The organism is Sphingobium sp. CFD-1, from assembly GCF_024611115.1.
Lineage (GTDB): Bacteria > Pseudomonadota > Alphaproteobacteria > Sphingomonadales > Sphingomonadaceae > Sphingobium > Sphingobium baderi_A.
This window is the reverse complement of sequence record NZ_CP084398.1, coordinates 2,348,690-2,402,435: the sequence shown is the minus strand read 5'-3', so window position 1 is coordinate 2,402,435 and position 53,746 is coordinate 2,348,690. Positions and strand designations below refer to the sequence as shown.

The 53,746-nt window shown below is 62.4% G+C and carries 61 protein-coding genes and 1 pseudogene (2 of these 62 cut by a window edge); 43 read left to right on the top strand and 19 right to left on the bottom strand.

Annotation, left to right across the window (positions count from 1 at the left end):
• Positions 1-268, top strand: partial view of a hypothetical protein gene (locus LDB26_RS12170; RefSeq protein ID WP_257538571.1) — the 3' portion only. Its footprint begins 1,001 nt before the window's first position; 268 of the gene's 1,269 nt are visible here — the last part of the coding sequence; the start codon falls outside the window, past its left edge; its stop codon occupies positions 266-268.
• Positions 265-798: a VOC family protein gene (locus LDB26_RS12165; RefSeq protein WP_062066956.1), complete on the top strand. Its 534-nt coding sequence runs from the start codon at positions 265-267 to the stop codon at positions 796-798. The genes LDB26_RS12170 and LDB26_RS12165 overlap by 4 nt, the downstream gene beginning before the upstream one ends.
• 3 nt (positions 799-801) lie before the next feature.
• Here the strand turns inward: LDB26_RS12165 and LDB26_RS12160 are convergent, their stop codons facing one another.
• A complete protein-coding gene (locus LDB26_RS12160) occupies positions 802-1,431 on the bottom strand; it encodes a TetR/AcrR family transcriptional regulator C-terminal domain-containing protein (protein WP_062066954.1) in 630 nt (209 codons plus the stop codon).
• Positions 1,432-1,502: 71 nt separating this feature from the next.
• Positions 1,503-1,775 carry a PRC-barrel domain-containing protein gene (locus LDB26_RS12155; protein ID WP_062066950.1) on the bottom strand — a complete coding sequence of 91 codons (273 nt, stop codon included), beginning with the start codon at positions 1,773-1,775 and terminating at the stop codon, positions 1,503-1,505.
• 144 nt (positions 1,776-1,919) lie between these two features.
• Between LDB26_RS12155 and LDB26_RS12150 the strand changes: the two genes are divergently transcribed.
• Complete coding sequence (locus tag LDB26_RS12150; RefSeq protein WP_257538569.1) at positions 1,920-3,248, top strand: MFS transporter; 1,329 nt, start codon at positions 1,920-1,922, stop codon at positions 3,246-3,248.
• Between the two features lie 177 nt (positions 3,249-3,425).
• The gene (locus LDB26_RS12145; protein ID WP_062066945.1) at positions 3,426-3,821 is read left to right on the top strand and encodes a carboxymuconolactone decarboxylase family protein; all 396 of its coding nucleotides are present in this window, start codon (positions 3,426-3,428) and stop codon (positions 3,819-3,821) included.
• 61 nt (positions 3,822-3,882) lie between these two features.
• Here the strand turns inward: LDB26_RS12145 and LDB26_RS12140 are convergent, their stop codons facing one another.
• The gene (locus LDB26_RS12140; protein WP_062066942.1) at positions 3,883-5,175 is read right to left on the bottom strand and encodes an MFS transporter; all 1,293 of its coding nucleotides are present in this window, start codon (positions 5,173-5,175) and stop codon (positions 3,883-3,885) included.
• Between the two features lie 258 nt (positions 5,176-5,433).
• Between LDB26_RS12140 and LDB26_RS12135 the strand changes: the two genes are divergently transcribed.
• From LDB26_RS12135 to LDB26_RS12120, 4 genes are all read left to right on the top strand, one after another.
• Complete coding sequence (locus LDB26_RS12135) at positions 5,434-6,312, top strand: AraC family transcriptional regulator (RefSeq protein WP_062068949.1); 879 nt, start codon at positions 5,434-5,436, stop codon at positions 6,310-6,312.
• A 170-nt stretch (positions 6,313-6,482) separates the two neighbouring features.
• On the top strand, positions 6,483-8,885 hold the full coding sequence (locus LDB26_RS12130) for a TonB-dependent receptor (protein ID WP_257538567.1): 2,403 nt from the start codon (positions 6,483-6,485) through the stop codon (positions 8,883-8,885).
• An 86-nt stretch (positions 8,886-8,971) separates the two neighbouring features.
• Positions 8,972-9,109: a hypothetical protein gene (locus LDB26_RS12125; protein ID WP_156415298.1), complete on the top strand. Its 138-nt coding sequence runs from the start codon at positions 8,972-8,974 to the stop codon at positions 9,107-9,109.
• A 306-nt stretch (positions 9,110-9,415) separates the two neighbouring features.
• Positions 9,416-10,597, top strand: a complete 1,182-nt coding sequence (locus LDB26_RS12120) for a cytochrome P450 (protein WP_257538565.1) — start codon at positions 9,416-9,418, stop codon at positions 10,595-10,597.
• A gap of 104 nt (positions 10,598-10,701) precedes the next feature.
• On the opposite strand, the gene LDB26_RS12115 is transcribed toward LDB26_RS12120, so the two are convergent.
• The 8 genes from LDB26_RS12115 to LDB26_RS12080 form a co-directional block, all read right to left on the bottom strand.
• Entirely contained in the window at positions 10,702-11,148 is a 447-nt protein-coding gene (locus tag LDB26_RS12115) for an SDR family oxidoreductase (RefSeq protein ID WP_373886114.1), read from the bottom strand.
• 62 nt (positions 11,149-11,210) lie between these two features.
• A complete protein-coding gene (locus tag LDB26_RS12110) occupies positions 11,211-11,348 on the bottom strand; it encodes a hypothetical protein (protein ID WP_156415297.1) in 138 nt (45 codons plus the stop codon).
• Positions 11,349-11,631: 283 nt separating this feature from the next.
• On the bottom strand, positions 11,632-11,958 hold the full coding sequence (locus LDB26_RS12105) for a hypothetical protein (RefSeq protein WP_062066934.1): 327 nt from the start codon (positions 11,956-11,958) through the stop codon (positions 11,632-11,634).
• Positions 11,959-12,199: 241 nt separating this feature from the next.
• Positions 12,200-12,895, bottom strand: coding sequence for a tRNA (guanosine(46)-N7)-methyltransferase TrmB (gene trmB / locus LDB26_RS12100; RefSeq protein WP_062066931.1), 696 nt, complete (start codon positions 12,893-12,895; stop codon positions 12,200-12,202).
• 549 nt (positions 12,896-13,444) lie between these two features.
• On the bottom strand, positions 13,445-14,653 hold the full coding sequence (gene metK, locus LDB26_RS12095) for a methionine adenosyltransferase (RefSeq protein ID WP_257538563.1): 1,209 nt from the start codon (positions 14,651-14,653) through the stop codon (positions 13,445-13,447).
• 57 nt (positions 14,654-14,710) lie between these two features.
• A complete protein-coding gene (gene lnt / locus LDB26_RS12090; RefSeq protein WP_062066926.1) occupies positions 14,711-16,267 on the bottom strand; it encodes an apolipoprotein N-acyltransferase in 1,557 nt (518 codons plus the stop codon).
• Positions 16,268-16,275: 8 nt separating this feature from the next.
• A complete protein-coding gene (locus LDB26_RS12085; RefSeq protein ID WP_257538562.1) occupies positions 16,276-16,911 on the bottom strand; it encodes a YqaA family protein in 636 nt (211 codons plus the stop codon).
• A gap of 10 nt (positions 16,912-16,921) precedes the next feature.
• A complete protein-coding gene (locus tag LDB26_RS12080) occupies positions 16,922-17,446 on the bottom strand; it encodes a GNAT family N-acetyltransferase (protein WP_062066920.1) in 525 nt (174 codons plus the stop codon).
• 390 nt (positions 17,447-17,836) lie between these two features.
• Here LDB26_RS12080 and LDB26_RS12075 point away from each other — a divergent pair, with 390 nt between their 5' ends.
• From LDB26_RS12075 to LDB26_RS12045, 7 genes and pseudogenes are all read left to right on the top strand, one after another.
• Positions 17,837-18,079, top strand: a complete 243-nt coding sequence (locus LDB26_RS12075; protein WP_062066918.1) for a hypothetical protein — start codon at positions 17,837-17,839, stop codon at positions 18,077-18,079.
• 70 nt (positions 18,080-18,149) lie between these two features.
• Positions 18,150-18,929, top strand: a complete 780-nt coding sequence (locus LDB26_RS12070) for a hypothetical protein (RefSeq protein ID WP_373886113.1) — start codon at positions 18,150-18,152, stop codon at positions 18,927-18,929.
• Positions 18,930-19,268: 339 nt separating this feature from the next.
• A complete protein-coding gene (locus LDB26_RS12065) occupies positions 19,269-19,916 on the top strand; it encodes a glutathione S-transferase family protein (RefSeq protein WP_257542104.1) in 648 nt (215 codons plus the stop codon).
• 155 nt (positions 19,917-20,071) lie between these two features.
• Positions 20,072-20,647: a hypothetical protein gene (locus tag LDB26_RS12060; protein WP_257538561.1), complete on the top strand. Its 576-nt coding sequence runs from the start codon at positions 20,072-20,074 to the stop codon at positions 20,645-20,647.
• Between the two features lie 16 nt (positions 20,648-20,663).
• Positions 20,664-21,982, top strand: a pseudogene (locus LDB26_RS12055) (DNA-packaging protein).
• A gap of 63 nt (positions 21,983-22,045) precedes the next feature.
• Complete coding sequence (locus tag LDB26_RS12050) at positions 22,046-22,384, top strand: hypothetical protein (protein WP_257538560.1); 339 nt, start codon at positions 22,046-22,048, stop codon at positions 22,382-22,384.
• Positions 22,385-22,786: 402 nt separating this feature from the next.
• Positions 22,787-23,917, top strand: a complete 1,131-nt coding sequence (locus LDB26_RS12045) for a phage portal protein (RefSeq protein WP_062066909.1) — start codon at positions 22,787-22,789, stop codon at positions 23,915-23,917.
• On the opposite strand, the gene LDB26_RS12040 is transcribed toward LDB26_RS12045, so the two are convergent.
• Entirely contained in the window at positions 23,914-24,084 is a 171-nt protein-coding gene (locus tag LDB26_RS12040) for a hypothetical protein (RefSeq protein WP_197413616.1), read from the bottom strand. The genes LDB26_RS12045 and LDB26_RS12040 overlap by 4 nt on opposite strands.
• Positions 24,085-24,142: 58 nt before the next feature.
• Between LDB26_RS12040 and LDB26_RS12035 the strand changes: the two genes are divergently transcribed.
• The 8 genes from LDB26_RS12035 to LDB26_RS12000 all read left to right on the top strand — a co-directional run bounded on the left by LDB26_RS12035 (position 24,143) and on the right by LDB26_RS12000 (position 29,427).
• Positions 24,143-24,463, top strand: a complete 321-nt coding sequence (locus tag LDB26_RS12035) for a DUF6127 family protein (protein WP_062068943.1) — start codon at positions 24,143-24,145, stop codon at positions 24,461-24,463.
• Positions 24,460-24,894 (top strand): HK97 family phage prohead protease, encoded by a 435-nt coding sequence (locus tag LDB26_RS12030; RefSeq protein ID WP_257538559.1) that lies wholly within the window; start codon positions 24,460-24,462, stop codon positions 24,892-24,894. Before LDB26_RS12035 ends, LDB26_RS12030 begins: the two co-directional genes overlap by 4 nt.
• A 101-nt stretch (positions 24,895-24,995) precedes the next feature.
• Positions 24,996-26,123, top strand: a complete 1,128-nt coding sequence (locus tag LDB26_RS12025) for a phage major capsid protein (RefSeq protein ID WP_257538558.1) — start codon at positions 24,996-24,998, stop codon at positions 26,121-26,123.
• Between the two features lie 70 nt (positions 26,124-26,193).
• Positions 26,194-27,843 carry a tail fiber domain-containing protein gene (locus tag LDB26_RS12020; protein ID WP_257538557.1) on the top strand — a complete coding sequence of 550 codons (1,650 nt, stop codon included), beginning with the start codon at positions 26,194-26,196 and terminating at the stop codon, positions 27,841-27,843.
• Between the two features lie 159 nt (positions 27,844-28,002).
• The gene (locus tag LDB26_RS12015) at positions 28,003-28,281 is read left to right on the top strand and encodes a hypothetical protein (RefSeq protein WP_062066896.1); all 279 of its coding nucleotides are present in this window, start codon (positions 28,003-28,005) and stop codon (positions 28,279-28,281) included.
• Positions 28,278-28,820 (top strand): phage head-tail connector protein, encoded by a 543-nt coding sequence (locus LDB26_RS12010; protein WP_062066893.1) that lies wholly within the window; start codon positions 28,278-28,280, stop codon positions 28,818-28,820. Before LDB26_RS12015 ends, LDB26_RS12010 begins: the two co-directional genes overlap by 4 nt.
• Before the next feature lie 20 nt (positions 28,821-28,840).
• Positions 28,841-29,023, top strand: coding sequence for a hypothetical protein (locus LDB26_RS12005; RefSeq protein WP_231746315.1), 183 nt, complete (start codon positions 28,841-28,843; stop codon positions 29,021-29,023).
• Complete coding sequence (locus tag LDB26_RS12000) at positions 29,020-29,427, top strand: DUF3168 domain-containing protein (RefSeq protein WP_062066890.1); 408 nt, start codon at positions 29,020-29,022, stop codon at positions 29,425-29,427. The genes LDB26_RS12005 and LDB26_RS12000 overlap by 4 nt, the downstream gene beginning before the upstream one ends.
• Before the next feature lie 127 nt (positions 29,428-29,554).
• Here the strand turns inward: LDB26_RS12000 and LDB26_RS11995 are convergent, their stop codons facing one another.
• Positions 29,555-29,878 (bottom strand): hypothetical protein, encoded by a 324-nt coding sequence (locus tag LDB26_RS11995; RefSeq protein WP_062066887.1) that lies wholly within the window; start codon positions 29,876-29,878, stop codon positions 29,555-29,557.
• Positions 29,879-29,933: 55 nt separating this feature from the next.
• Here LDB26_RS11995 and LDB26_RS11990 point away from each other — a divergent pair, with 55 nt between their 5' ends.
• From LDB26_RS11990 to LDB26_RS11940, 11 genes are all read left to right on the top strand, one after another.
• A complete protein-coding gene (locus tag LDB26_RS11990) occupies positions 29,934-30,341 on the top strand; it encodes a phage tail tube protein (protein ID WP_062066885.1) in 408 nt (135 codons plus the stop codon).
• The gene (locus LDB26_RS11985) at positions 30,338-30,652 is read left to right on the top strand and encodes a gene transfer agent family protein (RefSeq protein ID WP_062066882.1); all 315 of its coding nucleotides are present in this window, start codon (positions 30,338-30,340) and stop codon (positions 30,650-30,652) included. The genes LDB26_RS11990 and LDB26_RS11985 overlap by 4 nt, the downstream gene beginning before the upstream one ends.
• Positions 30,649-30,858: a phage tail assembly chaperone gene (locus tag LDB26_RS11980; protein WP_062066879.1), complete on the top strand. Its 210-nt coding sequence runs from the start codon at positions 30,649-30,651 to the stop codon at positions 30,856-30,858. The genes LDB26_RS11985 and LDB26_RS11980 overlap by 4 nt, the downstream gene beginning before the upstream one ends.
• Before the next feature lie 20 nt (positions 30,859-30,878).
• Positions 30,879-31,445: a tail tape measure protein gene (locus tag LDB26_RS11975; RefSeq protein ID WP_257538555.1), complete on the top strand. Its 567-nt coding sequence runs from the start codon at positions 30,879-30,881 to the stop codon at positions 31,443-31,445.
• On the top strand, positions 31,442-33,772 hold the full coding sequence (locus LDB26_RS11970; protein WP_257538554.1) for a DUF2460 domain-containing protein: 2,331 nt from the start codon (positions 31,442-31,444) through the stop codon (positions 33,770-33,772). The genes LDB26_RS11975 and LDB26_RS11970 overlap by 4 nt, the downstream gene beginning before the upstream one ends.
• Positions 33,769-34,584 (top strand): DUF2163 domain-containing protein, encoded by an 816-nt coding sequence (locus LDB26_RS11965; protein ID WP_257538553.1) that lies wholly within the window; start codon positions 33,769-33,771, stop codon positions 34,582-34,584. The genes LDB26_RS11970 and LDB26_RS11965 overlap by 4 nt, the downstream gene beginning before the upstream one ends.
• On the top strand, positions 34,581-34,985 hold the full coding sequence (locus tag LDB26_RS11960) for a peptidoglycan endopeptidase (RefSeq protein WP_257538552.1): 405 nt from the start codon (positions 34,581-34,583) through the stop codon (positions 34,983-34,985). The genes LDB26_RS11965 and LDB26_RS11960 overlap by 4 nt, the downstream gene beginning before the upstream one ends.
• A gap of 13 nt (positions 34,986-34,998) precedes the next feature.
• Complete coding sequence (locus LDB26_RS11955) at positions 34,999-37,206, top strand: phage tail protein (RefSeq protein ID WP_257538551.1); 2,208 nt, start codon at positions 34,999-35,001, stop codon at positions 37,204-37,206.
• 29 nt (positions 37,207-37,235) lie between these two features.
• Positions 37,236-37,739 carry a DUF2793 domain-containing protein gene (locus tag LDB26_RS11950; RefSeq protein ID WP_257538550.1) on the top strand — a complete coding sequence of 168 codons (504 nt, stop codon included), beginning with the start codon at positions 37,236-37,238 and terminating at the stop codon, positions 37,737-37,739.
• A 178-nt stretch (positions 37,740-37,917) separates the two neighbouring features.
• Positions 37,918-38,967, top strand: a complete 1,050-nt coding sequence (locus LDB26_RS11945; protein ID WP_062066858.1) for an OmpA family protein — start codon at positions 37,918-37,920, stop codon at positions 38,965-38,967.
• A 566-nt stretch (positions 38,968-39,533) separates the two neighbouring features.
• Positions 39,534-40,079, top strand: coding sequence for a superoxide dismutase family protein (locus LDB26_RS11940; protein ID WP_257542102.1), 546 nt, complete (start codon positions 39,534-39,536; stop codon positions 40,077-40,079).
• A gap of 73 nt (positions 40,080-40,152) precedes the next feature.
• Here LDB26_RS11940 and thpR read toward each other — a convergent pair whose 3' ends face one another.
• Complete coding sequence (gene thpR / locus LDB26_RS11935) at positions 40,153-40,683, bottom strand: RNA 2',3'-cyclic phosphodiesterase (protein WP_257538549.1); 531 nt, start codon at positions 40,681-40,683, stop codon at positions 40,153-40,155.
• Between the two features lie 120 nt (positions 40,684-40,803).
• Here thpR and LDB26_RS11930 point away from each other — a divergent pair, with 120 nt between their 5' ends.
• On the top strand, positions 40,804-41,544 hold the full coding sequence (locus LDB26_RS11930) for a Bax inhibitor-1/YccA family protein (protein WP_062068937.1): 741 nt from the start codon (positions 40,804-40,806) through the stop codon (positions 41,542-41,544).
• 51 nt (positions 41,545-41,595) lie between these two features.
• Here LDB26_RS11930 and LDB26_RS11925 read toward each other — a convergent pair whose 3' ends face one another.
• The 3 genes from LDB26_RS11925 to LDB26_RS11915 form a co-directional block, all read right to left on the bottom strand.
• Positions 41,596-42,225, bottom strand: a complete 630-nt coding sequence (locus tag LDB26_RS11925) for a glutathione S-transferase family protein (protein ID WP_257538548.1) — start codon at positions 42,223-42,225, stop codon at positions 41,596-41,598.
• Between the two features lie 124 nt (positions 42,226-42,349).
• Complete coding sequence (gene clpA / locus LDB26_RS11920) at positions 42,350-44,668, bottom strand: ATP-dependent Clp protease ATP-binding subunit ClpA (protein ID WP_062066849.1); 2,319 nt, start codon at positions 44,666-44,668, stop codon at positions 42,350-42,352.
• Positions 44,669-44,839: 171 nt separating this feature from the next.
• Positions 44,840-45,037 carry a DUF1192 domain-containing protein gene (locus LDB26_RS11915; RefSeq protein WP_062066846.1) on the bottom strand — a complete coding sequence of 66 codons (198 nt, stop codon included), beginning with the start codon at positions 45,035-45,037 and terminating at the stop codon, positions 44,840-44,842.
• 98 nt (positions 45,038-45,135) lie between these two features.
• Between LDB26_RS11915 and LDB26_RS11910 the strand changes: the two genes are divergently transcribed.
• The 7 genes from LDB26_RS11910 (at position 45,136) to LDB26_RS11880 (ending at position 51,713) form a co-directional block, all read left to right on the top strand.
• Positions 45,136-46,140 carry an NAD(P)H-quinone oxidoreductase gene (locus LDB26_RS11910; RefSeq protein ID WP_062066843.1) on the top strand — a complete coding sequence of 335 codons (1,005 nt, stop codon included), beginning with the start codon at positions 45,136-45,138 and terminating at the stop codon, positions 46,138-46,140.
• Positions 46,141-46,241: 101 nt separating this feature from the next.
• Positions 46,242-47,108: a UDP-2,3-diacylglucosamine diphosphatase gene (locus LDB26_RS11905; RefSeq protein WP_257538547.1), complete on the top strand. Its 867-nt coding sequence runs from the start codon at positions 46,242-46,244 to the stop codon at positions 47,106-47,108.
• Positions 47,109-47,119: 11 nt separating this feature from the next.
• Positions 47,120-48,148 (top strand): glycosyltransferase family 1 protein, encoded by a 1,029-nt coding sequence (locus tag LDB26_RS11900; RefSeq protein ID WP_257538545.1) that lies wholly within the window; start codon positions 47,120-47,122, stop codon positions 48,146-48,148.
• 114 nt (positions 48,149-48,262) lie between these two features.
• The gene (locus tag LDB26_RS11895) at positions 48,263-48,946 is read left to right on the top strand and encodes a DUF1013 domain-containing protein (RefSeq protein WP_062066834.1); all 684 of its coding nucleotides are present in this window, start codon (positions 48,263-48,265) and stop codon (positions 48,944-48,946) included.
• Positions 48,947-49,082: 136 nt separating this feature from the next.
• Positions 49,083-50,783 carry a long-chain fatty acid--CoA ligase gene (locus LDB26_RS11890; RefSeq protein ID WP_257538543.1) on the top strand — a complete coding sequence of 567 codons (1,701 nt, stop codon included), beginning with the start codon at positions 49,083-49,085 and terminating at the stop codon, positions 50,781-50,783.
• 42 nt (positions 50,784-50,825) lie between these two features.
• Positions 50,826-51,359, top strand: a complete 534-nt coding sequence (gene msrA, locus LDB26_RS11885; RefSeq protein WP_257538542.1) for a peptide-methionine (S)-S-oxide reductase MsrA — start codon at positions 50,826-50,828, stop codon at positions 51,357-51,359.
• A gap of 66 nt (positions 51,360-51,425) precedes the next feature.
• Positions 51,426-51,713: a hypothetical protein gene (locus LDB26_RS11880; protein WP_257538541.1), complete on the top strand. Its 288-nt coding sequence runs from the start codon at positions 51,426-51,428 to the stop codon at positions 51,711-51,713.
• Between the two features lie 3 nt (positions 51,714-51,716).
• Here LDB26_RS11880 and LDB26_RS11875 read toward each other — a convergent pair whose 3' ends face one another.
• Complete coding sequence (locus LDB26_RS11875) at positions 51,717-52,673, bottom strand: L-threonylcarbamoyladenylate synthase (RefSeq protein WP_257538540.1); 957 nt, start codon at positions 52,671-52,673, stop codon at positions 51,717-51,719.
• A 109-nt stretch (positions 52,674-52,782) separates the two neighbouring features.
• Between LDB26_RS11875 and LDB26_RS11870 the strand changes: the two genes are divergently transcribed.
• Positions 52,783-53,598 (top strand): ATP-binding protein, encoded by an 816-nt coding sequence (locus LDB26_RS11870; RefSeq protein WP_257538539.1) that lies wholly within the window; start codon positions 52,783-52,785, stop codon positions 53,596-53,598.
• Positions 53,599-53,605: 7 nt separating this feature from the next.
• Here the strand turns inward: LDB26_RS11870 and LDB26_RS11865 are convergent, their stop codons facing one another.
• Positions 53,606-53,746: the end of a sorbosone dehydrogenase family protein gene (locus LDB26_RS11865; protein ID WP_257538538.1), read on the bottom strand. 1,188 nt of this gene lie beyond the right edge of the window; 141 of the gene's 1,329 nt are visible here — the last part of the coding sequence; its start codon lies off the right edge, out of view; the stop codon is at positions 53,606-53,608.

Sequence of the window (53,746 nt, the reverse complement as noted above, 5' to 3'; positions counted from 1 at the left end):
GGCGGGCGTCGATCCGGGCATAGCTAACTGGATCGACACGGCGGGATTGGGAGAGGGGTGGGTATTGCTGCGCTGGCAGGGCGTTCCTGAAGGTGCCGATCCGGCAAGCTTCATCCGCGAAGTGCGGGTCGTCGACCTTGCGGCTATCGACCGCGAAGTGGACGCGGCAGTCCCTCGTGTCGATCTGATCGAGCGGGGCAGGCAATTGCGCGATCGCGCTCGTGAACATGGCCTGCGGACCGGTGCCGCGACCTGGGGAGAAAAATGATGCAACCCAAGGGTTCTATTTTGGAACTATGCCAAGTGGTGCGTGACATGGACAGCGCACTCGATCATTGGACGCGCGTCATGGGCGCGGGCCCGTTTTTCGTTTTTGACGTGCCCGTGCTGCCGGGCCAGATATATCGCGGTGAGCCGACCCAGGTGGCCATGAAGGTCGGGTTCGGCTTTTCCGGCGGGTTGCTGATTGAACTCCTCCAGCAGACGAATGACGGGCCGTCGGTTTTTACCGAGATGCTTGATCGCCACGGTGATGGCTATCACCATGTCATGTTGCGCGTTCCCTATGATGAGGGGGTGGAGCGGCTGTCGAGGGAAGGCTACGCCATGGCCTTCAGCGGCACGATGCCATCAGGCGAAAGGTTCGCATTGTTCGATACGCGTTCGGGCAATGGGGGCTATGTCGAACTGATGGAGATGTCGCCCGCCATCGAAGCCTCACTGGAACGGATGCACACTGCCCATCAGCAATGGGACGGGGTAAGCCGTCCGGTCCGGTCCATGGCCGAACTCGCCTGAATTTCATGCCGTACCGGTGGCGGCGTGGATCGCGCCAAGGAGCATGTCGGTTGCGCGAGTAAAGGCGGCTTCCACCACATCGCGCTGCATTGCCAAACGTGCGTCATTGTCGCTCAGGCTTTCCGCCACCACGACATTGCCAAGTATGACGACGGAAAAGATGACGAGCATCTCTTCGCTCTGTCGCTGCGTCAGCCCAGCTTCGTCCAGTGCGGTGAAGATCGCTTGGCGTATCGCCAGTGCGTTGGGTTGCTCCAGCCGGTCGGCGCTCCTTGACAGGATGAAGGCGGCGGACCCTGGAAAATCGCGATAGGCCAGATGAACCGCGCGGGCGATGCCGCGAAGGCGGCTTTCCCAGTCTGGCGCGGACAGATCGGGCATCCGATCACGGAGGATTTCGTCGGTCAGCAGACCGAGCATCTCCTGCTTGTCGCGGACATGGTGGTAGAGCAGTCGCGGCGACACGCCCAGTTGCTGCGCGACGGGCCGGATATTAAGCGATTCTATGCCGCCCGAGCGAGCCATATCGAGCAAGGTCGCGATCAGCCGACCGCGATCAAGCGCCGGGCCTTCGGATTGCGGCGGCCGGCCACGCCGGGAGGCCCGTGCAGGCGGTTTTTGATTTGCCCTCATGCCTTCCCTTTAAGGGGATGAGCGGCAAGGGTCCATGCCCCGCAGCCAAATCGGGCTGCGGGGCAAGTGGATTACAGCTTCTTCAGTTCCGCATTCGACATGCTGGTCGTGACGCCCTTTTCACCGGCGCTCAGCGTGGTCGCGGGGATGGTAATGAACTTGCCGCGATAGATGACGCGCACAGCGGCCACCGCGCCGTCACCTGCCGTCAATACGCGATCGACCTTGCCAATCTTGGTGCCATCGGCGGAATAGATCGCTTCATTACGCTCTACTGCCGGTGCCTGAGCCAATGCGGGTGCCGCCAGGCCCAAGGCCGTCAGCGCGATGATGATCGTCTTCATATAGAGAATCCCTTTGTCGAAGATATCAGTCTGTTGGCGTAGTGAAAGGATCGTTTCAAGAGAAAACCGATACACATCGGAAAGAAGTTGTTCTATTTGTCTCGGATGCTTGGGGAAAACGGCCGGACGGCAATGGGAGGGGCAATGAGTGATACCAGCGGCTTTGGGGCGCGTGACCGATGGTTCCTGTTGCTGCTTGGCGCGATCTATATGTTCAATTTTATCGATCGCACCATCATTGCTGTAGTGGGAGAGGCGATTCGCCATGATCTTCGGCTGAGCGATCTTCAACTTGGAATGCTCGGCGGCCTGGCCTTCTCGCTCTTCTATGCTGTGCTGGGCATTCCCCTGGCACGATTGGCAGAACGCTATAGCCGAGTGCGGATCATCGCAGTGGTGACGATGCTTTGGTCGTTAATGACGGCACTGTCGGGTGCGGCGGGCAGCTATTTCCAGCTATTGCTGTGCCGCATGGGCGTGGGCGTGGGTGAAGCGGGCTTTACGCCTGCGCTCGTCTCCATGATCTCTGACCGGTTCGATGCTGGCCGCCGTGCTGTTGTCTTTTCGCTCATAGCATTGGGCGTTCCGCTGGGCGGCGCGATAGCAGCGGTTGCCGGCGGCGCAGTGGCGCAGGCTTTCGGTTGGCGACTTGCGCTCGTTGCGGTCGGATTGCCGGGCATCCTGCTGGCGCTGCTACTGCTCGCCACCATCGCTGAACCGGAACGTAAGGATGCGGGCGACCGCGCCGATACGCCACCCTTCGGCATGGTCCTGCGGCGACTGGCGCGTTCACCCGCATTCCTGCATCTGACTTTCGGCAGCGGCTTTGTGGGCCTGGTCGGATTCGGCACCAATCTGTTCCTGATCCCTTTGCTGGTCCGTCGCTTTGACCTGCCCCTCGGTCAGGCGGGCCTTGTGTTCGCACTATCTTTCAGCCTGGCAACGATGGTCGGGCAGGTCAGCGGCGGCTATCTGATCGGGCGCCTGATCCGGCGCAATATACGTTGGGGCGGTTGGGCGCCTGCAATAGCGGTGGGATTGGCTTTGCCTTTCTATCTGCTTGCCATTCATCAATCGGATTGGCGATGGCTGGTTGGCTTTCTCTTCGTAGCGACCGCTTTGCTTTACGCTTTCACCCCGGCAATCATGACCATTACGCAGTCGTTGGTCGAACCGCGCATGCGGGCGTCTGCCGCAGCACTTCATTCCTTTGGCCAAACGGTGGCCGGACTGGGGCTGGGGTCGGTTGTGCTGGGTTATCTCAGCGATCGTCTCGCCGCCTTTCTCTATAAAGGAAATTATGCCGTCGATTGCCTCGCTTCAGGGAACATGCGGCCGCCGGCAGCCTGTCTTTCGGCGGCTGCGGACGGCCTGCAAATGAGCATGCAGCTTTGTGCATTGGTGCTGTTGATCGCGGTTCTTCACTATGTTTTCGCCGCAAAGAATCTCCCTCTCGAAGCAAATGCATCGTGAAAGACGATAAAGTCGTCGAGGGTCGGCCAACGCCTTCCTGATGGGATGGCGGGGGCGCCATGGCTATGCAATTTTCCTGGCCTGTCGATTATACGACATTGTTTGGCCGGTGATTGAACTGGCCCGACGGACTGATCATGCAGTCATCGGCCTTGCAGATGTAATAGGAGAAAAAATATGAGTATTGATGAAGCTCAGTGGCAGAAGGGGCTGGAAGTATTCGATAAAGTTTATGGACCTGGCTCTTCCGAGATGACCCGCCCGTATCGCGATTCTTCCTTCAATCAGGAAATCGTTGGCAATCAGTTCGCCAATCTATGGGCGAGCGATATCCTGTCCATGCGGGAAAAGCGTCTGATGGTGCTGGGCGCGACTGCGATGCTGGGGCGGCCCGATCTGGTGGAAATTCAGATGAACGGCGCTCTCATCAACGGCGAATTGACCGATGAGGAATTAGATTTCATTCCGCTCTTCATGCTGTTCTATGCGGGGGCGGGCAATACGACCGCTCTGTTCCGGGGGATTGAAGCCGCCAAGGCGCGGCGTAAGGAGCGCAGCGCCGCAGCTGGCTGATAAGATCAAGCATGGCGAAAGGGCGGTCTGGTTGAAAGAACCAGGCCGCCCTTTTCTTATTTCAGGCTTCTTCGTTGGCTTGCGCGCGCCGGATCGCGCGCGACGCCAGCAGTAACAGCAATCCACCGGCAAAGGTGAACAGCATAGCCGTGCCGATCCCCCAGGCGACACCCGCAGTGCCGCCGACGAAATCGCTGACGGCGCCGATGAGATAGGCGCCCGCGCCCACGCCGATCAGGTTCGCGCCCAATTGCACCAACGACACAGCGAGCCCGCGTAGGCGCGGTCCGGCCATCGTCACGATGACGGCATAGATCGGGCCGTTATAGGAGGCGCTGAGAAAGCCGCAAGCCATCAGCAATATCAGCATCAGGTTAAGGTCCTGCACAATCACAGTGCCGATGCCCGTTATCGCGGTCAGCAACGGTATCACCGCGCCGAACAATGCCGTTCTTGCCGGATCGAAACCGCCCCGGCGCCGGTTGACCGCGTCGATCACCCAGCCAGCCAGGAAGCCGCCCAACGATCCGAGGCCACCATAAGCGATGGCGATGATGATGCCGGCGCGTGAAATGGGCATGGCATGGACCCGGATCAGGAAGGTCGTGAGCCATGTGCTCATGCCGTAAATGCCGGCCGCGATCAGGACGATGGCGAAAATGCAATAAAGCAAACCTGGCCGCGCCGAGAGCAGGCGGATGCGCTGCACAAGGCCAAGCCGCTCTTCCTGTTGAAGTGCGGCAGGCCCGTCATGTGCTCCACGCTTAGGTTCACGGACGGTCAGCAAAAGGATCGGGGCCAGTAGCAGGCCAGGCACACCGGCGGCGACGAATGCCCAACGCCAGCCCGCAGTCTGCACGATCACGCCGCCGACCAGAAAGGCAATGGCAAGACCGATACCCGAACTGAGATACCAGATGCCGATTGCGGTCGCGCGTCGATCCTCCCCAAAATAGTCGCTGAGCAGCGACATGCCCGTCGGTGATCCGCCCGCTTCGGCGGTTCCTACTGCCGCGCGACCGATCAGCAAGGTCCAAAACCCCGTTGCAAGGCTGCACAACGCCGTTGCCCCGCTCCACAGCGTCAGCGCGGCCGTCATCAGGTTGCGGCGGTTCCAGTTGTCCACCGCGATGCCGAAGGGTAGGGCCGCCAAAGCGAAAAATATGCCATAGGCAAAGCCCGCCAAAATTCCGAGTTGCCCGTCCGACAACGCAAATTCGTGGCCGACCGGCGCCAAGACCAGCCCGATGATGGCGCGGTCGATGCCATGGCAGGTCTGCGACAGCGTCAATATGCCCAATACATACCAAGGGTAGCGGCTGCTGAGGGCGCGTTCTTCCGCCGGAGCTCTCATGACGCTGATTGTCGCAGGACGGGTTGGATATTCATGGCGCGCCTCTCCATTTTCTAAATCGGGCAAACTAGCCGCCTATGCGAGGTGTCACATCGGCGCGCAATAATGGCACTCGGCCAGATCGTGTCGAGTATGGGCCATCATTCGCTGCGGGATGATCGGTGCGCCGCGGCATTTTTGACCTATCCAAAGATAGAAGTTAATCCGGACGGGATAGCTATCCGCGTAATCGCAGAACAGAAGCAGGCAGAGGTAGCGATGTTTCGTCCGGAGAGTGATTGGACTGGTCAGGACAGGTTCGGGGTAAACGATTTCTACATCGAAGCCACGGCAACGATGCGCGATGCGCGTGTTGATGTGCGTCATTTCAACTGGGTTTTGCCTTGCAGCGGCGTTTTCAGCCCGGAAAAACATTATCTCGACTATTCGCTCGACAGTCAGCCGCGCCGCAGCATGGTCAGCATGGGGCGGCCGGATCGGCGTGCGGCTACGGGCGACATTCTTTATATGCCGCCGCATCGTCAATATATCGGCGAACCGGCCCTGCAGGAACGGCATCTGGTCTGCGTCGCTCTGGGAGACGAATTTCTGGAGGAACTATTCGACGGTCAACGTCCGCTTCAGGGGCTGGACCCATGTGCCGATGTCCAGAATATTGCGATGCGCCGTCTTTTTGAAGCGCTCGCCGTGGAATTGCGGACGCCCGGTTTTGCAAGTCAGGTCCTGATTGAATCGATGCTCATGGGATTGGCGGTCGAACTTGTCCGGCATATGGGGCCGCAGACGTTGGGTGGTGTGACATCGCGTGGCGGGCGGCAGGTGCGGCATATCGTCGATTATGTAATGGATAATCTGTCTAGTCCGCTCGGCATCGCCGACATTGCTCGCGGTTGCAACATGAGTGTGCGTCATGTGGCGCGGGTGTTCAAAGAAGGGACCGGTGTCAGCCTTGGTGAGTTTGTTGCGCGCAGCCGCATCGCATTGGCCAAGGAATTGCTGCGGGGCGATAGCGCCCGCATCAAGGAAATCAGTTGGCGGTGCGGCTTCAGCAGCACGTCGGCTTTTTCGGCCGCTTTTCGCGCTGCTACGGGCCAGACGCCCAAGGATTTTCGCTGCCAGTTGTCTCGCATCCACTGACGCGGCGGCGGCCAAAATATCGGGTGGCGGCCAAAACCTGTCGCCGCACAGTCAATTAAGCCTCCGTCACTATGGGGGCGGATAACCCTTGGTTTAAGCGCGCGGCATTATTGCCGTATCACCGTGCCGAGAGTGGCGCGGAGCAAGATAAATGATCTGGGAGGAAAAAAATGATCAAAACCACCACTCTGGGAACGATAGCAACAGGGGCGCTGATTGTCGCACTGGCGCAGCCGGTTTACGCGCAGCAGGCGCAATCGGGTGCCGCAGAAGGCATTCAGGATATCGTCGTCACCGCGCGCCGGACTGAAGAAAGCCTTCAGACCACGCCGATCGCCGTTACTGCGCTCACCCCTGAAGCGCTGACCACCGCGAAAGTTGAAAATGTCGTCGATCTCCAGCGTACTGCGCCGGGCCTTGTCATCGGTCGCGGTTCCGCTGGCGGCGATGGCATCGTCTTCGTCGCTATTCGCGGACAGGGCAATCTTCAGCCTATCTTGGCCAACGACCCTGCCGTCGCCACCTATGTCGACGGTATCTACATTCCCCGGCCTTCGACCGGGATGACCGATATTCAGGACATCCAGCGCCTGGAAGTGCTGCGCGGTCCCCAGGGCACGCTTTTTGGTCGCAACACGACCGGTGGCGCCATCAACATCATTACCAACGATCCGACCGATCAGCTCAGCGGGACGTTCAAGGCCGAATATGGCAATTATGATAATCTGGGCGCGCAGGCCAATATCAATGTGCCGCTTGCCGAAGGTCTCGCGATCCGCCTGAGCGGCGCGATCAACGACCGGGAAGGCTATGGCGATAATCCGATCAACAATCGGGACTTTTCCGACAACCATAGTAAGTTTGTGCGCGGCAAGCTGAAATATGACGGTAATGGCTGGGATCTGACCCTTTCGGGCGATTGGAACCGCCAGACCAATCATGGTCAGCAGATTGCGCTTTGGGACTTCGACAGGAACAGCGCCACGATCAACGCTCTGGGGTTCGCGCCGGGCCTGACGGCTGGCCTGCTGAGCCGGGATAATTGGTGGCGCAATACGGCGATGGGGACATCAGTGCCGGCCAGCATTGGTGCGTTGCCGCCTGAGATTCAGTCGCTTTACGGCGTTCAGCCCTTTAATACTCTGGAAGTATATGGTTTTTCGGGCACGCTCAATGTGGATCTGGGCGGTCTCAACCTCAAGTCCATTACCGGCTACCGCCATTCGATGAACTATGGCCTGAGCGATACGGACGGCACCGCCGTTCCGCTTCTGAGCACTTATGCCGGGTCGGGTTCCTACTATATTTCTCAGGAACTCCAGCTTTCCGGTAATCTTACCGACAGCCTCAGCTTCATCGCGGGTGCCTATGCGGGCAAGGAAAGTGGTTACGAATTCAGCCGCTCGCAGATTTTCGGCGGCCTCATTCGCGATTCCAATGCGGATGTCACCAACAAGACCTTTGGTTTGTTTGCCCAAGCCTATTATGAGCTGACCCCGACCCTGCGCGCCGTGGGCGGTTTCCGTTACACTTGGGATACGCGTAACAGCGTGCTGCATAATGCACAGGTATTTGGTCGGCCCTATGATGCTGTTGACCTGACCACGCCGACCGACATCAATTGCACGGTAGACCCGACGGATCCGGTGACAGCGACCACCTGTAATCAGGCGCAGAACGCTAAGTTCAACTATCCGGCATGGAATGCTGGTCTTGACTGGCAGGCCAGCGACAATCTCTTCCTCTATGTCGCGACGCGTGGTGCGGCCAAGGCCGGCGGCTGGAACCTGCGGGCAGGCGGCTTGCCTGCCTTCGCGCCGGAAAAGGTCAAGGACGTTGAAGCGGGTCTGAAGGTCGATCTGTTCGATCGTCGTCTGCGCTTCAACACCGCGGTTTTCCACACGTGGAAGGATGATAATCAGGCGATCGTCAACAGCTTTGTGGATGGTATAGGCGTTACCCAATATATCCAGAACAACGGCAAGGTGCGTATCTGGGGTTGGGAAAATGAATTGACCTTGGTGCCTTGGGAAGGGATGACGCTCAATGTCAATGGATCGCTTCAGGACGGCAAATATGCGAAGGGCAGCTTCAGCGAAACGCAGGTGGTCGCGGGTAGTGGTTGCACTAATCCAGCAGGGGTCGCGGATGGTTGCGTCGTCGATCTGAGCGGTCTGCCGCTGCTGCAGCTGCCCAAGAAGCAGCTCAATATTAGCGCGACGCAGAAGGTTCCGCTCGGCGCCGGTACGCTGGCCGTCACCGGTGCTTGGTCCTATGTCGGCTCCCAGCATTTCGATGCAGTCCGGGCCGCGGATCAGCAGCCGGACGATATCAAGGCGGGTTATGAAACGGAGAACCGCCTCGGCCGCGTGCCCGGTTATGGCATTTTCAACGGTCGGATCGCATTCCAGCTGGACGATCCGAATGTTGAAATCGCCATTTACGGCCGCAATATCACCAACAAGAAATATCTGCTGCGTCGCTTCCCCGACCTCTATCGGACCCTGGGAATCGCAGCGGCTTATGTGGGACAACCTGCCACTTATGGCGTCGAAACAACGTTCAAGTTCTGATCGGCAACAGCTGATCGGATAAGAGAGCAAGGGGGGAAGGCATGGATAAGACAGCCTTCTCCCCAAGTTCATAAACGGAGATTTGAATGATGATGCGGTTCCAGAACAGCGTTGCGATTGTCACGCGCGGTTCTGCTGCTACGGAACTCCTCGCAGGAAATGCGCGCGATGCGGTTGCTCGTATGTTCCGGGCCATCACGTCTCCGAAAACCGTAGAAATCTAATGCGCGGTGCCGTGGAAATAGCGCATCGTCATCCGACTATCGACGATCTTGCAGGTTCCCAGGCTGGGCATAGTCAATGCCATTCTTGGGCCGGGCTGCACAACTCGCGCCATCACCCCCAGCAGCATGTGCTGTCGCATTCTGTCCACATTTCTTCCATCATATCCTGTCGTCGCGGATTATCCGCGTCCTCGCTAATGCTCGAGGGACGGCTAAGGCCGCATCTGCTATTGGCGAAGGTGAAATCTTTATAATGCTTCGGAGATCATCATGACTGCACTTGCCCAACAGCCCTTGCCTGCCCACGTGCCGGCCGAACTGGCGATGGCGCTCCCGCTCTTTTCGCGGCAGGTGATCTATGACAATCCGCAGGAAGTGCTGATCCCGGCCATGCACGCGGAACTGCCGCCCATCACCTATGTGACCAACATTTTCCCCGGTGATCAGCCCGGTTGGCTGCTCACAAAAGCCGAAGACGTGCAGGCGATGCTGCGCGATGCCGACAATTTCACCAAGAATGGCATGGGGAAATGGGCGCAGAATATCGGCGAAAACTGGCTTGTGATTCCGACGGAGGCTGACCCGCCAATACACACCAGCTATCGCAAGGCGCTCAACAGCCATTTTGCTCCGCAGAAAATGTTTGCGATGAAAGAGCAGGTACGAGAGCGTGCCCGGACTTTGATCCATGCTTTCCAAGATCGGGGTGAATGCGATTTCATTGCGGAATTCTCGGAAAAATTCCCGATCTTCATCGTTCTCGACCTCCTTGGTTTGCCGCAGGAGCGCATGGCGCAGTTCCTTATATGGGAAAAGGAAATGCTCCACTCCAATGATTGGGAGGTGCGTGGCAACGCAGTGCGCTGTGTGAAAAATTATCTGCTGGAAGAAATCGAAGCGCGCCGCCAGCACCCGCGCGATGACTATATCAGTAAAATCCTTACTTTTGAGGTCGAAGGCCGTCTGTGGAACGACGATGAAGTGTTGGGGCATTGCTTCAACCTTTATATCGGCGGTCTGGATACGGTGACGTCGCTGCTGGGCAATATCTTCAATTATCTGGCGTCGCACCCGGACAAACAGAATGAACTTCGTTCCGACCCGTCGCTGATCGTGCTTGCGGTTGAGGAATTTCTTCGGGCTTTTGCACCGGTTACAGCGTTTCGTATCGCAACCAAGGTGATCGAAATTCATGGGCAGAAGATCATGCCCGGAGAATATGTGGCCTTTAGTTCACCCGTGATCGGCCGTGATCCGGCATTTTACGAAGATCCTCAGGCCGTCCGTTTTGACCGGAAAGCGCCGCATATGTCGTTGGGCAGCGGGATCCACAAATGTCTGGGCATGCATCTGGCACGGCTGGAACTGCAAATCGCGGTTGAGGAATTCGTCGCGGCCCTGCCGGAATTCAGGATTAAAGACGGCTTCAAGGTTCCCTATTTCGTAGGGAATATATTGCATGTGCCCGACCTGCATCTTCAATGGTAATGAACATTTTTATTCAGGGAAGATGGCCGTGTGGACGACTATCTTCCCTGATTTTGGTTGGCTGAAGGGGGCGTCGCGCTTTGTTATGGGCCTGCCCGTCTACATCATCCGGCGAGCGAGAGGCGCAGGCCCGCTCCGGTGATCGAAGCTGCATCATTGGATAGCAGGAAGGCAATCACCTTTACAGCGGAGGCAGGCTTCACCCAGGTCGAGGTGTCGGCGTCAGGCATGTCCATACGATTTACCGGCGTATCGATGACGGTCGAAAGCACCGCATTGACCCGAATGCCCTTAGCTTTTAATTCGTCCGCGAAGCTTTCGCTCAGGGCCATCACCCCTGCCTTGGATGCAGCGTAGGGCGTCATGCCAATGCTTACGCCGGCTGCTGCCGCTGCGCCTACATTCACGATGGATGCGCCTGTCGTCAGATAAGGCAGGGCGGCGCGTGACGAAACTGTCGCGATACGCAGATTCAGGCGATACATCCTGTCCCAGCTATCCAGCGTGCCGCCTTCTATCGGCTCCCAGACAAAGCCTCCGGCGATATTCACGGCTCCGTCAATCTGTCCCTGAACATTTTGCAACTTCTCGGTAAGCGGCGGAAATGGCGCTTTCATCCGCGAGATCGGCTCTCCAGGACAAGTGTTTCGCTCTGTGTCGCGGCGGGAGCGACATCCACTATCGCGATCAGTTCTTCCACCACAGCCTCGCCCAGTGCGCCAAGGCGACCCGCGACGATAATATTCAACATTGTTCCCGCTCCATATCCGATCGCTTTTCCATCTCGGTATCTAAACCATAGGCAAACCGCCACTCAGCCCGCTATCCGATTGGATAACGAGCCAGATTCCTGGGGAGAAGCAAGCAAGCGAATGAGGAACGCCCTATAGCATGGTCGGGGGCATGAACCGGATCGTTGGTCCAGGATCGAGAGATTCATATAGAGCTTGATTCCTCGATCGCCGCGGCCGGGTCGGAGTCAAAATCTTCAAACTGCTTCGGAACATAGGTTCGCAATGGCAGCTTATGGGCGCTTACTCTGGAGAATTAGCCGGGTCTTCAGGGGCGCCGAAAGAGAGCGCATCGGCGGTGCCCACATTCTGTTCGCCCGAGAATAGTTGGTCCAGCCGGTTTCGGATTTCTTGCCGATAGGTCTGCGAAACTATCGCCCGTGGCGCAGAAATCTCGATTTCATGGGCTATGACCGTCTTGATTCGTTCGATTGCAGCTTCATCCAGTACATTCACACGCCGCAATTCCGTACAGAGTTGCAAAAGTCCCGCCGCCGTAGCCTGAGCGCGTAGGCCGACATTCGTCAGATCGAAATGCAGCTTCCTCTGCTTGTCCGCGGCGATTGTCATCTTTCGTTCCTCTCCAAATATTTATACTGCACACGTAAACGCGGTGAGGGAATGAGAAGCTGTCTCATGAGATGGGTAAGGCAGCAGTTATGCCACTTTGCACAGAATAGTGAAGCGCGGATGGCATCCGAATCGCTATCGGCGATTTGGCCGACCTTCGTCGTTTGATGTTGCTCGCATGACTCGACTAGAAGCTGGCATCCATTGCTCTGTCGAGCCTTTTAATCGACAAATGGAAGGATCAGCTGCGACGATAGCGGAAGTACCAGACTTCATGGCCCTGACGTCTGGCCTTCGCCTCGTAACGGGTTTCAGGCCATCCGCCGGGACGGACCAGAAAATCGTTCGGTTCCTTCGCCAGCCATTCGAAGGCAGGATGGCCGTTCATCACCATCAGCGCCCAGCGTAGATAGACCGGATGGTCCGTACCGAAACGAAATTCGCCGCCGGGACGTAGTTTCTGCGCGATCAGTTCGACCGGTCCTTTGTTCATCATGCGTCGTTTGGCATGGCGCGCTTTGGGCCAGGGATCGGGATGCAGCAGATAAACGAAGCTGAGCGCGCCATCGGGAATACGATTCAGCACAGACAACGCATCGCCCATGTGGAGGCGAACATTGGGCAGGCCCCTGTCGCGGATATGACCCAACGCACCCACCACCCCATTCAGGAAAGGCTCGCAGCCGATGAAGCCGTGATCGGGCAGCATGTCGGCGCGATAGGCCAAATGCTCGCCTGCGCCAAATCCGATTTCCAGGTGGAGCGGGCGGTCATGGCCGAACAGGCCTTCCGCTGTGATTTCGCCTTTTTCGGGGATGGATAGGGCGGGGAGCAGGCGATCCACCAATTCCTGCTGGCCCGCGCGCAGCTTGTGGCCGGACTGTCGTCCGTAAAGGCGGTTGAGGGTCGTTGGGTCGCCAGATTTGTGCGCGGTCATGGCGGGCCGATAGCGGGCCGGACGAGTGGGAGCAAGCGGGAGAATGACAATCCTTGCCTCCCGCCATCGGGTGGAGTGGAAACCCGACGGGAGGAGGCGGGAGGCAAGGTTTATGAAATGGCTGCCCCTGGGAGACGGGACAGCGATTTACAATCCGTCCCCATGAGCTGCGAACCGCTGGAGGAGCGTGATCGATAGCCCGATAGGGCCTTAGGCAACGACGGCGGATATTCGTGACAGTCATGCCGCCGGAGTTAGGGTGCCGGGTCCGACAGGGGTGCGGACCCGACGCCTCGCTTATGGCGCTGCCGAGCGAAGGAGGCTAATGAACTTTTGGTCATTTTACGGCAGGATACTGGTGATGCCGACACCATGGGTCATCAAAGTCCGGCTGTTATTGCCTTAGCAAAAGAAGCTGGTTTCGGGTGACGGATTCCAATCGATCATCACCGTTTAGGCCGCAGTGTTTCTCTAATGACTGGTCGCCGGCCTGTGGTTCTAAGGGAAGGGAGAGATGGAGCCTCTCCCCCCTAGTCCCTTTCTATGGCGTCAGGCTATGGCTGCCTTCAGCTTTTCCACTAGGTCGGTGCGTTCCCAAGGGAAGAAATCGCCTTCCGGCTTGCGGCCGAAATGACCGTAAGCGGCCGTCGGGCGGTATATCGGCTTGTTGAGGCTCAGATGCGTGCGGATGCCGCGCGGCGTGAGGCCGCCCAACTCTTTGATCGACCTGATCGCGTCTTCAATCTTCGCATCGTCCACCGTGCCGGTGCCATGTGTGTCGACATAGAGCGACAGCGGTTCCGACACGCCGATGGCATAGGCAAGCTGGATCGTGCAGCGCCGTGCGAGGCCCGCAGCGACGATGTTTTTCGCAAGGTAACGGGTGATATAGGCGGCCGAGCGGTCGACTTTGGTCGGGTCCTTGCCGCTGAATGCGCCGCCGCCATGGGGTGAAGCACCGCCATAGGTGTCGACAATGATCTTGCGGCCCGTCAGGCCTGCGTCGCCGTCCGGCCCGCCAATTTCGAAGCTGCCGGTCGGATTGATATGATAGACGGTTTCGTTAGAGAGCAGATGTGCGGGCAGGATTTCCGCCACGATGCCCTTCACGTAATTTTTCAGTTCCGCTTCCTTTTCACCCTGATCGTAGCCCGGCGCATGCTGGGTCGATACGACGATGGCGGTGGCGGCGGCTGGCTTGCCGTTTTCGAAGCGGAGTGTCACCTGGCTCTTGGCGTCCGGTTCGAGGTAAGGGGCGGCGCCGGAGTGGCGGTCAGCAGCCATCTTCGCGAGAATCTTATGGCTGTAGTCCAGCGTGGCGGGCATGAGGTCAGGCGTTTCGTCGCAGGCGAAGCCGAACATGATGCCCTGGTCGCCAGCGCCTTCATCCTTATTGCCGGACGCGTCGACACCCTGCGCGATATGCGCGGACTGGGCGTGCAGATTATTCTCGAAGCGCAGCTTTTCCCAATGGAAGCCATCCTGTTCGTAACCGATGCGCTTCACCGTGTCGCGCACGGCCTTTTCGATTTCTTCCTGCGCGCCGGGAGCCCACTGGCCGTTTTCATAAACGCCCTTGCAGCGTATCTCGCCCGCCATAACGACAAGCTGTGTCGTGGTCAGCGTCTCGCAGGCGATGCGGGCTTCGGGGTCCTTGGAAAGGAACAGGTCGACGATGGCGTCGGAAATCTGATCCGCGACCTTGTCGGGATGACCTTCGGACACGGACTCCGAGGTGAAGAGATAATTGCTACGCATGGGACTCCCGTAAGATGCTTTGCGGAGAAGTGATATAAAGAAATGTTTATACGCCCTTTAGCTTTTGCCTCTCCGCATGGCAATGGCCAGGCCGATGAGCAACAGCATGAACAGCGTCGGCGCCCCATTGCCGAGACGCGCAAAAATTGTCGGCGGCAGAGAGGAAGGCAGGGTGCTGTCGAGGAAGCCGGCATGGTGCGGGCCCAAGGCGCGCAGCACATGGCCTTTTGCATCGATGATCGCGGAAATGCCGGTGGGGGTGGAGCGGATGATCGGCATTCCTTCTTCCATCGCGCGCAGGCGGGCTTGCGCCAGATGCTGGACGGGGCCCCAACTGCCGAACCACGCATCGTTCGACGGGTTGAAGAGGAAGGCGGGGCGGTTGGCTTTGTCGACGACTTGTCCGGAGAAGATGATCTCGTAACAGATCTGAACGCCCATCTTCATTTCCGGTCGACCCAGAGCGGCAGGCAGGTTCAGGCTTTGCGGACCGGGACCGGGCCAGAAGTCGGCGTCTCCGGGCACCAGGCGCGACAGGCCAAGGGGTTGAAGGATCGAACGCATTGGCAGATATTCACCATAGGGTACAAGATGCGCTTTGTCATAACGGGCAGGCAGCCGCGCATCGGGGGTGACGATCCAGACGCTGTTGTTCGCGCCCGCCAGTACATTTTCACTGTAGCCACCTTTGTCGACCGGTTTGTAATAGACCTTGTTTGCACCTGTAAGCAGCAGGTCGCCGGGACCGAGCAGGGCAGCCAGGCGGTCGCGCCATGCCGGTTCCATGTCGAGATAGGCTGGAATGGCGGCTTCAGGCCAGAAGATCAGGCGCGGAGCCGGGCGCGGGGTACCGGACAGTGCGGCGAGGGTGCGGAAATGCGCCTGCTCCAATTCGGCGGAATATTTCTCATCCTGCCCGATATTGGGCTGGACCACGCGGATGCGCGGTGCGCCCGCAGGCGTGGGGGGAGCCTGCGCGAACTGCCCCCAGAGCGCGAGGGCCAGGAGCGGGATCGTAATGGCGGCGGCTGGCCCTATGCGGCGGCGTAAAGCAAGGACCAGTGCGCCCGATGCCAGAATGGCAAGTGCGCCGAGGCCATATGTGCCGATGATGGTAGAGGCGATGGCGATGCCCGTCGGCAACCAGATCACGCCCAGCGGGCTCCATGCGAAACCGGTGAAGACGACCGCGCGCAGATATTCGCTCGCGATCCAGCAGGCGGCGAAAAAGAGGAGGAAGGGAAGCTGCGTGTTGGTCCGCAGCGGGAGGCGGCGGGTCAGCCACCACGCGCTGAGGGTCGCGAGGGCGGGATAGACGGCCAGATAGAGCGAAAGCAGGACTACCGCGCCATAGCCGAACCAGTGCGGCATCGCGTCCTGATAGGTAAAGGCGTGGGCGATCCAGTTGAGGCCCAGCGTGAAATGACCGACGCCGAACAGCCATCCGCGCGTGAAGGCGGATTTGCGGTCCAGCGCGCTTTCGATGAGCAGGATCAGCAGGGCGAAGCAGGCGAGCGTGACGGGCCAGAGCTTCAGCGGCTCAAATCCCGTCGCGGACAGAAAGCCGGCGATCAGCGCGATCAATTTGGGACGGCGTTCGAGAAGGGATGGCATGGGGCAGATTAGCGAGCGGTTGCCAGCGTGGCGTTGCTGCACTTGTCGTTCTTTTCACCGCCGCCGGTCAACATCGAGGCGGCGATGAAACCGCCGACCACCAGCACCAGGAACAGGCCGGAAAGGAGAGCCAGATATTTCTCGATGAACGCCTTTATGGGGCGGCCGAACTTCCAGAAGAGGAAACCCACCAGCATGAACTGGAAAGCGCGGCTGATGACGCTGGCCCAGAGGAAGGTGAAAAGCGGTAGTCCGACGAATCCCGCGGTGATGGTGATGAGTTTGAAAGGGATGGGCGTCGCGCCCTTTATGAGGATGATCTCCGCGCCATATTCGCGCAGGTAGCAGGCGGCGACCGGGAATTTGGCGGTGAGGCCCAGAGCGGCGAGGATCTGGTGGCCGACCGTTTCGTAGACGAAGTGGCCGATGGCGTAGCCGAACAGGCCGCCCAGCACCGAGGCCATGGTGCAGATGAGGCCGAAGCGGATCGCGCGTTCCGGCCGGGCGAGGCACATGAGGCCGAGCAGCGGATGCGGGGGGATCGGGAAAAAGCTGGATTCCATGAATGAGATGGCGAAGAGCCAGCGTTCGGCATGGGCGTGGGCCGCTTTGGCGAGCGTCCATTGATAGAGCCGGGTAAGCATCGCGGGCGAATTAGCCGAGATTGCGGCGGGCCGCCAGTGCTTTCGCCAGCACGACCATCCGATAAGGCGGATCGAGCGGAATAGGGAATGGCCGTTTTTCCCCGGTCAGCCGATAACCGCGCCTTTCATACCAGGAGATCAGTTCATGACGGCTGTCGATCACGGTCATTTCCATGGCCGTCGCGCCGAAGAGATGGACGGCGTGATTCTCCGCCGCGGCGATCAGCTGACGGCCAAGGCCCCCGGCCTGAAGCCGCGGGTCGATGCAGAGCAGGCCGAGATAGGAAAGACCGCCGCCCCGGTCGGTGATGTTGACGCAGCCGATGGGCGAGGCCGCGTCATCGTCGAGCGCGATCAGCAGACGCTGGGCGGGATCTTCGACGATGACGGTCAGGGCCGCAAGATCGGTGCGCGCACCGCTGAGCAGGTCGGATTCCCAGGTCCAGCCCATGCGCGCCACGTCGCCCCTGTAGGCGCGCTCTATCACGGGATGCAGCGCGGGCAGGTCGGCGATCGTGGCGGCGCGGATACGCATGGGGGAGTCCTGACGGCGGGAAATGAGGTTGTAAAGAGGCGTGCAGACCCCTTGTCCATCTGTCGCGAGGCAGATTTCGGCCGGTTCAGCCGGCCCGTTCAGGATGCCAGATCTCCGCAGCTTCTCTCGCGTGGGGAGGGGATATGCGCTCGCAGGATAGCGCGCAGCTTCGCCTTCCTTCCCCCCTCATTCAACTGCGCCTGGTCAGCAAGCTGGCAAGGCTTCCTATCCTTCTTCCCAAGGGGGAAGGGAAAAGGAGCATCCCGCCTGACCGGAACCGGCCATCGCGGGTTTGTGAGCCATGGCCGCTAAAAAATTCCCGGCGGGGACGGGGATGATCTTGGCAGTGGGGAGGCGATCACCTAGCTAAGGGTTCCAAGGAGACGAATGATGCAAGGCATGGGAGACGGCAGCTGCCCCTTCACTTTCAACACGGACCCCGCGACCTTCAAGGTCGGGGATGAGGTCAGCTATCGCGTGACAGGCAGCCTGGAGGGGATGCCCTTTGCCGGCGTGCTGTTGGAAGTGCATGACGATTATGTGGTGCTGACATCCGACCCCGACGACAAGGCCAGCCGGATGCGCGCCACGCGCGAAAGCCGCCCGGTCGTGCGCGAAGAGGATGTGTGCTGACGCGACGGCGTTGACCGTCCCATATCGTCTGTGCCAGAGCGCCGATACGGCCTGAGCAGGCGATTTTCGTGTGAATTTTTCTTCCTCTTCCCGGTCTGACACCAAGGCCCGGCCCGATTTCAGGGAGCGCGCTGGCGGGCTGGCCTTTGCGCTGGGACTGAACGCGCTGCTGTTGCTGGCGCTGTTGACGCTGACGCCGGGGATGCAGCCTCCGCCGGTCGATCCGCGCCATCCGGTGACATTTGAACTGGCGCCCGGACCCCAGGCGGCGGAGGAAAAGGCGCAGGCGCAGAAAAGCGACGACGCGCCCAAGGAAAAGACACCGCAAAAGCAGGCGGATACCGCGATCCAGCCGCCGCGCCCGGTGGAAAAACCGCCGGAGAAGCCGCCCTTGCCTCTCCCCTTCATCGTTCTGGACAGCAGCCAGATGGCGTCCGCCGACATCGGGAAGATGCCGAAAAAAGGGCAGGGCCAGGGCGCGGCGCAGGGGGACAGCGCGCAGGTGGCCGGGCCGGGCGAAGGGCCGGGCGGCGTGCAACTGTTCGCGGCGGAATGGTATCGCAGGCCGCGCGATGCGGAACTTTCCCCTTATCTGCCGGCCAATGCGCCGGGCAATGGATGGGGCGAGGTCGCGTGCAAGACGGTCGACCATTATCGCGTCGAAAATTGTCAGGCGCTGGGCGAATCGCCGCTGGGATCGGGCTTTGCGCGGGCGGTGCGGCAGGCGGCGTGGCAGTTCCAGGTGCTGCCGCCCCGCGTCAACGGCAAGGTGATGGTGGGAAGCTGGGTTCGCATCCGCATCGATTATACGCGCACGGTAGTGGGCGGTGGCCCAGGGGCGGGGCGGTAGGGGCTGTTGAGGCTGTGGGCCGAAGGTGGTTATGAGTGGAGAGCGGACTTGCGTTCTCCCGACTTCCGTTCGCCCTGAGTCGGGGCTGAGCGAAGCCGAAGACCCGTATCGAAGGGGCCAGCGCGCGCCATGTCCTTCGATATGTTGAGCAGGTCGGATCGTCCCCCGGACACAATTCGGCAGGCTCAGGGGCCATCCAGAACGAACGGACATGGGGGATAATCGGCCATTGCGGTTGCCTCATGGAACGTTCCCCGCGGGATGGGCTATCAAGAGTTGCATTGCGAAACGGCAATGGCACTTTGCCAGCTGCCCGACTCACGGGAAATGGAGGAACAGATGATCGTCTATGGCGCGCGGCCTTCGCCTTTCGTTCGCAAGGTTATCGTATTTGCCGCTGAAAAGGGCCTGACCCTGGACGTGCAGCCGGGCGGTTTCGGGCAGGGCAATGAGATGTTCGCGCAGGCTTCGCCTTTCGGCAAGATTCCGGGCTTTCAGGATGGTGATTTCCTGATCAGCGACAGCACGGCGATCATAACCTATCTGGATACGATACGTCCCGACCCGAACCTGATTCCCACAGAGGCGAAGGCGCGGGCGCGCACCATCTGGTATGAAGAGTTCGCCGACACGATCCTGCAACCGGTGGGCATGCAGATTTTCTTCAATCGCGTGGTCGCGCCCTTTCTGGGCCTGCCCAGCGATCCGGCGGCGGCGGACGCGGCCGAGGCGGACAGGATGCCGGAGCTTTACGATTATGTGGAAGGAAACCTGCCGGATAGCGGGTTTCTGGTAGAGGACCGGTTCACGCTGGCGGATATTGCCGTCGCCTGCCCCTTCATCAATATCGGCTATTGCAGCGACGGGTTGGAAAAGGGGCATTGGCCCCGGTTGAAGGCATGGTTGCAGGCCGTGCGCGCGTGGCCCAGCTTTACCGAGGCGCTGGCGATAGAAGGGAAGGCGGTTAACCGGATGATGGCTAAATAATTCACCTATATGGAACATTTTTCTTGACATCGTCACGCTGTTCCGGCAGAGATGGCGACACTGGAAAATTGTGAGTCGCCGACGCGGTGATGCAAGGGGCTGGTCCTGATGGGCCGGCCCTTTTGCTGTGCGCGTTCGCGGCGAAAGGCGGAGCGATGACGGGAGAGCGGGAAAAGGCGCGGCCACCTTTGGGCGGCCGGGCGGGGGACAAGGCGGAGGCGCTGGTCGCGCAGCGGGGGCAGCGGGGGGCGGCGGGAAGCGGGCCGCAATTGAAGGCGGTGCGTAAGGACGGATGGACGCCCGCGCGGCGCAAGCGGTTCATGGAGACGCTGGCCGCGACCTGCAATGTCAGCGAGGCGGCGCGCGCGGCGGAGAAGAACCTGTCGAGCGCCTATTATCAGCGGCGTCGCGATCCGGCTTTTGCGCGGGAATGGAACCAGGCGATGAACGTCGGTTATGCGGAACTGGAGACGTTGCTGCTGCGCCAGTCGCTGTTCGGCGTGGAGGATGAGGAACTGACGCTGGATGGCGAGGGCGCGCTCAAGAGCCGGAAGCTGAAGCGCGGGCATCCGCATGTGGTGGCGATCCGGTTGCTGCTCGCGCATCAGGGCACGGTGGAAAAGCTGCGCGCAGCGGAAATGCGCGACGGCCCGGAAGCGGAGGACGCCGTCGCGAAGATGCGCGCGCTGCTGGACGATGTGCGGCGCAGGCGGGAAGCGGCGGGCGATTGAGGCGGGGGCGCAGGCGATGCGGATGTCGGACATGGAATGGCTCGCCGGGCAGGATGACGCCGTGCGGGAACGGGTGCTGGCGCATCTGGACGACGCGGCTGCGGAGCGGCTGGCCGCCGAATGGCGCTGGACGGCGCGGGCGGGGCAGGTCGCGCCGGACGGAGACTGGCGCGTCTGGCTGATGATGGCGGGGCGGGGCTTCGGCAAGACGCGGGCTGGCGCGGAATGGGTACGGGAGATTGCGGAAAATGATCCCGGCGCAAGGATCGCTTTGGTGGGGGCCACGCTGGGCGAGGCGCGCAGCGTGATGGTGGAGGGGTTTCGGGGCTGCTTTCCATCGCGCCATGGTGGTGCCGGCCTGCTTATGCGCCTGCCTTGCGGAAGCTGATATGGCCCAATGGGGCGATTGCCACGCTATTCGGCGCGGCCGACCCGGAGGCGCTGCGCGGGCCGCAATTTAGCCATGGCTGGGCGGACGAGATCGGCAAATGGCCGGGCGGGGAAGCGGTGTGGGACAACCTCATGCTGGGGATGCGGCTGGGGCGCAGGCCGCAGGTGCTGGCGACGACGACGCCACGGCCGGTGCCGCTGGTGCGGCAGCTGGCGGCGCGGGAAGGGGTGGACACGGTGGTGACGCGGGGGCGGACGGCCGACAATGCGGCGCATCTGGCGGAGGGTTTCCTCGCCGCGATGGAAGAAGGCTATGGCGGCACGCGGCTGGGGCGGCAGGAACTGGACGGCGAGCTGATCGAGGAGATCGAGGGCGCGCTGTGGACCCGCGACCTGCTGGAGCGGTGCCGGGCGCGGCATGTGCCCGAAAAGGGGCTGACGCGCGTGGTGGTGGCGGTCGATCCGCCTGCTTCGGCGCATGGGGATGCGTGCGGGATCGTTGTGGCCGGGCTGGGCGCGGATGGGCGCGCTTATGTGCTGGCCGACGCGAGCGTGGAAAAGATGCGGCCCGAAGGCTGGGCGCGGGCGGTGGCCGGCGCGGCGGCGGCCTATGGCGCGGACCGCGTGGTGGCGGAGGCCAATAATGGCGGCGCGATGGTCGAAAGCGTGCTGCGCGCGGCGGAGGCCGGGCTGCCGGTCAAGCTGGTCCATGCCAGCCGGGGGAAGGCGGCGCGGGCGGAGCCTGTGGCGGCGCTCTATGAGGCAGGGCGGGTGGCGCATCGCGGGGCTTTTCCCGACCTGGAGGACGAGATGTGCGGGCTGATCGCCGGGGGCGGCTATGAAGGGCCGGGACGCTCGCCCGACCGGGCCGACGCGCTGGTATGGGCGCTCACCGAATTGATGCTGACGCGGCGCGGCGATGCGCGGATCAGGACGCTGGGATGAGGAACCCTTCGCGACGGCGGCTCGTTTCTCCAGACGTATCGCTGAACTGTTGGAGTATGTGTGATGAAAATGGGCAAGCTTATGGCGGCCCTCGCTGGCGTGTCGCTGATGGCGGCGCCAGCCTTTGCGGCGTCGCTGAACAGCAAGGAACGGGCGCGGGTCGCGCGGGCCCATCCGTCCGATCGCGACGATGTGCGCTATTGCCTGTTGCAGGCGAAGAAGGGTCGGGACAAGGGCACCGTCATCGGCGCGGCGGGTGGCGCGGGCGTCGGGGCGATCGCGGGCGGCGATCTGGGCGAATCCCTGCTGGCGGGCGCGGCTGGCGCCGTCGCGGGCCGGGTGATCGGCAAGAGCGAAGGCACCAATTCGGAATGCGACCGGGTGCTCAAGCGCAATCCGTGAGATTGGAGTGAGGGTGGGGCGTGATCTTTCCCCTCATCCCACTGCGCCGGGCGAGCTTGTTGGCAAGGGGCCGTATCCTTTCCCCCAAAGGGGGAGAAGGGCAAGGGCAGGAGGGGCTGTTATGGCTTCTTCCCCTGCCGGAGAATCTTTTTATCCTCGCTTCCGGATAAGGGGCGGGGATTTTTTGTGATCGTGGTGAGGGCGGCTCCGGGTGGTTGGCGGATGTTGCTATTTCAGCCCTCTCCCGGTTCGGCCTGAGTAGGGGCGATACGCCACTTCGACAAGCTCAGTGGCTACCTACTCAGGACGAATGGAGGTGGGTTTGGGCATGGCCGCCCTTGGCCGAAAAGGGCCGTTCTGTCCGCGGCCTAGTATATTTTTCCTGAAAAGACGGGGTTTGTCATGAAATGGTTCGGGACGAAAGCGGCGCGCGATGGGGCGCGGCCGGTGCTGGCGCGCGCCTGGGGATCGGGCGGCGTGGCTCTGGGGGAATGGCCTGCCTCTTATGAAGCGCAGGTGCGGGCCGGGGTGATCGGCAATCCCATCGCGCAGCGGGCGATGCGGCTGGTGTGCGAAGCGGCGGGCGCGACGGCGCTGAAAGTCTGCGGCGTGGAGCCGGAGGCGGCGGCGCGAGTGCTGGGGCTGGTCAACCGCTGTTCGGCGGGGCAGGCGCTGGTCGAGACGCTGGCCTGCCACCTGCTGTTGCACGGCAATGGTTATGTGCAGATATTGGCGGGCGCGGACGGGACGCCGACCGAGCTTTATGCGCTGCGCCCCGAAAGGGTGAGCGTGGAGGCCGATGCGCGGGGCTGGCCCGCCGCTTATCTCTATCGCGTGGGGGACAGCGTGACGCGCCTGACGCCGGAGGACGGCGCAGGGCGCACGAGCATCATTCACCTCAAAGCGCTACACCCGCTGGACGATCATTATGGGCTGGGCTGCGTCGGCGCGGCGGCGGGCGCGGTGGCGATCCACAATGCCGCGACGGTGTGGAACAAGGCGCTGCTCGACAATGCGGCGCGGCCGAGCGGGGCGATGGTCTATGATCCGGGCGACGGGTCGGTGATGTCGCCGGAGCAGTTCGAGCGGGTCAGGCAGGAGATGGACGCCGCCTTTGCAGGCGCGGCCAATGCCGGGCGGCCGATGCTGCTGGAGGGCGGCCTCAATTGGAAGGCGCTCAGCCTGTCGCCCGCCGAGATGGATTTCGTGGGGTTGAAGGCGGCGGCGGCGCGGGAGATCGCGCTGGCCTTTGGCGTGCCGCCGATGCTGCTGGGGCTGCCGGGCGACAACACCTATGCCAATTATCGCGAGGCGAACCGGGCGCTGTGGCGGCAGACGATCCTGCCGCTGGTGGCCAAGCTGTGCGCGGGGCTTTCGCAGGGGCTGTGCAGTTGGTGGCCGGGCGCGCGGGTCGAGGCCGATCTGGACGCCGTGCCTGCTCTGGCGGAGGAGCGGGCGGCGCTGTGGGACCGCGTGGCGGCCGCCGATTTCCTGACGGCGGAGGAGAAGAAGGCGATGCTGATGATCGCCTAAAGCAGAGGTTGGGCGAGGGAATCGAGGCGGCAGAAATGTCCGCCCCAGTTCCAGCGCCCGCCCTGCATCAGGCAGTCGCCCACGGTGAAGAGGTCCGCCCACCAGGCGAGACCGCCGAGGGCGACGAGGACAAGGACGATCAGCCATTTGCGGGTAACGCGTTTCATGGCGTGGGACATAGGCGATGCGGCGCGGCTGGAAAAGGGCGGCGGGGAGCGGTGTGCGATGAAATATGATGGGGAGATGCTGGCGCGGCTGGTCGCGCAGGCGGAGGCTCAGCCGATGAGCGCGGACATGGTGATGATCCGCGCGCTGATCGAGGAGGCAAGCGAACTGGGCGCGGGACGGGCGCTGGAGCGGCTGGGGCTGGCGGATCGACGGGCGGAGGGCGACATGAGGGAGTTGCGGGAACTGCTGTCGGCGTGGCGCGACGCGAAGAAGGCGGCGCGGGGCGCTGTCGTCGGTTGGGCGGTGCGGATCGCCATGGCTCTGGTGCTGCTGGGGCTGGCGGTGAAGATGGGTTTGCTGGGCTTGGTGCGCGGATGAGCGGGGACGATGTGCGCTTTGCCGGTTATGCGGCGGTGTTCGACCGGGTGGACCGGGGCGGCGACGTGGTGCGGGCCGGGGCTTTCGGCAGCGCGCGGGCGACGGGCGTGCCGCTGCTGTGGCAGCATGGGCCGGGCGAGGTGATCGGATCGGTCGAGCGGCTGGAGGAGGATGCGCGGGGGCTGCGCGTGATCGGGCGCGTGTCGGCAAGGACGGCGGCGGGACGCGCTGCGGCGCGGATGCTGCGGGAGAAGGCGGTGGACGGGCTGTCCTTCGGCTACCGGGTGCGGGAGGCGCGGGGCGCGGGGCCGCGCGAGTTGCTGGGGCTGGACCTGGTGGAGGTGAGCATCGTCACCCATCCGATGCAGCCCTTGGCGCGGGTGATTGCGGTGGAGGAGGGCGGAGAGGCCCACTCCTCCAACTTCGCCTAGCCAGCAGGCTGGCAAGGTTTCGTATCCTTCTTCCCGATGGGGAGAAGGTTTTTGGCGGTCCTGCGGGGCCGCCTTTTTCGTTTTGTGGCAAGGAGAAGTCGATGACGGATATGTTGGAGAACAGCTTTGACGCGGTGCTTCAGGGGGAAAGGATCGCGGCTGTGGAAGGTGATCTTGCTGCGCTGAAAGGTCGGGTGGACGGCGCTTTTCTCTCCGGGCAGCGCCCGGCGCTGGATGGCGTGAAGGGCGGTGCGGTCGATCCGGCGCGGGCGGCCTTCGTGGATCGCTATCTGCGGCAGGGGCTTGAGGCGGGCGTGGAGCTGAAGAGCTTTTCGGGCGCGAGCGGGGCTGCGGGCGGCTATGCGGTGCCGCGAGAGATCGATGCGGTGATCGACAGCACGCTGAAGGCGATTTCGCCGATCCGTTCCATCGCCAATGTGGTGCGGACGGGGAGCGCGGGCTATCGCAAGCTGGTGAGCGCGGGCGGCATCGTGTCGGGCTGGGCCAGCGAGACGGGCGCAAGGGCCGAGACAGGGACGCCGAGCTTCAACGAGATCGCGCCGCCTTCGGGCGAGCTTTACGCCAATCCGGCGGCGTCTCAGGCGATGCTGGACGATACGCAGTTCGACGTGGAAGGCTGGCTGGCCGGGGAGATTTCCCGCGAGTTCGCGGCGGCGGAGGGCGCGGCCTTCGTGGGTGGCAATGGCACGAACAAGCCCAAGGGGTTCCTGACCTATACGACGACCAACGAGGCGGACGGAGTGCGGGCTTTCGGGTCGCTGCAATATGTGGCTTCGGGCGCGGCGGGCGGTTTTGCGGCGTCCAATCCGCAGGACAAGCTCATCGATCTGGTGCAGAGCCTGCGCGCGCCCTATCGGCAGGGGGCGTCGTTCGTGATGAATTCGGCGACCCTGGCGGCCATCCGCAAGATGAAGACCAGCGACGGCGCGTTCCTGTGGCAGCCTTCGATGAGCGCGGGGCAGCCTGCGACGCTGCTGGGCTATCCGGTGGTGGAGGCCGAGGACATGCCGGACATCGGCGCGAACAGCCTGTCGATCGCCTTCGGCAATTTCCATGCGGGCTATGTGATCGCGGAACGCAGCGAGACGAGCATCCTGCGCGATCCGTTCAGCAACAAGCCCTTCGTCCACTTCTATGCCGTCAAGCGGATCGGCGGCGCGGTGGCGAACAGCGAGGCGATCAAGCTGATGAAGTTCGCCGCTTCCTGATGCGGGGGTGACGGCGGATTAACTTTGGGGGGCGTTCGCGTCCCCCTTTTTGTTTGGTGGGGAGACGGGCGTGGCGATCACGGATTGGGAAATGGCCGATCTGGTGCGGGAGGTCTGTTACGATGTCGGGACGGGGCCGCTGACGCTGGGCGGCGCGATGATGGGCTATCGCGCCTTTGCCGATGCGGTGGGGACAGGCGCGCGCTTTCCCTATGTGATCGTGGGCGTGACGGATGCGAGCCAGTGGGAGGCGGGCAGCGGGATGCTGGACGGCGAGGGGCGGCTGGCGCGGACGGTCGGCGCTTCGTCGGCGGGCGGCGCGGCGGTGGATTTCGCCGCGGGGGAGAAGCGGGTCGCGCTGGCGCTGCACGCGGCATGGGCGCGGGCGGTGGAGGCGCATGATCATGCGCCGCCGGACCTGAGCGGGATCGAGGCGGCGCTGGCGGGCAAGCAGGCGGCGAGCGGCGTGCTGGATGCGCTGGCGGGCGTGGAGGGAGGGGCGGACCGGCTGCTGTGCTTTACGGGGATGGAGAGTGCGGAGGCCATTTCCTGCACGCCCTTTGCGCGGTCGTTGCTGGACGATGCCGATGCGGCGGCGGCGCGGGTGACGCTGGGCGTGCAGGATGCGGGCGGCGACATGCTGCCGGACGAGGATGACGCGCAGGCGCTGGGCAGCCCGTCGCGGCGCTGGTCAGCGCTGCATGCGGTTTCCATCGTGAGCGATGACGCGCAGATCGGCGGGGGCAGAATCAGCGGCATCGACGACCTGGCCATTGCGGATGGCGGGACGGGAGCTTCCACGGCCGCGCAGGCGCGGGCTAATCTGGAACTGGGAAGCATGGCGACGCAGAATGCGGGCGCGGTGGCGATCACCGGCGGGAGCGCGGTGTTCGACAGCTTTGGCGTGGTGACGACCGGCGACCCCTATATCAACCGTTTCGCCGGCACCTCGGCCGCCAGCGCCGCGATCGCGGGACGGCGCGCGCGCGGAACGGTTTCCACGCCCGCCCCGGTCCAGACGTCCGATATATTGGGCGGTATGTATATGGCCGGCTATCAAGCCGTGTCGAACGGCTGGACCGCCAATGTCGCGGCTGTCTATGCCTATGCGACGGAGGATTATTCCAGCTCCGGCTATGGCGCGGACATAGCCATCGCCACCACCGCCATCGGATCGACCACACGGGCCGTGCGTGTCCGGATCAGTTCCGCCGCCATGACCCCCGGCGGGGATAATAATTTCGCGCTGGGAGCGGCCACCAGCCGCTGGTCCGTGGTCTATGCGGGCACCGGCACGATCAACACGTCCGACGCGCGGGAAAAGCGGGATGTGGACGATATTCCCGAAGCGCTGCTCGACGCGTGGGGCGACGTGACGTGGCGGCGCTTTCGCTTCGTCGATGCCGTGGCGTTGAAAGGCGGCGATGCGCGCTGGCATGTCGGCCTGATCGCGCAGCAGGTGCGCGACGCGATCGACGCGCGCATGGGCGCAGGGGAAGCGGTGCGGCTGGGCCTCGTCTGCTTAGATAGCTGGGAGGCGGAAACGGAAGAACGGGATGAGGAGGGGCAGATCGTCCGTCCCGGCCGGGACGCCGGGGACCGATGGGGGCTGCGCTATGAGGAATGTCTGGCGCTGGAAGCAGCCTGGCAACGCAGGCGGATCGCCGGGATCGAGGCGGCGCTGGCCCAGTTGAGCGGAGGCCCCGGCGATGGAGGGTGAGGCGCTTGGCGCATTGCCGATTGGCGATGCGGGCAATGCGCGCGCGTCACTGGTCTGGCCGGGTAGCTGGCTGGCCGGAACGCGACCCGGTCAGAAGCAGCGCATGGAAGGCAGGACAGGCCCCGCGAGGCCCGAAGCGACGGGAGGAAGCAGGATAAGATGAACCTCTATCTGAAAGATCCGCAGGCGCGGATCGACCATGAAATCGACTGGTCGGCCTATCTGGCCGGGCAGCATGTCGTCGCGAGCGTGTGGCATGTCAGTCCCGCCGAAGCGGGCGGCATCGTGGTGGAGGCCGATGCGTTCGAGGATTTGCGGACCAGCGTGCGGCTGAGCGGTGGCGCTGTGGGGCGGCTTTATTATGTGACCAACCGCGTCGCCCTGTCCGACGGGCAGGAAGATGAGCGGTCGATCCATGTGCGGGTGGAGGAGCGATGATGATGGCGGCGCAAGGGGAAGCGGGCGCGCTGGCGGCATCGCTGGCGGAATTAAAGGCCTATCTGCGAATAGCGACGAGTGATGAGGATGCAGTGCTGGCAGGATTGCTGCGAAGCGCGGCGGCGCTGTGCGAGGGTTTTGTCGGGCAATGGCTGATCGTACGCGAGGCGCGGGAAACAGTGTCCGGCGATGGCCGCTGGCAACGGCTGTCGGCGCGGCCGGTGGCGGCGATCCTCGATGTGCGGGCGGTGGACGCGGCGGGCGTGGAAGAGGCGTTGCCGCCGGAACGCTATGCGATCGACATCGATGCGTCGGGCGAGGGCTGGGTGCGGCTGAGGGGCGTGGGCGGCGGGCGGCGGCTTTGCGTGCGTTATCGGGCGGGAATGGCGGAGGATATGAACGGTCTGCCCGAAGCGATCCGGCAGGGGATCGTGCGGCTGGCGGCGGATCATCACGCGGCGCGCAGCGGCGAAGGCGCGGCGCCGCCTGCGGTCGTCAGTGCGCTGTGGCGGCCATGGCGGCGGATGCGGCTGGCATGAGGGAGGCATGGCAAAGGCGCATGACTGCGCTGGCGGAAGCTGGCGCGGCGCGAAGGCGGGCCGCGATCGCGCAGGCGATGAGCGATGCGGGCGTGGCATCGGTGCGGGTGGACGGAGAAAATGTCCGGGCATCGGGGCGCGGACTGATGGCGCGATGGATGGGTGATCTGACGCTGCGTGAAGCAGGAAGGGGCAGGGCATGAGCGCGGAAATAACGGTTCGCGCCGCCATGATCGCGGCGCTGAAGCAGGATATGACGTTGATGGACGGGCTTAATGGTCTGTTCGATGGCGCGCCCGACCGGGCGACGTCGCCCTATGCCGCGGTGGAAGAGTGTCTTGGCGCGGATTGGGGGGCGAAGGATGTCGACGGACGGGAATTGCGTTTGTCGATCAGTCTGCATGACATGGGCGAGACGCCTGCCCGCATCGCGCCGCTGCTGGCGCGGGTGGATGCCGTGGTGAAGGCGATGACGGAAGCGGGCGAGGGTTGGCGGATCGTTACTACGCAGTTGCTGCGTTCCCGTATCGCCCGGCAATCGGGGCGGGATCGCGGCTGGCGCGCCATTGCGGACTATCGGCTGCGCCTGGTGCGGGAGGCGGGCTGAGGGGATTTCGGTGGAGTGTGGATATTGGAGAAGTGACGAATTTTGGCCAATCGCGGACGCACCCACCCATGTAGGGAAAGCGGCCGGTCGATTTCCCATCCAAAACCGCCATTCGGCGTGAGGCCGATCAGGCCGGGCTGAGATAATCCTCATATTCAGAGGTGATCTTGTCCATATATTCGGACACCTGATCGTTGGCGTCGGACTGGGCTTCCTGCTCCGACATGCCGCTGGTCTTGTCGTCCGCCACGATGGCGGCGCGGAAGGCGGCTTCCTTGTCGCCGCACTTCGCCTTCAGCGCGGACTGGAAATCGCCCAGCGCCAATTTCTTGTCGAGCGCAGGCTGAATCTGCGCCGAAAGGCATTGGGAATAGGCCTTGCGCCCGGCACCGACAGGGTCAGCCGCGGGGGCGGCTGCAAGCATCATCACCAAAGGAACTGCAACAAGCATCGGACCCTCTCCACAGCTTGATTCTGGCACGGGTTAACGAAAAGGAGAATGCGCCATGGGCGTCGAAAAAGGAAGTGCGTTTCTGCTCAAGGTCGGCGATGGCGGCAGCCCGGCAAGCTACGCAACGGTAGCGGGGATGCGGACCACGCAATTATCCGTCAATGGCGAGGCGGTGAACGTCACCAGCAAGGATAGCGGGGGTTGGCGCGAGTTGCTGTCCGGCGCGGGCGTGCGGTCGGTCAGCGTGTCGGCGGCGGGCATCTTCACCGGATCGGCGGCGGAAGTGCGGATCCGCAACCATGCCCTGTCCGGCACCATCGACGAATATGAACTGAGCTTTGAAAGCGGGGAGCGGATGCGGGGGCGATTCCTGGTCACGCGGCTCGACTATGCGGGCGATTATAATGGCGAGCGCAACTATGCGCTGAGCCTGGAAAGCTCCGGCCCGGTGGTGTCGCAATGAGCGCGGCGGCGAACGCGGCGCGGGGCGAGGCCGCGCTGGAACTGGGCGGGCAGGTGCTGACGCTGCGCCCCAGCTTTGCCGCGCTGGTGGCGGCGGAGGAGGAAGTGGGGCCGCTGTTCGAACTGGTGGAACGGGCGGCGGACGGGAAGCTGTCGCTGGGCGATATGGCGGCGCTGTTCTGGCATTGCCTGACGGATCGCAGCGGCGGGCTGACGCGCGAAGCGATGGGCGAGGCGATCCTGGCGCTGGGACTGGCGAAGGTGACGCCGGTGCTGCGGACCATATTGCAGCAGATATTGACGGGCAAATGAGCGCGGCGACGCGGCTTGCGGAGCGGGCGGCGGCGTTGGCGGGGATCGCGGGTTGGCTGCTGGGGTGGCGGCCCGACGAGTTCTGGCGCGCGACGCCCGCGGAACTGGCGGCCGTGCTGAAGGCGGCGCGGGGCGAGGAAGGGCCGGAGGCTGGCGTGGACGCGGGCGATCTGGAGCGGCTGCGCGCGATGATGCCGGATCGCTGAGGCGGACAGGAGGAATCTCGATGGAAGAGGAAGTCGACACGCTGGTCGTGCGCGTGCGCGCCGACACGCAGGGGCTGGCGCGCGATGTGGAAGCGATGCGCGCCGGGATGGAAGGGCCGCTGGCGGCGGGCGCCGAACGAGCGGGGCGGCGGATCGAACAAGGGCTGCTGAGGGCGGCGCGAACGGGCAAGTTCGGGTTCGAAGATCTGCGGCGCATGGCGCTGTCGGTGCTGGACGATATTGCCCGTGGCGCTTTGCGATCGGCGATGGGGTCGATTGGCGGTGGAGGCGGCGGCGGGCTGCTGAATGTGGGGGCTTCGCTGATCGGGTCGGCCCTGGGGCTGCCGGGGCGGGCGACGGGCGGGCCGGTGGGGCCGGGCCGCGCTTATGTGGTGGGTGAGCGGGGACCGGAACTGTTCGTGCCCACGGCGAGCGGGCAGGTCGTCGCGCATGGCGGCGGCGGCGGGCGCGACGTGCGGGTGAGCATCGCAGTGCAGGGACGAGGCGACGGGCAGGATAATCCCCGGCTGCTGGCGCGCAGTGCGCGGCAGGTGGCCCGGGCGGTGAAAGGGGCGCTGAACGGATGAGCGGGATCGGCTATTGGCTGACGAAAGAGCGGGGCGGGCAGGAAACGCGTTTCATGAAGCGGTTCGCGCCGACCCATTGGACGGTGAATTTTCCCCGGCCGATGATGGCGAGCGTGGTGACGACAGCGCCCGATGCCCTGCGGGTGGATGCGGTCTTTTACGGCTCGGGCGATCTGGCCGGGCTGATCTGGGAAGCGGAGGACAAATGGAGTCACCCGCTGCTGGCTTATGAGACGGCGCGCGATTTCCGCGATTGCGTGCTGCGCTTTCGCTGGCGGAGCGGTGGTCTCAGGCGGCTGGACCAGACGCATGGGCCGACGCTGACCATCGAGGGGCGCGATGCGGAAGGCCATACGCGGTCCTGGTATGTGCGCTTGTGGAACTATGCCAATGGCGATCCAGAAGATACGGAAATCATTCTGGATTTCTCTCGCCTTGAGGGCGGATTTCTTATGCCGGAGGAGAGCGATCCGGTGTGGGCGGGGGATATCGACCGGATGTTCGTTTCGCTCGCGCCGCTCGATTATGATGCGGGCGATACGGTCTTTGCGGCGGGCGTCGAAGGCTGGGCGGAGTTGTCCGGCATCAGGTGCGATGGCGCAGGATCGGTGCTGGCGGTGGGCGATGTGGTGGTGCCCGAACATGGGCTGTCGATGGCGACGGGCTATGACGATTGCCTGAACCAGACGCCGGAGCGGATTATCGCGGCGATCCATGCGCTCGGCTATCGCGGCGACATCAATCATTATGTCGGCATGAGCCATTATTTCCGGCTCTTGTCTGTTGGGGGAGGGCATGTTGTCACCCTGGACGGCGGAGCGCTGAATACGCCCTGCGCGGTATGGCACGCCGATTTCGCGCGGCGGGCGAAGACCATGGGGCTGGGGGTGATCTGGTCGCTGTCCTATGAACTGTTCGACGCGCATTGCCCGGAGGCATGGAAGCAGCGGGCGGAGAATGGCGATCCGGCGCTGACGGGCTGGACGCCGCCTTCGACATTGCTGTCCCCGGCCCATGCCGGTGCAATGAGCTATCTGCAGGCGGTATCTTCTTCCTTTGTTACCATGGCTTTGTCCGAAGATATTGCCGTCAAGTTTCAGGTCGGGGAGCCATGGTGGTGGGTGATGCCCGCCGATGGACGCATCTGCCTGTATGACGATGCGGCGCGGGCGGCGCTGGGGGGAAGTCCCGTTTCGATCCCGGATGTGCGGGGGACGCTTTCTGCCGGGCAGAAAGCGCTGCTGGATGCGGCGGGGGCGATATTGGCGGCGTCCACGACTTCCCTCTGCGCGGCGGTGAAGGCGCTGGCTCCGGAGGCGGTAACGCATTTGTTGGCTTATCTGCCGACGGTGCTCGATCCGCTCGCGCCGGAGGCCAAGCGGGCGAACATGCCGATAGGGTGGGCGGACCCGGCCTTCGATGTGCTGCAACTGGAAGATTATGACTGGGTGACGCAGGGACGCAGGCGGCTGACTGCGCGCGGTGTCGAAGAGGCGACGGCGCGGCTGGGCTATCCGATCGAGCGGCAGCATTATTTTTCGGGCTTCGTGCTGACGCCGGAGGATGCCGCGCAATGGCGGGAGATCGCCGGGGAAGCGGACGCCGCCATCCGGCGCGGCACGGCGGCGACGTTCATCTGGGCGCTGCCGCAGGTCGCGCGCGATGGCTTCACCTGCTTCAGACTGGATGGGGGAAAAGATATGCAAGCATTTGATGATATTGTCTTTCCTTTGAGCGTGGGGCGAGAGGCCAGCCTGTCCCCCGCCTTTTCGACGCAGATCGTGGAAAGCCCATCCGGCCATGAGCGCAGGACGAGCGATTGGGCCGATGCGCGCCTGTCCTTCGATGCGGGGCCGGGCGTGCGGTCGGAAGCGGATATTGGAGAGCTGATCGCCTTCTTCCGGGCGCGGCGGGGCGCGGCGCGGGGGTTCCGTTTCACCGATCCGTTCGACAATCGAAGCTGCGCGTCGGGCGGAACGCCAGGGCCGATCGACCAACGATTGGGCGTGGGTGACGGCATAATGGCGGAGTTCCAGCTCATGCGCTTCTATGGCGAGGGGGAGGAGGCGCAGGCGCGGGCCATCACGCGTCCGGTGTCGGGATCTGTCAGGGTCGCCGTGGATGGCGTCGAGCAGCTTTCCGGCTGGAGCCATGCGGGGCTGGGCGTCATCGCCTTTGACGCCGCGCCGCCGGAGGGCGCGGTGCTGACCGCCGGTTTCCGCTTCGACGTGCCGGTGCGTTTTGCCGAGGACCGGCTGGACATCAACCGGGCGACCTTCGCCGCCGGGGAGGCGCCATCGGTGCCGCTGGTGGAGATCCGGGAATGAGTGCGGCGGAGATATTGGGCAAGCCGCTGTGCACGCTGGCCTTCTGTTGGCGGCTGGAGCGGCGGGATGGCGTGACGATGGGCCTCACCAGCCATGACCGCGACCTGACTGTCGATCATGTCCGCTATCGCGCCGCGCCGGGCATGATGCCTTCGGCCATCCGCAGCGGCATCACGGCGGAGGGCGCGGACATGGATGTCGAGGGCGCGCTGACATCCGACGCCATCAGCGAGGATGACCTGATGGCAGGACGTTGGGATGGCGCGGCGCTGGAGGTGCGGCTTACCGAATGGGAGGAGCCGGGCGCGCTGTGGCTGTTGCTGGCGCGGGGGGAGATAGGCGCTGTGGGGCGCAGGGGCGGCGCTTTCACGGCGGAACTGCTGGGCGCGACCAATACGCTGCGGAGCGCGGTCGTGCCTTCGACTTCGCCGGATTGCAGGGCGCGGCTGGGCGACCGGCAGTGCCGGGCGGACATGGCCGGACGCAGGCGCATCGTGGTGGTTTCTGGTATCGAGGATGGCGTGGCGCAGGTCGAAGGGCTGACCGCGGGCGCTTATGCCTTTGGCACGCTGCGCTGGCTGACCGGCGGCAATAGCGGGGTCGTTCAGGCGGTGACGGACAATGAAACCGACCGGGCGACACTGGCCGATCCGCCGCCCTTCGCGGTGGCGGCGGGAACATTGGCTTTGCTGACGGAGGGATGTGACCGGCAACTGGCGACCTGCGCCGCGCGCTTCGGCAATGTCGTCAATTTCCGGGGCGAGCCTTATCTGCCGGGCACGGACCTGCTGACCCGTTATCCCGGCGCATGAGCGGCGAGCGCATGGCGGCGCGGATCGTCGCGGAGGCCCGGGCTTTGGTCGGCGTCCCTTTTCGATTGCATGGGCGCAGCGCGGAACTGGGGCTGGACTGCGTCGGGCTGGCGGCGGTGGCGTTGGGCCGGGCGGGGCATTCGGGGATGGCGCCCAGCGGCTACGCGCTGCGGACGAGCGATGTGGGACGGATCGAAACATGGCTGGAACAGGCGGGATTGCGAAGAGTGGCGACGGCGAAGGCCGGCGACCTGGCGCTGGTGCGGCCGGGGCCGCTGCATCTGCATCTGATGATCCGGGTGCCGGGCGGCTTCGTCCATGCCCATGCGGGGTTGCGGCAGGTCGTCGAAATGCCGGGAGGTTCGCCCTGGCCGATCATCAGCCATTGGCGCGCGATTTGAGGGGTATTGGAATATGGCAACAGTTGTTCTGACCGCCGTGGGATCGGTTTTCGGCGGTCCCATCGGCGCGGCGCTGGGCGGGCTGGTCGGCAACGCCTTTGACCATGGCGCGCTGTTCAAGCCGAAGGGGCGGCAAGGTCCGCGGTTGCAGGACCTGCATATCCAGACATCGACCTATGGCACGCAGATCCCGAAGCTGTTCGGGACGATGCGCGTGGCGGGCACGGTTATCTGGGCCACCGACCTGCGCGAGACGAAGAAGAAAAGCGGCGGAGGGAAGGGGCAACCGAGCGTCACGACCTATAGCTATTCGGCGAGCTTTGCAGTGGCCCTTTCGGCGCGGGCGGTGCGATCGGTGAAGCGGATATGGGCCGATGGCAATCTGCTGCGCGGGGCGTCGGGCGATTTCAAGACCGCTCTGGGGGACTTCCGGCTTTATCGCGGAGAGGAGGATCAGGCGGTAGATCCCTTGATCGCGTCGAAGCAGGGGGCATCGCAAACCCCGGCGCATCGGGGAATTGCCTATGCCGTTTTCGAGGATTTGTCGCTGGCCGATTATGGCAATCGTATCCCATCACTGACCTTTGAGGTCCAAGCGGATGACGGCGCGGTTTCTATCGGCGCAATCGCCACGGGGCTGAGCGAGGGGCGGATTGGTGGCGAGGGGCTGACGAGCGTGGATGGCTATGCGGCGGGCGGTAGCGATCTGGAGGACGCCCTTGCGCCGTTGGTCGAAACCTTCGGACTGGCTCTTGCGGCGGGAGAGGAGGGGCTTGCGATAAGCCCGGAATGGCGGGAGGCCTCTCACGACATTCCAGCGGCGAGCCAGTGCGGGCGCGTGAACGGGCGGGCGCTGGACGCGCTGGAGCGATCCGGCGCGGCGGCCGATGCCGTGCCGGTGGCGCTATCGGTCCGCCATTATGATGCGTCGCGGGATTATCAGGCGGGGATGCAGCGCGTCACGCGGCCTGGCCCGGGACGGCTGGAGCAGGGCCTGGAATTGCCCGCCGTACTGACCGGCGACGTGGCGCGGGCTTTGGCTGGAGAACGGCTGGGGGCGTATTGGGCGGGACGCGCTGGCCTGACGCTGCGTTGCGGTTGGGAAGCATTATGCCGCCAGCCCGGATCGGTCGTCACCCTCGAAGGCGAAGCGGGCCTCTGGCGGATCGAGGAACGGGAATGGGAGGCCATGGCGGTCCGCTTGTCCTTGCGCCGGGTGCCGGGGGCGGAGGGAACCATTCCCCCGGGCGCATCGTCGGGCGCCATCGTACGAGAAATCGATGCGCCGCATGGTCCGACCAGCTTGCTATTGGCCGACCTGCCCAATTTGAAGGACGGAACCGTTAGCACGCCGATCCTTGTCGCGGCCGCTGGTGGTGGAGCGGGCTGGCGCGGAGCTGCTCTGTTCGTGATGAATGAGTTGGGCGAGGCCGCTCCCGCAGGCAGAACTGCGCCGCGCGCCACGATGGGGCGGGCCGATGCGGCCTTGCCAGGAGGGAGCGCCACGCTGGTCGATGAAAGCCATTCGCTGTTCGTCACCTTGCTGGCGCAAGACATGGAATTGATGGACGCCAATGAGCTGGCTCTGGCGCAGGGCAGCAACCTGTGTCTGGTCGGGGATGAGTTGATGCAGTTCAGCCGGGCGGTAAGGACAAGTCCCCTGAGCTATCGTCTTTCCGGTTTGCGGCGCGGTTTGCGCGGCACCGAATGGGCAATGGACGCCCATGTCGGCGGAGAGGGATTCCTGTTGCTGGAGGAAGATCGGTTGATCGAGCCTCTCGCGGCCCTGGGCGCGGAAGGGGAGGAGGGCGCGCTGCTGCGGTTGAGCGCGATCGGGATCGGTGACGTGGAGCCGGTCGAGGCAGCGCTCGCCATCAGGGGGGAAGCGTTGAAGCCGCCTTCCCCCGTGCATGTCCGGCTGGTTCCTGACGGCGCGGGAGGGTGGCGCATCGGCTGGACAAGGCGCAGCCGCGACGGATGGCGCTGGAGCAGTGGCGGAGACGTGCCTCTGGGAGAAGAGAGCGAGCGTTATGAACTGCGAGTTCTGCGCGGTGCTGAGGTGAAACGGCGCGCCGAAACGGCCGAGCCGGTCTGGCTCTATGACGCGGCGATGGTTTCCGATGACATGGCGGGAGCGGGCGCGGCCGACTGCATTCTGGAAATCCGGCAGATCGGATCCCGCGCGATGGGGCGGCCGGCCCGTGTCGCCATTCCGGCCTGAAGGCCATGTAGCGTTGAGGGGAGTTGGCAATGACGATGGATATGACGCCGCGCTGGGAACTGCCGCTGCTTTTCGCGGGGCAGGCGCAGAAGGAAATGTTTCACAATGAGGCGCTGACGCGCATCGACATGCTGTTGCACGGACAGGTGCAGAGCGCCGATCTGGGGGAACCGCCCGCAACACCATCGGCCGGGGAATGCTGGATCGTCGGCGCGGATGCTTCGGGCGAATGGGTGGGGCGGGAAGGCATGGTGGCCTGCTGGACCGAGGGTGGCTGGCGCTTCGCTTCGGCGATGGCGGGACTCGCGCTCTGGGTGGTGGACCGTGGCCATGCGATGCATCATGATGGTGCGGTATGGCGTTTCGGCGCCTGTCGTCCCGATGGTCTATATGTGAATGACGCCCGTGTTGTGGGGGAGCGTATGGGCGCTATCGGCAATCCTTCGGGCGGCTTGGTGATAGACGGTCAGGCTCGCGGGGCGATAGATGCGATTCTCAATATATTGCGGACGCACGGATTAATCGCTGCATAACTATGTTGATATGTGCCATCATCGAATGAGCGCTTCCGATTAGCTCGGCAAAGGCGCTAAACCCTTCCTGTTGCGTCTTTTTTGCAACAGTTTCGCTAATTGTGGACTTGCCATGAAACTTTCTTGTGGATACAGGGTTTCAGCAGTCCTTCGTGACACTTTTGAAAGGGGAATCCAAATGCGGAAGCTTGCCCTCGCGGCTGCTCTTGCGACTAGCGCCCTGGCCACCCCGGCTCTGGCGCGTGACAATAGTTGGTATGTCGGCGTAGACGCCGGTGTGCTGCTGGTCGAAGATCAGGATATCAGGTTCAATCCCGGAGTGACGGTTCCGGACGTCGATTACCACAAGGGTTATGATTTCGACGCCAACATCGGCTACGATTTCGGTAGCTTCCGTCTTGAAGCTGAAGCGGCCTACAAGCGCGCCAAGGTTGATCTGGACAAGTCCGGCTTCGGTGGTGCGGCCTCTGCCCTTTCGTTCATGCTGAACGGCTTGCTTGACTTCGGTCCCGATGACGGCCTTCAGGGCTTTGTCGGTGGCGGTGTCGGCGTTTCGCGCGGCAAGCTGGCTACGGATCTCGTCAATGACAGCGATACGGGCTTTGCCTGGCAGGCACTGGCGGGTGTTCGCTATCCGCTGAGCAGCAATGTCGATGTTTCGTTGAAGTATCGCTTCTTCAACCAGGACAAGATCAAGCTGGTCAACGACTATGCCACGGCTGGCCCGGCTGGGTCGGATGTTCGGACCAAGCTGCGTACGCACAGCCTGCTGCTTGGCCTGACCTACAACTTCGGTGAGCCGGCTGCTCCGCCGCCGCCTCCGCCGCCACCCCCGCCGCCTCCGCCGCCTCCGCCGCCGCCTCCGCCGGTCGTGGAATGCAGCCCTGGACCGTACATCGTGTTCTTCGAATGGGATAAGTCGGACGTTACGCCTGACGCAGCCACCATTCTGGACAACGCGGTTTCGGCCTACAGCAACTGCGGCAGCGCCCAGGTCATGCTGGCGGGTTATGCGGACCGTTCGGGTTCGGCATCGTACAACGTCGGCCTGTCTCAGCGCCGTGCTGATGCGGTCAAGGCCTACATGGCGTCGAAGGGTATCCCTGACGGCGTGATGACGACCCAGGCGTTCGGTGAATCGAACCCCCGCGTCGAAACCGCCGACGGCGTTCGCGAACTGCAGAACCGTCGCGTGGAAATCACCTACGGTCCGGGTTCGGGTCAGTAATCGACCTCCCGTTTCGGGAAAGATGGAAGAGGGCCGGTCGCAAGACCGGCCCTTTTTCGTTGCGATTTGCGGTTTGCAAACCTTGATGCCGAATGTTTTCATGGGGCGGCGGGATCGTCCGCTTCCTTCCCCATTCGTCCTGAGCACTGAGCTTATCGTAGTGGCGTATCGAAGGCATAGGTGGTGCCAGCCTCTTCGATAGGGGTATTCGGCCTGGTCAGAGGCCAAGTTTATCCTGAAACTACTATTGCAAGCAGTCAGTCGAAGGGCGCAGCGCCTGCTCAGGGCGAACGGATGTTGATGTTTCGGTAAATGTCCGCAATTGGCCGAAAACCATCGCCCGTTTGCGAGTTGCAAGCGGCTCTTTTGTGAGTTGCTTATCCGTTCAGCCCTGTTTCACCGCTCATGGATTGAGTTGGCGATGCATTTTGGAGATGCGTGGGCTATTCGAACGCGCCGACCAAAATCCCATTCTTTCATGGGAACCGATGACAAGTTGGTTCGAACGTGCAACAAATCATCTCTTGCTGCGTTCGCTTTCCTGTTTGTATCCGGGAGTTTGCTCCATGAAATTTGCTTCGATCGCTTGGGCTTTGCCCTTGTTCACCACCGTTGGGGCTTGCGCGACGGCTTCCAATGAACCGGCTTCTCTCGCCGAGGCGCCCGTGGCGCATGCAAAACTGCTGGCGGGCGATGCTACGGCACGAGGAGAGGCGAAGGTCACTCAGGCAGCGGATGGCCTGCATGTTTTCGTGCGGGCGGAGGGGCTGACGCCTGGGCTTCATGCGGTTCATCTTCATACCACCGGAGTCTGTACTGCGCCCGATTTCGCGAGCGCAGGCGGGCACTGGAATCCGACGGGTCGTCAGCACGGCAAGGATAATCCCCAAGGCATGCATATGGGTGATATGCCCAACATGCTCGCCGGGGCGGATGGCACGGGTGAGATGGAATATGTGATCCCCGGCGGGCTTGTCAGTTCCGGTGCGGCGCCGTTGCTGGATGCAGATGGGGCGGCTGTCGTCATCCACGCGCAGGCGGATGACAATAAAACGGACCCTGCCGGCAATGCGGGCGGACGCGTGGCGTGCGGGGTGTTGACTGCGGGCTGACGCGGCGCATGGATGATGGAAAAGCGCGCGAGAGATGAGATAAATAGGCTCTGACTGCGGAACCTGCATTGGTTTAGGCGGGATAGTGGGCAACCTGATTATAGGTTGCCCCTTCTCCACCGAGATGGCTTTCATATAATGAAAAGCCGCTCACCTCGAACGGCGCGCTTGAAAAGTTCGCATGGCGCTGCATGAATGGCTCGACCGATGCAGTGGACCGTCCGCACCGTGCGATCGTAATATGCGGCAGATAGGCGCGAGCGTCCGGTTTCAGGCCGAGCGTGACGCAGAGATGGTCGATTTTGCGGTGCAAGATCATGAGCGCGTCACAAGGGCGTAGGCCAACCCACAGGCTATTGGGTCGACCATTGGATGCAAAGCAACCCACGCTGCCAAGTTCGACGGTAAAGGGATGGAACCGAACCGTTCCCAACAGATCGGCCAGATCATTGGCCATATGTTGATCCACTTCGCCGATGAAACGAAGGGTCAAATGAAGCTGATCGTCATTCTGCCAGCGCGCGCCTGCAATGCCTTCCATCAGCGTCCGTAGCTGAGAGCGGATGAAGAGGGGTGGGCGAATGGCGATGAACAGGCGATGCATAGCCTTTATATAGGTTTCCGGCCTGGGTTCGTCATGTCCGTCAGACCGCTTGAATTCAGTGACGGAACAGCCGATAATGCAAAAACCGGCGGATGGATGCCGGCGAAGGAGAATTTACTCATGGCCAACTGGTCCGACCCCCGTTCCGACATTGCGGGCTTTGGCGGCGGCGCCACGGTAGCGCGCGGCGAGGCGTTTGACGCTGGCCTGCGGGCCTATATGCTGTCGGTTTATAACTATATGGCGAGCGGCGTTCTGCTGACGGGTTTGGTCGCCATGCTGTTCGCCTCCAGCGGTCTGGCGTTGCAGATCCTGGCAGGCCCCGGCATCCTGAAATATGTCATCATGTTCGCCCCGCTTGTCTTCGTCATGGTGATGAGCTTTGGCGTAAACCGGCTTTCTACTTTTGCAATGCAGGCGATGTTCTGGGCCTATGCCGCGGTGATGGGCCTGTCGCTGGCGTCGATCTTCCTGGTTTATACCGGCACGTCGATCGCGCAGACTTTTTTTGCCACGGCAGCAGCCTTCGCGGGATTGAGCCTGTGGGGCTATACGACGAAGAAGGATTTGTCAGGCTTTGGCACCTTCCTCATCATGGGGCTCGTGGGCTTGCTGGTGGCATGCCTCATCAACCTGTTCCTGCGTTCCAGCGTTATGGATCTGGTGATCAGCGTCGTCGGCGTTTTGCTGTTCGCGGGCCTGACGGCCTATGACACGCAGAAAATCAAGAGCATCTACGCCCATGTCGCGGGCACGGATATGATGGGCAAGTCGGTCGTGATGGGGGCGCTGAACCTTTATCTCGACTTCATCAACATGTTCCTGTTCCTGCTGCGCTTCATGGGTAGCAGCCGGGACTGAGCAAAGATTATATTTGATGGGAAGGCCCGGCGGTTCATTCTGCCGGGCTTTTTATTGGCTGTTTCGCCGCATCTTGGCGATCAGAGCATTGTCCAATTCCCTCTGCCGCTGATAGCCGGGACGGTCGCGAAGGCGGACGGCATAGGCATCAAAGGATGGGCGGTTGGGAATGGTGCCGAATTGAAGTCCCCAATCAATCTGCGCGCCGACATAGACATCGGCTGCGGTAAACTGATCGCCGCAAATCCAGCCGGGGCCTGAAACGGCGCTTTCCAATGCATCTATGGTGTGGTCGAACGTTCCATATCCCGCCATTCGTTCCCGGCCTTCCGGGATGATGAAGCCAAGAGCCTTGTTGGTCACCGCTGCTTCCACGGGACCAGCCGCGAAAAAGAGCCAGCGGTAATAATCGGCGCGGCGGTCAATGGGCGGAGCAAGATGGGCCGCCGGGAAGGCATCAGCCAGATAGGCGCAGATGGCTGCGGCTTCGGTGATCGTTTTTCCGGCATGGACGATAGCGGGAACCTTGCCCATGGGATTGATGGCGAGGTAGTCGGATGCCTTCATGCCGGTGCCATAGTCGAGTGGGACGAGGTCATATGGTTCGCCAACCTCCTCCAGCATCCATCGCACGATCTGGCCGCGTGACATGGGGTTTGTGTAGAAGGTGATCTCTGCCATCGAAGCTCTCCCTTGGCTTTGCCATGCTGTAGCAGGTTCGGAAGGTAAGGGGCCACTTTACGACGGCAGGGATATAGAAAAGGGCAGCCGGAGGCCGCCCTTTTCTATCCGGATTACCCGACGCTTATTTTGCCTGTTCGGCTGCCTTCGGCTTGCCACCCTTCTTGCCCTTTTTGGGCGCGGCGGGCGTGATTTCGAAGGCGAGGGCATCGTCCTTCAGCCGGACATGGACTTCACCGCCATGGACGAGCTTGCCGAACAGAAGTTCCTCGGCCAGCGGCTGCTTGATCTTCTCCTGCATCAGACGGCCCATGGGACGCGCGCCATAGAGCTTGTCATAGCCGCGCGCCGTCAGCCATGCCTTCGCATCATCGTCCAGCGTGATGTGGACATCGCGGTCGGCCAGTTGCAGTTCGAGCTGGAGCACGAACTTGTCGATGACGCGGGCGACGATTTCCGGCGGCAGATAGCCGAAGGGAACCACTGCATCGAGACGGTTGCGGAATTCGGGGGTGAAAAGCTTCTTCACCGCATCCTCCTGCACATCGCCGCGCGTGATGTTGCCGAAACCGATGCTCTCCTTCTCCATGTCCGACGCACCGGCATTGGTGGTCATGATGAGGATGGTATTGCGGAAATCGACGGTCTTGCCATGGTGATCGGTCAGGCGGCCGTTATCCATGACCTGCAACAGGATGTTGAACAAGTCGGGATGCGCCTTTTCGATCTCGTCCAGCAGCAGGACGCTGTGCGGATTCTGATCCACCGCGTCGGTCAGCAGGCCGCCCTGATCATAGCCGACATAACCCGGAGGCGCGCCGATCAGGCGGCTGACCGAGTGGCGCTCCATATATTCCGACATGTCGAAACGCTGGAGCGGGATGCCGAGCAGGTTGGCGAGCTGGCGCGCGACCTCTGTCTTGCCGACGCCGGTGGGGCCGGAGAAGAGATAGTTGCCGATCGGCTTGTCCGGATCGCGCAGTCCCGCGCGGGACAGCTTGATCGCGGAACTGAGCACCTCGATCGCCTTGTCCTGGCCGAAGACCACGCGCTTGAGATCGGTGTCCAGCGCGCCCAGCACCGTCTTGTCGTCGCTCGACACCGTCTTGGGCGGGATGCGCGCCATGGTGGCGATGACCGCTTCGATCTCCTTGGGGGTGATCGTTTTCTTGCGCTTTGAAGGCACTACCAGCATCTGCATCGCCCCGACTTCATCAATCACATCGATGGCTTTGTCGGGAAGCTTGCGGTCGTTGATGTAGCGAGCCGAAAGCTCGACCGCCGACTTGATCGCGTCGGGCGTATATTTGACGTTGTGATGCTCCTCAAAGGCGCTCCGCAGGCCCGCGAGAATCTTGATCGTGTCCTCTACCGTGGGTTCGTTGACGTCGATCTTCTGGAACCGGCGCAGCAGGGCGCGGTCCTTCTCGAAATGATTGCGAAATTCCTTGTAGGTGGTCGAGCCGATGCAGCGGATCGTACCGCCGGACAAGGCAGGTTTCAGCAGGTTGGACGCATCCATCGCGCCGCCGCTGGTCGCGCCCGCGCCGATGACGGTGTGGATTTCGTCGATGAAGAGCACCGCATGAGGCATCTTCTCAAGCTCGGTGACGACGGCCTTCAGCCGCTCCTCGAAATCGCCGCGATAACGGGTTCCGGCAAGCAGCGCGCCCATGTCGAGCGAATAGATCACGGCTTCCCTGAGCACGTCGGGCACGTCGCCCTCTATGATCTTGCGCGCCAGACCTTCGGCGATGGCTGTCTTGCCGACGCCCGGATCGCCTACATAGAGCGGGTTGTTCTTCGATCGGCGGCAGAGGATCTGGATCGTCCGGTCGACTTCGGCCGCGCGGCCGATCAGCGGATCGACCTTACCCCGCTCGGCCTTTTCGTTGAGGTTGACGGTGAACTGCTCCAGGGCGCTGTCCTTCTTGCCCTTGCTGTCCTGCGCCTTCTTTTCTTCTTCCTGAGCGCCCTTCGCTTCGCGCGCTTCGGGCGCGGACGTGCCCTTACCGACGCCGTGGCTGATATAGCTGACCGCGTCGAGGCGGCTCATATCCTGCTGCTGGAGGAAATAGACGGCATAGCTCTCCCGCTCCGAAAAGAGCGCGACGAGGACATTGGCGCCCGTCACCTCATCCTTGCCGGATGACTGGACGTGCAGGATCGCGCGCTGGACGACGCGCTGAAAACCGCTGGTGGGGGAGGGGTCGGACTGGCCCTCCACCTTCAGGCTGTCGAGTTCATGGTCGAGATATTGGGTGACGGCGTCGCCCAGTTCGCCAAGCTCCACGCCGCAGGCCTGCATCACTTTCGACGCATGCTCGTCGTCGATCAGGGCGAGCAGGAGATGCTCCAGCGTCGCATATTCATGATGACGCTCGGACGCATGAGTCAGCGCATTGTGCAGCGTGGTCTCGAGAGCGGGTGCGAAAGATGGCATGTCTGTTCTACTCCTGGCCCCAAGAAGGGGCGATCTTGAACCATATGTCGGCATTGCTCGACGGCGGATCAAGATGCCTGTCCTGATCGCCGGAATTGCCGGACTGCCCGTGCCCCAGAAAACCCGAAGAATGAAAGCCCATCCTGGGGTCGCTAGGGGCGAGGCGCGGGTTCATCGCTTGAATAACGCCTCGGCGGTTGCCTTATGGTTAACGGCGCTTTCAATCTTTGATCGGGTTCGGGCTAATTCACCCTCCAGCGCTTTGATACGCGCTTCCAGATCGGCAACGGACAACGGCCCCAAATCCTGTCGGATCAACTGGGCCAGCGGATTATCGGCCTTGCGTGGCAGATCGTCGTCCAAGTCCATGAAAGCCAATGTTGACCCTGCAAGGCAGTCTGTCAATAAGGGCGCAAACTTCACATGCGATTTCTATGATGTAGCGATGCGATCGGGGGCGGCGAGTCATGGGTTTTGAGAGCGCAGTGCCGGATGAAATGATGGCCATCGGCATTTCCGCGCCGGGTGGGCCGGAAGCGCTTGTGCCGGAACGGCGTCCGGTCCCGCTTCCGATGGAAGGCGAAGTATTGATCCGGGTAGCTGCGGCTGGCGTCAATCGCCCGGACGTCCTGCAGCGCATGGGCAAATATCCGCCGCCGCCCGGAGCGCCGGATATTCCGGGACTTGAAGTATCAGGCACCATCGTGGCTGCCGCTTCCCAATCCGGAGCATTGGTGGGGCAGCGGGTATGCGCTCTGCTGCCGGGCGGAGGATATGCGGAATATGCGGTTGCGCCCGCGGGCCAATGCCTGCCGGTGCCGGACAGTTACGATATCGTCGAGGCGGCCGCCCTGCCGGAGACGCTGTTTACCGTATGGACCAATCTTTTCGAGCGGGCCTATGTGGTCGAAGGCGATACCGTATTGGTGCATGGCGGGACGAGCGGCATCGGCACCATGGCGATCACGCTGTGCCGGCTGTTCGACATCACCATCATCGTGACCTGCGGCAGCGACGAAAAATGCGAGCAGGCGCGGCAATGGGGCGCGCATCACGCCATCAACTATCGCACGCAGGATTTCGTCGCGGAGGTCAGGCGCATCACCGGCGGGGAGGGGTGCCAGGCCGTGCTGGACATGGTGGGCGGCGATTATGTGCCGCGCAATATCGAGTGTCTGGCCGAAGATGGCCGCCATGTTTCGATCGCCGTGCTGGGCGGTGCCAAAAGCACCGTGTTTCTTCCCACTATCATGAGCAAGCGGTTGACGCTGACCGGATCGACGCTTCGCAGCCGTCCGGTCTCCTTCAAGACGCTGGTCGCCGAAGAGCTGATGCGGGTCGTCTGGCCCATGGTGGAGGAAGGCCGGTTGCGGCCGGCGATGGATCAGCGCTTCCCTCTCGTGGAAGCGGCAAAGGCGCACGCGCGCATGGATGCGGGCGAGCATTTCGGGAAGATCGTTCTGACCGTCTGATCCCCTGCAATGTCGTATTTCCGTAACATTCGGCGCGGATTTGTAACATAAGGAGGCTAAGGCTCCTGCCTCAAGGACAACAGCCTTGAGGACAGACTGTGATGGACGCTGTGACGCGCCTGCCTTTCCTGTCGGACCTCGAAGAAGGTCTGATGCGGGAGCCGCATTTTCCTGAACGGCCAGGCCATGGCCGCCGCCGTTATCGCGCCATCTGGATTTCGGACATCCATCTGGGCACGCGCGGTTGCAATGCGAAGATGCTGATCGATTTCCTCGACAGCGTCGACAGCGACATCATCTATCTGGTTGGCGACATCATCGACGGCTGGCGTTTGAAGAAGCGCTTTTATTGGCCCGCCAGCCATAATGACGTGGTCTGGCGCATGATGAAGCGAGCCAAGCGCGGCACGCGGGTCGTCTATATCCCCGGCAATCATGATGAGATGTTCCGGCAATTCACCGGCCTCAACTTCGGCGGCGTGGAGATCAGGCGCAAGGCTATCCATGATACGGCCGACGGTCGCAAGCTGTTGGTTCTGCATGGCGATGAGTTTGACACGATCATGCTGGCCCATCGTTGGCTCGCTTTCGTGGGGGATGCCGCCTACACCATGCTCATGCGCCTCAACGTGATCGTCAATGCGGTGCGGCAGCGCATGGGGCTGCCCTATTGGTCGCTGTCGAAGATGGCGAAACACAAGGTCAAGAACGCCGTTTCCTTTATCTCCCGCTTTGAGGAAGTGGTCGCGCATGAAGCGGGCGCGCGGGGCGTGGATGGCGTCGTGTGCGGCCACATCCACAATGCCGAAATGCGCGAGATCGGCGGCATCCAATATTATAATGATGGTGACTGGGTCGAAGGTTGCACGGCCCTGGTCGAGCATTTCGACGGGCGGATGGAGATACTCCATTGGGCAGATGAGATTGCGGCTCGCGGCGTAGGCGAACAGCCGCGCATCGCGGCGTGAAGGCGGCGGCCATGCGTATTGCCATCGTCACGGACGCCTGGCAGCCCCAGATAAACGGCGTGGTCCGCACGCTTCAGATGATGCAGTCGCAGCTTCTAAGCAAAGGACATGCGGTCAAGATAATCTCGCCCGATCTTTATGGCTCCATTCCCTGCCCCACCTATCCTGAAATCCGCCTGGCGCTGGTCCGCTCCGCTGTGGTGGGGCAGGCCATTTCCGGGTTTCGGCCCGATGCCGTGCATTTGGCGACCGAAGGGCCGCTATGCCTTGCCGCGCGGCGTTGGTGCCTGCGGAACGGAGTGCCGTTTACCACCGCTTACCACACGCATTTCCCGGAATATGTGGCGCGGCGCACCGGCCTGCCTGCGGGCTGGTTCTGGCGTTATATCCGCTGGTTCCACGGTCCCGCGCAGGCGGTGCTGGTGTCCACCCGCTCCGTGCGCCGGCAGCTTCGCGCCCATGGGGTCGCGCAGGTAAGGCCATGGGGCAGGGGGGTGGATTTGGCCGCCTTTACGCCGCAAGCGATACCGCCTGCGCTCTTCGCGAATTTGCCCCGGCCGATCCAACTTTATGTGGGGCGCGTCGCGATAGAGAAAAATCTGGAGGCTTTCCTCGCCAGCAGACATCCCGGAAGCAAGGTGGTTATCGGGGATGGGCCGGCGCGTTCGATGCTCGAACGGGCTTACCCGCAGGCGCATTTCATGGGCGCGATGTTTGGCGATGCACTGGCGGGCGCCTATGCAGGCGCGGACGTTTTCGTCTTTCCCAGCCGAACCGATACATTCGGTCTTGTCATGATTGAGGCGCTTGCCTGCGGGACGCCTGTCGCAGCCTATCCGGTTTCGGGACCGGTCGACATCGTCTCCGCCACAACGGGCACGCTGGCTGAGGATCTGGATGAAGCGATCGCCGCCGCCTTGCGCTGCGACCGGGGCATGTGCGCGGCCCATGGCCAGACATTCACCTGGGAAAACAGCGCGGAAGATTTCCTGTCTGGTTTACACCCGATCGGCCGCGAAAGACTGAACGGCGCAGCCTGACGCTTTTCCTTGCTCCGCAAGCCGTCATGCATTATCCCAAAGCCGTCATGGCCGCCCTGCTTGGGCGGCCCTTATTGTTTTTACGTGGAGAAAGTTCCCGTGTCTCAGCCCCTCATGCCCCACGCGACTGCTAGCTGGCTTGTTGACAATACAGCGCTCAGCTTCGACCAGATCGCGGAATTCTGTGGGCTTCATATTTTGGAAGTGCAGGCGATCGCCGACGATACGGCCGGCACCAAATATACTGGCCGCGACCCGGTTCGCGCGCATGAAATCACGATGGAGGAAATCCACAAGGGCGAAGGAAGCCCGGATTACCGCCTCAAGATGCTGAAAGGCCCGGAACCTGTGCGCCGGACCAAGGGACCGCGTTATACGCCGGTTTCCAAGCGGCAGGACAAGCCCGACGGCATCGCCTGGATTCTGAGGAACCATCCTGAGATCTCGGATGGCGCCATCGGCAAGCTGATTGGCACTACGCGCACCACCATTGCGGCGATCCGCGACCGGACACACTGGAACATCGCGAACATCGTGCCCAAAGACCCGGTGACGCTGGGGCTCTGTTCGCAGCGCGAGCTTGATGCGCTGGTCGCGAAGGCGGCGAAGAAGGCCGGGATCGAAGCACCGACCGATTCGCGCCTGGACGGCGATCGCGAGGCGTTGATCGAGGAACTGCGCCGTGAACGCGACAATGCCGCACGCCGGGCTGAGGAAGCTTTGAACAGCGAGGCCGAACTGATTTCCGATGTGGCGAAGGTGCTTGACCCCTTCAGCGATAACAAGGGGCATATGTGATGCCGTAGCGTCATTTCTTCTTCGGAAGGAATGGCCCATAATGGCTTAAAACGAGGGCTGCGCCGCGATGGTGGCGCGGCCCTTTCCTATTGCTTTACGCTTGCGTAAAGTGATCGCGCTCCATACATTCTTTCCAATGGACAAGAACGAAACCATCTGGAGAGAGCGTTACAACCATCCGACTCCGTGGGATCAGCAATTCGCGCCCATGTCGATGATCGAGATGTTTGAACAAAGCGCGCAGGCCCACCCTCATGCGCCGCTTATCGACTTTTACGGCCGCATCTATTCCTATGATGAAGTGCGTGGCGGTGCCCAGCGGGTCGCCTGCGGCCTGATGCGGCTGGGCATCAAAAAGGGGGACCGGGTCGGCCTGTATCTGCCCAATGTCCCACATTATGTCGCGGCTTATTATGGAATCATGATGGCCGGCGCGACCGTCGTAAACTATTCGCCGCTTTATACCGCCGCCGAACTGGAGCACCAGGTCGAAGACAGCGGCACGACCATTCTTTTTACCCTGTCCGCCAGCGCCCTGTTGCCCACGGCTCTGGAAGTGCTCAATAACAGCAGCCTTGAGCGGCTGATCGTGGGATCGGTGGCGGGCGCGCTGCCGCCTGTTAAATCCTTCCTCTTCCGCCTGTTCAAGCGGAGCGAGACGACAGCTCGTCCCAATGACCCGCGCGTCATGACCTTTTCCAGCCTGATCGCCAATGATGGGAACTACCCGATTCCAGCGATCGATGCAGAGCAGGATGTCGCCCTGCTGCAATATACGGGCGGCACGACGGGCCAGCCCAAAGGCGCGATGCTGACGCATCAGAATCTGACCGCCAATGCGCGGCAGGTGCAGATGATCGATCCGTTGCCGGGATCGACCGACCGGATCATCGGGGTGCTTCCCTTCTTCCATGTTTTTGCCAATACCTGCGCGCTCAATCGCACGGTGCTGAACGGCGGCGAGATCGTGATGCTGCCGCGTTTCGATGCGACGCAGGTTCTCGCTGCGATTCAACGGACGAAGGCCACGGCGCTGCCTGGCGTGCCGACCATGTATCAGGCGCTGCTGGATAATCCGGCGACGCCGAACATCGATTTCTCCTCACTTCGCCTTTGCATTTCCGGCGGCGCGCCCCTGCCTCTGGAGATCAAGGAGCGGTTCGAAGCGATGACTGGCGCCAAGGTCGTGGAGGGGTATGGCCTTACCGAGAGTAGCCCGGTCGTCTGCGTCAACCCCTATGAGGGGCTCAACAAGAGTGGCACGGTGGGGCAACCCGTTCCTGGCACTCGCGTGCGCGTCGTGGATCGCGAAGATCCCACGAAGGAAGCCGCGTCCGGCGTGCCGGGTGAATTGACCTTCGCCGGGCCGCAGATCATGAGGGGTTACTGGCGGCGTCCCGATGCCGACAAGGACGTCTTTATTGGCCCCTGGTTGCGGACGGGCGATGTCGGCTTCATCGACGAGGACGGCTATTTGAAGATTGTGGATCGGTTGAAGGACATGATCGCCGTCGGCGGGTTCAAGGTCTTCCCGAGCCAGGTCGAGGCGGTGCTGTATCACCACCCTGCGGTCAAGGAAGCCTTGGTGATCGGCATTCCCGATGCCTATCATGGCGAATGTCCAAAGGCTTTCGTATCCTTGCAGGAAGGGGCCTCGATCAGCGGAGAGGCGCTGAAGGAATGGCTCAACCCCCAACTGGGCAAACATGAGCGGGTCTGCGCGGTCGAAGTGCGCGAGAGCCTGCCCAAGACGCTGGTCGGAAAGCTATCCCGCAAGGAACTGGTGGCCGAGGAAAAGGCGAAGGCGGATGCGCTAAAGGCTGGAAGCGCCGCCTGACATTTCCTATCTGAGCGTCCATGCAGGATAAGGATGCACGATATGACCGATGAAGTCGCGACGCTGGCAGGCGGTTGTTTCTGGTGCACCGAGGCTGTGTATCAGAATCTGAAGGGCGTCAAATCCGTGGAGAGCGGCTATATTGGCGGCGCAGTGCCCGATCCGACTTATGAACAGGTGTGTTCCGGCACGACGGGGCATGCCGAGGCGATCCGTATTACCTATGATCCGGCGGTCATTTCCTATGCCGACCTGCTCGCCATTTTCTTTGCGACGCATGATCCGACGACGCTGAACCGGCAGGGCAATGATGTCGGGACGCAATATCGGTCCGCCATCTTCCCTCATTCACCCGAGCAGGAAGCGGAGGCAAGGGCAGGGATCGCGCTGGCGCAGGCCGACCAGCTCAACCCTATCGTCACGGCTGTCGAGCCTGATGCGCCATGGTATCCGGCGGAAGATTATCACCAGCAATATTGGGAACGGGTCGGTGATCGCAATCCCTATTGCATGGCAGTCATTCCGCCCAAGCTGGCGAAGCTTCGCAAGGGTTTTGCCGAACGTATCGAAGCCTGATTTCGCGACAGCCGATCCTAGCTCATATTCCGTGGCAAGCCGGGCGCATTGCCTGCTATGCCATCGATGGATCGCAAGGATGGAAAAATGGACGGAAAACGGATCTGGATTGCACTGCCTGCCTTACTACTGTTGCCTGCCTGTGTGGCAAAGACGGCGCTCGATGTCGTTACGCTGCCCGTGCGGGCTGGTGCACAGACTGTTGACTGGACAACCACCAGCCGCGAGGAAGCCGACCGGAACTACGGCCGCAAGATGCGTAAGCAGGAGGCTCGCGAAGCCCGGGAACGACAAAAGGCCTCTGAAGAGCAAAGGCGTGAATGTCGCCGCGCGGGCTATGGCAATTGTCCCTGACGATCAGGCGGCGGCGCGGCGCAGGCGGTCGTTGATGGCGATCCCGATACCTTCCTCTGGAACAGGGGCCACGGCGATATTGTTCGCGGCGCTCGCATCGGCCAGATGAAGGGCGGCGAACAGATTGGCCGCGGCTTCCCGCAGGTCCGCGTCAGGGCTGAGGTTGAAATTGCACGGCATCAGCCCAAAACCGATCAGAAATTCATTTTTTTCTGCCTTCAGGGCATGCAGGCGAACTGGTTTTGACGGAGCATAATGGCTTTCCATTTGGCCGGGCGCTTCGATTTGTGCGTTGATGCCGCCCGCTATAACAGGCAGCCCGCTTGCTTTCTCCAGCATGGCAGCTGTTACAGGGCCAGGACGCAACAGGCGGATGCGGTCCGTTTCCGGAGCCACAATCGTTGATTCCACCCCTTCGCTGGTCGGGCCTTCGTCCAGGATCATGCGGATCTTGCCGTTGAGACTGGCCAGCACATGCTCCGCCCTTGTCGGGCTGATCGAACCGCTGCGATTGGCTGACGGAGCAGCAAGCGGCCGACCACTTTCCCGGATCAGCGCGCGCATCGCGGGATGAGCAGGCAGGCGGATGGCGACCGTTGGCAGACCGGCCGTGACCAGCGGCGAAAGGCCGCTATCTTCCCGCACCGGCAGCACCAGCGTAAGCGCGCCAGGCCAGAAATATTCCGCCAGCTTTTCGGCGTGTGGCGAAAAATGCGCCAGTCCTTCGGCCATGGCGCGATCGGCCACGTGGACGATCAGCGGATTGAAGCTAGGTCTGCCCTTCGCACTGTAAATGGCTGCAACGGCATTGCTGTCTGTCGCATCGGCGGCAAGGCCGTAAACCGTTTCCGTCGGCACTGCCACTGGTTCTCCGGCGCGGATCAATAGCGCGGCTTCGCGCAGCGATTCCGTGCCATAGCGGCAGATTTTCGTGGAAAAGGCTGAATGTGCGATGGTCACGGCCCCCGCGCTATAAACGTCTCTATAGGCCAGTAAAAGGCCAATGCGAAAGAAGGATGACAGGTTCGTCCGACTTGCCGCCGCGCTGGTGGGGGATTAAGCGCGCAGGATGAACGACGCACTTCTGACCCGCATTGCACAAGCCCTTGAGCGGCTTGCGCCGCCTGTTCCTCCATCCGCAGATTTGACCACCGCGCCGGCCTATGTGTGGGACGGCGACGTTATTCGGCAGGTGGAGGCATTCGATCCGGTCGATTATGAGCTGCTGTCTGGCATCGACACGCAGAAAGGGGCGCTGCTTGAAAATACGCGTCGCCACGCTGCGGGCCATGCCGCCCATGATGTATTGCTATGGGGTGCGAGAGGAACGGGCAAATCGGCGACAGTTGCGGCGGTTGTCGGCAGGCTTCAGCAGGAAGGGCAGGACGTGGCCTTGCTGCAATGCGCGATAGAGGAACTTGCGAGCCTGCCCCGGCTTTTCTCTGTCCTGCGCGGAACGAAGCGGCCTTTCGTCCTTTTCCTGGATGATCTGGGCTTTGACGAAGGGGTGGGGGACGCCCGTTCGCTGCGTTCCCTGCTGCAAGGCGGAACGGCGGCACGACCGGGTAATGTACGCCTCTATGTGACATCCAACCGTCGCCACATCGTGCCCCGACATCTTTCGGAGCAGGACGATCCTGTCAATCCGCGGGACGTGGTGGACGACAAGATGGCGCTGTCTGACCGTTTCGGCCTGAGTCTGGGTTTCCACGCCATAGACCAGCAGGCCTATGTCGATATCGTATCGGGATATGCGAACAGCCTGAGCCTCAGTTTCGATCCGTTGGAGGCAATCCAATGGGCGACGCAGCGCGGGAGCCGGTCTGGCCGTGTCGCCTGGCAATATGTCGTTGAGCTGGCGGGGCGGAACGGCCTGGCGCTCTGAGCGATGCTCAGTCGGCCTTCACCACCCGCCAGATCACGCCGCCTACATCATCGCTGACCAATAACGCGCCTTTGCTGTCGCTCGTCACATCGACCGGGCGGCCATGGGCCTTGCCATTTTTGTCGAGAAAGCCCGTCAGCACATCCAC

What these genes read in the sequence shown, in the direction of transcription:
- LDB26_RS12165 (WP_062066956.1), top strand. Translation starts at nt 265, where the DNA reads ATGATGCAACCCAAGGGTTCTATTTTGGAACTATGCCAAGTGGTGCGT.
- LDB26_RS12160 (WP_062066954.1), bottom strand. Translation starts at nt 1,431, where the DNA reads ATGAGGGCAAATCAAAAACCGCCTGCACGGGCCTCCCGGCGTGGCCGG.
- LDB26_RS12155 (WP_062066950.1), bottom strand. Translation starts at nt 1,775, where the DNA reads ATGAAGACGATCATCATCGCGCTGACGGCCTTGGGCCTGGCGGCACCC.
- LDB26_RS12150 (WP_257538569.1), top strand. Translation starts at nt 1,920, where the DNA reads ATGAGTGATACCAGCGGCTTTGGGGCGCGTGACCGATGGTTCCTGTTG.
- LDB26_RS12145 (WP_062066945.1), top strand. Translation starts at nt 3,426, where the DNA reads ATGAGTATTGATGAAGCTCAGTGGCAGAAGGGGCTGGAAGTATTCGAT.
- LDB26_RS12140 (WP_062066942.1), bottom strand. Translation starts at nt 5,175, where the DNA reads ATGAGAGCTCCGGCGGAAGAACGCGCCCTCAGCAGCCGCTACCCTTGG.
- LDB26_RS12135 (WP_062068949.1), top strand. Translation starts at nt 5,434, where the DNA reads ATGTTTCGTCCGGAGAGTGATTGGACTGGTCAGGACAGGTTCGGGGTA.
- LDB26_RS12130 (WP_257538567.1), top strand. Translation starts at nt 6,483, where the DNA reads ATGATCAAAACCACCACTCTGGGAACGATAGCAACAGGGGCGCTGATT.
- LDB26_RS12125 (WP_156415298.1), top strand. Translation starts at nt 8,972, where the DNA reads ATGATGATGCGGTTCCAGAACAGCGTTGCGATTGTCACGCGCGGTTCT.
- LDB26_RS12110 (WP_156415297.1), bottom strand. Translation starts at nt 11,348, where the DNA reads ATGTTGAATATTATCGTCGCGGGTCGCCTTGGCGCACTGGGCGAGGCT.
- LDB26_RS12105 (WP_062066934.1), bottom strand. Translation starts at nt 11,958, where the DNA reads ATGACAATCGCCGCGGACAAGCAGAGGAAGCTGCATTTCGATCTGACG.
- trmB (WP_062066931.1), bottom strand. Translation starts at nt 12,895, where the DNA reads ATGACCGCGCACAAATCTGGCGACCCAACGACCCTCAACCGCCTTTAC.
- metK (WP_257538563.1), bottom strand. Translation starts at nt 14,653, where the DNA reads ATGCGTAGCAATTATCTCTTCACCTCGGAGTCCGTGTCCGAAGGTCAT.
- lnt (WP_062066926.1), bottom strand. Translation starts at nt 16,267, where the DNA reads ATGCCATCCCTTCTCGAACGCCGTCCCAAATTGATCGCGCTGATCGCC.
- LDB26_RS12085 (WP_257538562.1), bottom strand. Translation starts at nt 16,911, where the DNA reads ATGCTTACCCGGCTCTATCAATGGACGCTCGCCAAAGCGGCCCACGCC.
- LDB26_RS12080 (WP_062066920.1), bottom strand. Translation starts at nt 17,446, where the DNA reads ATGCGTATCCGCGCCGCCACGATCGCCGACCTGCCCGCGCTGCATCCC.
- LDB26_RS12075 (WP_062066918.1), top strand. Translation starts at nt 17,837, where the DNA reads ATGCAAGGCATGGGAGACGGCAGCTGCCCCTTCACTTTCAACACGGAC.
- LDB26_RS12065 (WP_257542104.1), top strand. Translation starts at nt 19,269, where the DNA reads ATGATCGTCTATGGCGCGCGGCCTTCGCCTTTCGTTCGCAAGGTTATC.
- LDB26_RS12060 (WP_257538561.1), top strand. Translation starts at nt 20,072, where the DNA reads ATGACGGGAGAGCGGGAAAAGGCGCGGCCACCTTTGGGCGGCCGGGCG.
- LDB26_RS12050 (WP_257538560.1), top strand. Translation starts at nt 22,046, where the DNA reads ATGAAAATGGGCAAGCTTATGGCGGCCCTCGCTGGCGTGTCGCTGATG.
- LDB26_RS12045 (WP_062066909.1), top strand. Translation starts at nt 22,787, where the DNA reads ATGAAATGGTTCGGGACGAAAGCGGCGCGCGATGGGGCGCGGCCGGTG.
- LDB26_RS12040 (WP_197413616.1), bottom strand. Translation starts at nt 24,084, where the DNA reads ATGAAACGCGTTACCCGCAAATGGCTGATCGTCCTTGTCCTCGTCGCC.
- LDB26_RS12035 (WP_062068943.1), top strand. Translation starts at nt 24,143, where the DNA reads ATGAAATATGATGGGGAGATGCTGGCGCGGCTGGTCGCGCAGGCGGAG.
- LDB26_RS12030 (WP_257538559.1), top strand. Translation starts at nt 24,460, where the DNA reads ATGAGCGGGGACGATGTGCGCTTTGCCGGTTATGCGGCGGTGTTCGAC.
- LDB26_RS12025 (WP_257538558.1), top strand. Translation starts at nt 24,996, where the DNA reads ATGACGGATATGTTGGAGAACAGCTTTGACGCGGTGCTTCAGGGGGAA.
- LDB26_RS12015 (WP_062066896.1), top strand. Translation starts at nt 28,003, where the DNA reads ATGAACCTCTATCTGAAAGATCCGCAGGCGCGGATCGACCATGAAATC.
- LDB26_RS12010 (WP_062066893.1), top strand. Translation starts at nt 28,278, where the DNA reads ATGATGATGGCGGCGCAAGGGGAAGCGGGCGCGCTGGCGGCATCGCTG.
- LDB26_RS12005 (WP_231746315.1), top strand. Translation starts at nt 28,841, where the DNA reads ATGACTGCGCTGGCGGAAGCTGGCGCGGCGCGAAGGCGGGCCGCGATC.
- LDB26_RS12000 (WP_062066890.1), top strand. Translation starts at nt 29,020, where the DNA reads ATGAGCGCGGAAATAACGGTTCGCGCCGCCATGATCGCGGCGCTGAAG.
- LDB26_RS11995 (WP_062066887.1), bottom strand. Translation starts at nt 29,878, where the DNA reads ATGCTTGTTGCAGTTCCTTTGGTGATGATGCTTGCAGCCGCCCCCGCG.
- LDB26_RS11990 (WP_062066885.1), top strand. Translation starts at nt 29,934, where the DNA reads ATGGGCGTCGAAAAAGGAAGTGCGTTTCTGCTCAAGGTCGGCGATGGC.
- LDB26_RS11985 (WP_062066882.1), top strand. Translation starts at nt 30,338, where the DNA reads ATGAGCGCGGCGGCGAACGCGGCGCGGGGCGAGGCCGCGCTGGAACTG.
- LDB26_RS11980 (WP_062066879.1), top strand. Translation starts at nt 30,649, where the DNA reads ATGAGCGCGGCGACGCGGCTTGCGGAGCGGGCGGCGGCGTTGGCGGGG.
- LDB26_RS11975 (WP_257538555.1), top strand. Translation starts at nt 30,879, where the DNA reads ATGGAAGAGGAAGTCGACACGCTGGTCGTGCGCGTGCGCGCCGACACG.
- LDB26_RS11970 (WP_257538554.1), top strand. Translation starts at nt 31,442, where the DNA reads ATGAGCGGGATCGGCTATTGGCTGACGAAAGAGCGGGGCGGGCAGGAA.
- LDB26_RS11965 (WP_257538553.1), top strand. Translation starts at nt 33,769, where the DNA reads ATGAGTGCGGCGGAGATATTGGGCAAGCCGCTGTGCACGCTGGCCTTC.
- LDB26_RS11960 (WP_257538552.1), top strand. Translation starts at nt 34,581, where the DNA reads ATGAGCGGCGAGCGCATGGCGGCGCGGATCGTCGCGGAGGCCCGGGCT.
- LDB26_RS11955 (WP_257538551.1), top strand. Translation starts at nt 34,999, where the DNA reads ATGGCAACAGTTGTTCTGACCGCCGTGGGATCGGTTTTCGGCGGTCCC.
- LDB26_RS11950 (WP_257538550.1), top strand. Translation starts at nt 37,236, where the DNA reads ATGACGATGGATATGACGCCGCGCTGGGAACTGCCGCTGCTTTTCGCG.
- LDB26_RS11945 (WP_062066858.1), top strand. Translation starts at nt 37,918, where the DNA reads ATGCGGAAGCTTGCCCTCGCGGCTGCTCTTGCGACTAGCGCCCTGGCC.
- LDB26_RS11940 (WP_257542102.1), top strand. Translation starts at nt 39,534, where the DNA reads ATGAAATTTGCTTCGATCGCTTGGGCTTTGCCCTTGTTCACCACCGTT.
- thpR (WP_257538549.1), bottom strand. Translation starts at nt 40,683, where the DNA reads ATGCATCGCCTGTTCATCGCCATTCGCCCACCCCTCTTCATCCGCTCT.
- LDB26_RS11930 (WP_062068937.1), top strand. Translation starts at nt 40,804, where the DNA reads ATGGCCAACTGGTCCGACCCCCGTTCCGACATTGCGGGCTTTGGCGGC.
- LDB26_RS11925 (WP_257538548.1), bottom strand. Translation starts at nt 42,225, where the DNA reads ATGGCAGAGATCACCTTCTACACAAACCCCATGTCACGCGGCCAGATC.
- clpA (WP_062066849.1), bottom strand. Translation starts at nt 44,668, where the DNA reads ATGCCATCTTTCGCACCCGCTCTCGAGACCACGCTGCACAATGCGCTG.
- LDB26_RS11915 (WP_062066846.1), bottom strand. Translation starts at nt 45,037, where the DNA reads ATGGACTTGGACGACGATCTGCCACGCAAGGCCGATAATCCGCTGGCC.
- LDB26_RS11910 (WP_062066843.1), top strand. Translation starts at nt 45,136, where the DNA reads ATGGGTTTTGAGAGCGCAGTGCCGGATGAAATGATGGCCATCGGCATT.
- LDB26_RS11905 (WP_257538547.1), top strand. Translation starts at nt 46,242, where the DNA reads ATGGACGCTGTGACGCGCCTGCCTTTCCTGTCGGACCTCGAAGAAGGT.
- LDB26_RS11900 (WP_257538545.1), top strand. Translation starts at nt 47,120, where the DNA reads ATGCGTATTGCCATCGTCACGGACGCCTGGCAGCCCCAGATAAACGGC.
- LDB26_RS11895 (WP_062066834.1), top strand. Translation starts at nt 48,263, where the DNA reads ATGCCCCACGCGACTGCTAGCTGGCTTGTTGACAATACAGCGCTCAGC.
- LDB26_RS11890 (WP_257538543.1), top strand. Translation starts at nt 49,083, where the DNA reads ATGGACAAGAACGAAACCATCTGGAGAGAGCGTTACAACCATCCGACT.
- msrA (WP_257538542.1), top strand. Translation starts at nt 50,826, where the DNA reads ATGACCGATGAAGTCGCGACGCTGGCAGGCGGTTGTTTCTGGTGCACC.
- LDB26_RS11880 (WP_257538541.1), top strand. Translation starts at nt 51,426, where the DNA reads ATGGATCGCAAGGATGGAAAAATGGACGGAAAACGGATCTGGATTGCA.
- LDB26_RS11870 (WP_257538539.1), top strand. Translation starts at nt 52,783, where the DNA reads ATGAACGACGCACTTCTGACCCGCATTGCACAAGCCCTTGAGCGGCTT.